Source organism: Nocardia sp. NPDC050717 (genome assembly GCF_040654275.1).
Classification (GTDB): Bacteria; Actinomycetota; Actinomycetes; order Mycobacteriales; family Mycobacteriaceae; genus Nocardia.
Window position 1 is genome coordinate 224,620 of the sequence record NZ_JBFAHR010000010.1, and the last position, 56,714, is coordinate 281,333.

Consider the following 56,714-nt stretch of genomic DNA (forward strand, 5'->3'; position numbering starts at 1 on the left):
CCCGCCGGGATCGACGGGTCGTTCCGGTACCCGATCGCCCGCTTCGACGACGACACCGCGCGCCGCTTCGTCGACCGTTTCACCGCGATCGTGCGGCTCCTGGCCGACGGCTACCGTGGACCGCTCCCGGCGCTGCTCGCCGCGACAGGCGGTCGCGGCGAGCCGGTGACCGCGCGCCGGGCCGCCCGGGTGCTGGTGTGAGTCAGCCGCCGCGCTCGAGCGGACAGCCCGCGTCGCGCCAGGCGACGATGCCGCCGGCGAGGCTGTACGCGTCGTAGCCCGCGCGGTGGGCCAGCGCGGCGAACCGGAGCGAGGCCTCGCCGACCGGGCACACGAACACCACGGGGCGCGACCGCGGGAACGGCATGCCCTGGGTGAGCATCTCGTCGAGGTGGTCGTCGCGGATGTTGAGGGCGCCGGGCACGTGTCCGACGCGATAGGCCATCGCGCCGCGGGTGTCGACGACGGTCGGCCTGCCGGTCCGGTCGAGCTCGGTCAGCTGGGCGGGGGTGAGGGTCGGCGCGGTCGACACGTCGGGCGCCTCGGGCGCCGCGGCATGGCCGAACAGATCGGGCCTGCGCTTGGCGAGATAGGACAGGTACGGCTCCAGCCGGTCGCAGACGATGAGCACCGCGACCAGCGGCCGGTCCGCCGGGCGGGGCGCCGCGGCCAGTGTGCGCAACAGGGCGGCGTACCCGGCGCCGCTGGTCGGCCCGGCCAGCACGCCGTAGCCGCGGATGAGCGCGAGGGTGCCCTCGATGGCGCTGGCGGAATCGACGGTGACGATCTCGTCGTAGAAGTCCGGTTCGAACAGGCCGACGTCCCACATCTCGCGCTCGGAGCGGATGCCGGGGATGAAGTCGGCACGGTCGGAGACCACCCCGATCGTCCGCAGGCCCGGATGGTGGCGCAGCAGCGTGGCCGCGGTGCCGCGGGTGGAGCCGGTGGTGCCGAGGCCGCCGACGAGATAGTCCAGGTGCGTGATGCCGGCCGCGGCGAGGTCGGCGGCGATCTCGGCGCCGGTGCCGTCGCGGTGGGCGTCGATATTGCGCTCGTTGGTGTACTGCGAGGGGTGGAACCAGCGGCCCGGCGCCTGCCCGGTGGTCTGCGCGATCACCGCCGAGACATCGTCGGCGGCATGGGGATCGGGACATTCCGAGAGCCCGGGCAGCTCCACGATCTCGGTGTCGAGCAGCTGCAGCAGCTGCCTGACCTCGGCCACTCTGATCCGGTTGGTGACCGCCCGCAGCGGGATGCCGTGCAACGCGCCGAGCACGCGCAGCGCCTTGGCCGTGTTGCCGCTGGAGGCCTCGATGAACGACTGCCCGTCCGCGGCGACCCGCTCGACGTCGTCACGGATCATCGCCCACGCGACGCGGTCCTTGACCGACCCGAACGGATTGTGCGACTCCAGCTTCGCGTACAGCTCGACCCCGGCCAGCCCGTGCGCGGCGGGATCGAGGCGCAACAGCGGCGTGTCGCCGATGAGTTCGGTGATGTGGCTGTAGATCATCGCGGCACCACCGGCTCGTGCCGGTATTCCGCGTCGGGACACAGCACGAAACCGCGCTCGCGCCGCACCACGGCGACTTTGGCGGGTTCGGGGTGCATGCTCGCGCGGGCCGCGGACAGATCCGTGTGGTAGGCGGCGGTATTGGCGAACACCACCGTGTCTCCCGGCCCGGGCAGCGCCTCGAGACGAACCTGGCGCTGCGTGATCAGATCCCGCTCCAGGCACAGATGCCCGGCGAAGTACACGCCGACGGGCTCGCCGGGTGGGGCGTCGGTGAGCACGATCGGATCGATGAGCACCTCCTGGTCGGCGGCGGTGACGGTGTCGCGGCTCAGATCCAGGTGGACGAGCGTGGCGCCGTTGCCCGCGCGTTTGACGAATTCGACCGTGGCCAGCGTGATCCCGGCCCGATCGACCAGCGCCTTGCCGGGTTCCAGCCACAGGTCGAGCAGATTGTCGGCGAGCACCCGGCCCAAGGCGCGTTCGCTGTGCCCCGGCAGCGGCGCGGCGAGCAACTCGGCGAGGATGGCCGGCGCGGACTCGGTGTTGGCGTACTTGTGGAACACCGGCGTGCCCTGCACCGCGCCGTCGGCCACGTGGTAGCCGAAAGTGTTGCCGCCCCAGTGCAATCGGTCGCCCGTGCCGAGCAGACCGGCCCGCAGCGCGGCATCGTAGCGGTCATAGGCGGCCGCGTCGGTGGCGAAGAGCTGGCGCAGGCCACCGCCGATGTCGAGCACGCTGGGCGTCAGCCCGTGCTCGTAGGCGCGCTCGACCAGTCGCAGACACTCCGCGACCGCGCGCACCCGCTCGCCGGTGGCCGCGGTGTCGAGGTGGAAGGCGAAACCCAACAGCCGCAGGCGGTCCCGATGCCGGGTCAGGATCTCCCACGCCGCGCCCGTGTCGGCGAGATCGATGCCGAACCTGCTCACGGCGCTGCCAGGGAACCCGGAGATCCGCAGCAGCACCGGTACCGGGGTCGCGGCCTCGGCGAGGGCCTGGAGTTCCCACAGGTTGTCGACATTGACCGTGATACCGGCGTCGAGCGCCGCCCGCAGCATCGTCGCGCCCTTGGGTCCGGTCGCCTCGATGCGATCGGCGGGGAAACCCGCCGCCAGCGCGGCCCGCAGTTCGGGCACCGAGGCGACGTCGGCGGCGATCCCCGCCGCGGCGGCGGTGGTCGCGAAGGCGGCAGACCGATTCACCTTGTGCGCGTAGCAGATCCGCGCGGTCGGGGCCGCCGCGTCGAGTACGGCACGCAGCGCGGCCAGGTTGTCGCCGAACACCTCCGGGAACACCAGGTGCACCGGCGAGCCGAATCGGCGCAGCGCGTCGCGCACGGCGCCGCGATCGGCAAGGAACGCCGCGACCAGGGGGTGCACCGCGGCGGGCACAGCGGGCGGGGTCATCCCACCGCCGCGCCGGGCGTCTGCGCGGCGGCCTCGTCGACCGGGTTGTACCCGCCGTCGCGCAGGGCCTCGAAGACCCGGAAGCGGTGGCGGGGGCTGCGGATCCGGGCCACCACCCGCTTGGACTCCAGATCGATGGCGACCACGGGGATCTCCATCGAGGTCAGCAGCGCGGTGATCGTGCGCACGCAGTGCTGGCAGCTCATGTCGGGCACGTAGAACACGCCGTCGTCGCCGTGCGCGTCGCTGAGCGCGGGCGCGCCGTGCTCCAGGACCACGGTGACGGTCGGAGCCAGTGTCGCGAAGGTCGCGACGAACCGATCGACCACCGTCGCCAGCACGTGCACCGAGCGCCCGTCGATCGCGTGCGGTGCGGCCGCCAGGCAGGCGGGCCTGGTTCCGGTCGGCAGCAGCGCGTACTGGCGCGAGATCAGGTCCAGTTCGTCGTGGTACTTCGCCACGGCGGACTCGGTGTCGAGGCCCTCCTCGGTGGTGGCCCTGCGCATCACCGCCCTGGCGTCGGCGAGGGTGGCGTCCTTCATCGCCCGCAGCACGGTGATCGACTCGGGGGTGTAGCGCACACTGCCGTCGGGCTGGGTGACCAGCCGCACCGGGATCATCCCACGCCGGAACGTCGAGGCCTGCAACTCCCAGAACCAGCGCGCGGCCACGGCGGCGAAGATGCCGGAATCGCGCAGGCCCTCGGCGAATTCGACGATCCCACGGTAGGGCGTGTCGGCGGCGATGAGCCCGTGCTGCGCCAGCGCCCGTCCCGTGGCCTCCACGCCGACCCGGAAGATCTCGTGCGGCTCGTGATCGGTGGTGGTGGCCGCGAGCACCGCGAGATCGCGCTCGGGCAGGGCCGCCGACCGCGCGGGCAATCCCGAGGCCGCGAGCGCGCGCCACAGCGCCAGCACGGTCTCGCGCGCGACGACCGCCAGCTCCGGACCGGCGCCCGCCGTGTGGAAGTACCCGGTGTTGGGCACTCCCGCGCTGTCGGTCCAGGTGAGCCGGTGGGTCGCGCTGGTGACCTGCTCCGGGCGACACGGCCGCATGAACCGCTCGAGATACATCCGCTGGGACTGGGTGAGCGCACTGCCCGGCTCGGGCCGTAACGGCGTGGCGCGGACCGTGATCCGCACCGGCTCGGCGGGCTCGGCGGCCGCGAAGATCCCCGGTGCGGCCACCCCGGCCAGTATCCGCGACGCGGTGCGACGGTCGTACTGCGGTGTGGGATCGATGCCCATCGTTGCTCCTCGGGTCGGCGGACAGGGGAGTGTTCAGGACCCGGCGACGCGGGCCACGCAGGCGGCGAATCGATCGATCTCGTCGAGAGTGTTGTAGAGGTGGGTGCTCACCCGCACCGAGCCGGCGCCGGGTTCGGCCGAGGGCACGCAGTGCGCGCCGGTGCGCACCAGGAATCCGGCGTCGGCCAGGACGAACCCGAGATCGGCCGCGCCGATGCCGTCGAGGGTGAACGAGACGATCCCGTACCCCACCGCGCAGCCCGCGTGCGCGGGCCCGGGCAGGAACTCGAGTCCGGGCACCGGGCGCAGGCCCTCGACGAGCCGCTGGGTCAGCACCCGATTGTGCGCGGCCACCGCCGTCGGATCCAGCTCGTCGAGCAGATCGAAAGCCGGTGCCAGCGAGAGGATTCCGGGAATGTTGTGGGTGCCGCCCTCGAGCAGGCCCGGCATCCCCGTACCGACCAGTCCGTCGGCGCCGAGACGGACGCCGGAGTGCCCGCCGGGCAGGAACGGCCGCAGCCGGTCGTGGACGCGCCGATGGCAGTACAGCAGCCCGACGCCGGGCGCGGCGAACATCTTGTGCCCGGCGAACACCGCGAAATCGGCGCCGAGGTCGAGCACGTCGACCGGCAGGTGGCCCCCGCTCTGCGCGCAGTCGAAACACAGCAGGATCTCCGGATCGATCCGGCCGCGCAGTTCCTCGAGCGTGCTCAGCCCGCCGTAGACGTGATGCAGATGGCTGGTGGTGATCAGCCGGGTGCGCGGGGTGATCCGGGCGAGGATGTCGTCGATGTCGGCCTCACCCGCCGCCGTGCTGCGGTAGGGCCGCAGCACGATCCGGCGCCCGAACCGGGCCATGGTGTCGCGCAGGTGGTGCCACGGCAGCACATTGGCCGCGTGATCGGCGGGGTTGTAGAGGATCTCGTCGCCGTCGTCGAGGGTGGCCAGGCCCCAGCTGTGCGCGATCGCGCCCAGCGCCGCGGTGGCGCCGCTGGTGAACACGATCTCGTCCGGGTGCCGCGCGCCCACGAAAGCGGCGGCCCTGCCCCTGATCGCCTCGATCCGCGCGGCCAGGGAGGTGGCCCACCCATAGGTGCCGCGACCCGCGTTGGCGGTCTGCCTGGCGTGGTAGGCGGTCACGGCCGCGATCACCGTGTCGGGCTTCTGGGTCGTGGCCGCGCTGTCCAGATACACCACCGCGGGGTCGGCCAGCGCCGGGAAGCGGTCGCGGATCGACCCGGGAACCGGGGTGGGCGCGTGCGAGGTCACCGGGACGGCTTCGAGCGCGGGCCGGACAGGGTGCACCCGATCAACGATACGCGCGGCCAACGGTTTTCGGCTCGCGGTCAGTACCTGCCCTGCAGATAGTCGACGAGATGACCGCGCTCGGTGGCGAGTTCGGTGATCTCGCTCTTCACCACGTCACCGATGCTGACGATGCCCACCAGCCGGTCGCCGTCGACCACCGGCATGTGCCGGATCCGGTGCTCGGTCATCAGCCCGTGCAGCGAGGAGACGTGATCGTCGGGCGCGCAGGTGCGCACCCGTTCGGTCATGATCTCGGTGACCGGCCGGTCGAGCAGCTCGGCGCCGCGCCGGTGCAGATGCCGGACCACGTCGCGTTCGGAGACGATGCCGCTGATGGTCGCGCCGTCGGGCGACACGAGGACGGCGCCGATGTTGCGCTCGGCGAGCACGGCGAGCAGGGCGCGCACGGTGGTGTCCGGTGGCACGGTCGTCACCGTGGTGCCCTTGTTACGCAGGATCTCCGCTATCCGCATGTGCCGCTCACCTGTGTCGCGCCGGTAATCCCTGTCCAGGATGCCCCGACGGCGACACGCTGACCAGCACGGAGACGTCACAACCGGCTATTCGTCGTCCAGCCCCGCCGACAGGTAGGCGGCCGCGGCCAGCCACTGGCGGCACTGCGGACCGTGGACGTCGTGCTGGGCGAGCAGGTCGCGGGCCTGCCGATAGGTGAGCGCGTGCGGCTCCTCGCTACAGGATCCGGACGGGGACGCGGCCGCGCCGAGGTATCGCGGGACCTCGAAGCCGGCGGTACCGGCCTGGACCCGGTGGGGTGTTCGAAACGGCGTGCTCATTCGAGGCCCCTCGCATCCTGCAGGGGAAGGCGGGTGCGGCGGGTGCTCGCCGACGTACCTCCCGTGATCTTGCTGGCCGAGTCTACGGCGCTGTCGTTTGCAGATGCAAGAACATCTGCACGCTCGAAGTCCGCGTGTCGCGCCGTAGAAGGGGTTGTGGCACTGCGGAATTCAGGGGACTGGACGTCACCTACCGGGGGCGCTTCGAGATCGTGGCCTCGGGTAAGTACCGACCGGTGCGCGGCTGTGTGAACCGTGTTAATCTCCCGGGCGAACAGTGCAGATGCAAGAACATCTGTGCGTACATCTGCAAGTTTCGTACCGATGGTCATCATTCGAGATCGAGGAGTGTGGCGTGTCCGGAATGCACCATGATCAGCGCGAACGCCCGGCAGACGGCGCCTGGCGCAAGAGCACGTTCAGCAACCCCAGCGGCAACTGTGTCGAGGTGGCCGAAGCGTCGGACGGATCGGTCGCCGTGCGCAACTCGCGCGACCCCCACGGCTCGGTGATCTTCTACACCCGGCCCGAGATCGACGCCTTCATTCGCGGCGCGAAGGCCGGAGAGTTCGACTACCTGACCCGGTGATCGGTAATATCACGGTCCATGACGGCTGAACCCGACGAGATCGGTCGCGTGCAACCCGTTGTCGATCGTGGCCCCACCGTGCTGCGTATCGCCCTCGGTGGTCAGTTGCGCAAACTGCGCGAGAGCAAGGGGATCACCCGCGAGGCCGCGGGCGACGCGATTCGTGGCTCACATGCCAAGATCAGCCGGCTCGAACTGGGACGCACCGGATTCAAGGAACGCGACATCCGCGATCTGCTCACGCTCTACGGCGTCCACGACACCGTGGAGCGTGAGTCGTTCTTCGAACTCGCCAGGCAGGCGAGCGAACCGGGGTGGTGGCACCGCTACAGCGATCTGCTGCCCTCGTGGTTCAGCACCTACCTGGGGCTCGAGCAGGCGGCGAGCCAGATCCGTACCTACGAGGCGCAGTTGGTGCCCGGTCTGCTGCAGACGCCGGAGTACACCAGGGCGATCGTGACCCTCGGTTTCGACGACGCCGACACCGAACGCCGCGTCCAGGTCCGCCAGCTGCGCCAGGACGTGTTGCGCAGGGTCGATCCGCCGGTCGTGTGGGCCGTCATCGACGAGGCGGTGCTGCACCGCCCGATCGGTGGCCGCGAGGTGCATCGCGCGCAGCTGCGCTACCTCGCCGAGTTGTCGGAGCTGCCGCACGTCACGGTGCAGGTGCTGCCGTACTCGGCGGGTGGGCATGCCGCGGCGGGCAGTTCGTTCAGCATTCTCCGCTTCGCGGAGCCGGAGCTGCCCGACATCGTCTACCTCGAACAGCTGACCAGCGCGCTGTATCTCGAGCGCAGGCAGGACCTGGCGCTGTATCTGTCGGTGATGGATCAGCTCAGCGTGCAGGCCGCGCGCCCGGACCGTTCGCGCGAGATTCTGCTGGAATACGCCGATCGCGCCTGATCCGGCGCGGAAAAGCCCGAAAAGGATGGCGGACGCTCGGTCCGCCATCCTTTTCTTTTTGGTCAGTAGCGGATACAGCCTGCGGCGATACGCCAGAAGGTATCGGGAGTCAGTGTCTGCAGATCCCAATCGTCGGCCAATTCGTGCGCGGTGGTCACGATCCGGTCGATATCGAAATCATTACGGGTCGCCGCGCCGGTGGACTCCACGGCATCGATGACATACGCGACCGCGGTTTCTCTGGAGCACCGCCCGGTGACGGGGTGGACGGTGGTCGCTGCGCGATCAGCGAGGCCGGAACGGCCGTTGGTGTTGTTCATGTGAACGCCCCTGTGTGTAGACAGTGGCAAACCAGAGGCAAACATAGCCCCGGGTGTGCCGCTCGCGGCCTCCCCTGACTTTCCCCTCAATTGTGTTGCGGCCCTGAGTTTAGGACTAGGACACTTTCACTTGCAAGCACATCTGCAAGATCGATTCCGTCTCGATGCGGGGCGTTTCCCGGCTTCTGAGCGGCGAATCCACGCCTGTGCCACCGGGTTCGCCCGCCGTGCCGCGCGGAAACGGCCGTGACCGGCGGATCGCCGCGAACTCGGTGGTCGCGGGGGGTGGGGGCGGTGGGGCGCCCCGCGACCTACCGGCCGAATTCCGTTGTGATAGTTAATTTTAAGCTATCGAATTGCCGACACGGCGGCGGAAATCGGATCGGAACCGGAGACCAGTTCCAGGGTGTGCCGAAAAGTGTTGTCCGCGACCAAGATCGACGCGATCGTCGCGGCGACGTCGGCGCGCGGGATCGGGCCGCGCGGAATCGGCGGCGAGCCGAGCGTGACCAGACCGTTGCCTTCCTCGTCGGTGAGCATGCCGGGGCGGAGAATCGTCCACGCCAGCGCGCGTGACCGCAGATCGTCCTCGGCGCGGGTCTTGGCGTCGAGGTAGGCCGCCCAGACCTCGTCGGTCCCCGCGGCGGGTGGGCTACCCGCGCCCATGGTGGAGATCTGCACGAACCGGTGCACGCCTGTCTGTTCGGCGGCATCGGCCAGCTGGACCGAGCCGTTGAGGTCGACGGTGTACTTGCGCGCGGCGCCGCTGCCGGGTCCCGCGCCCGCGGCGAACACCACGGCATCGGCGCCGGCCACCTCGGCGGCGAGATCGGCGGTCGTGTCGCGCTCCATGTCGTAGATGACCGGAACACCGCCGGTCGCGGTGATGTCGGCGGCCTGGCCCGGATCCCGGATCAGGGCGTGCACCTGGTCGCCCCGCCGGGTCAGCAAGCGGGCCAGCGCGAGAGCGATCTTGCCGTGTCCACCGGCGACGACGACGCGCATACGGGAGCTCCTTTCGGGATCGGTGGCCTCAGCGTTCCGGGCCACCGGGATTGCAGTTGGCCGACACCGTCGCCGAATAGCCGACCGCGGGTCGCCACGGCTCCAGATTCCAGCTCGGTTTGTCGGGTGCCACCATCCTCGCCCACACCCAGTGGCAGATGAACTGGTCCTGCATGCCCGGCGCGTCGGCGGCGGGGTCGAGGGCGAGCACCTCCTGCCACGCGAGTTCGTCCGCGCCGGGGGCGGCGGTGCGCCTGCCCGCGATGGTCGGGACGACGAGCAGCCGCGCGCCGTCGACGTTCTCGGTCCAGCGCACATGATCGATGAGGGGCAGGCCGGCGTAGGGATCGACCGTCGTGGTCGGTGGCGGGATCGTGACGGGCGGCTTGCTCGTCGGCCGGACGCTGGTCGTGGCCGTGGGGGCGGTGGGCGGGTCGTCGGTGGGCGATCCACAGCCGGCGAGCGCGGTCAGCGCGACGGCCAGGATCGCCGGGTGGGTCCACCGTGGCACCGAAGCTCCTCCCGTCGTCGCGCGTACGGCCGGGACGCGACCGCCCGACCAGCCTAGTGCGGCGGGCCGGGCGGAGCCGGTGCGGTCAGTGCCAGAGCGAGCGGCAGGGGAGCCTGCGCATCCCGGGGCCCACCCGGCCGTCGACGGTCACCATCAACCCGGCGTGTACGGCCGCGGAGGTGAATTCCCACGCCTCCGCCGGGGTCGCGGCGTATTCCAGCGTCAGGGCGTCCTGGGGGGTCGGGCCGTCGAAATAGACGGTGATCCGGCGGGTCGGTATCTCGGTCCGGTCGATGCGGTGGGGGGTGGCGGCGATGTTCTCGTCGATGGGAATCATGGCGTGCTCCTTTCGCCCCGGCGCTGAGAGCGCCTTGTTACCAGACGGTAGGGCCCGCGACATCGAGAAGAACATGTTCCTGGCGCAGCTTGCTTCCGGTCACAAGGCCGCCGGTCAGACGTTGTGAGCTCCGCCGATGTCTTTCGGTTGCGGTTCCGGCGGGCCACGCTACCGGCCAGTATCGGAGGGCGACGGCAGCGACACGGGAGGACGAGCCGGATGATCTCGGTTACGGCAGCACGACACGCGCGGTCGCGCCGGACACTGCTGGCCGTCGCGGCCGCCCTGGTGCTGGCGGGCGTCCCCGGGGGCGCCCACGGCGCGCCGCTCTACCCGCGCGCCGATCCCGACCCCTTCTACGCCCAGCCCGCCGACCTGTCCGCGAGCGCGCCGGGTGACGTACTGGACGTGCGGACGATGCCGCCGCTGGCGATGTTCCCCGACACCACCGTCACCCTGGTGAAGTTCCGGTCGACGGACTCGACCGGCGACCCCATCGCCGCGACCACCACGGTCCTGCAACCGGTGCACCATCAGCCGGACGCCCCGGTGCTGTCGTATCAGCACATCATCAACGGACTCGGCGTCCAGTGCTCGGTGTCGAAGGTGCTCTACACCCAGGACCCGAATCTCATGGTGCGCGAGGCGGTCGCGTGGAACTTCGCGCTGCGCCGCGGCTGGACCATGGCCTTGCCCGATCACCTCGGACCGACGTTCGCCTACGGTGCGGCCAAACTGGGTGGTCAGGTGACCCTGGACGGCATCAAGGCCGTGCGCAAGGTCGAGCAGCTACGGGTCTCGGGGAGCCGGGTGGCGATGGCGGGCTACTCCGGCGGCGGCATGGCGACGGCCTGGGCGGCGGCGTTGCAACCCACCTACGCGCCCGACGTGGAGATCGCCGGCGCCGCCATGGGCGGGGTTCCGATGAACCTGGTGTCGATGCTCGAGGGCCTCGGGTTCGGCAGGCACCCGGTCTTCGGGCTCGCGCTGGCCGCCGGGATCGGGCTGGAACGCGAGTACCCGCAACGCTTTCCGATCAGCGAGCAGATGAACGCCAGCGGTCTGGCCGCCCGTGCCGCGATCGCCGACGCCTGCACCAACGACATCCTCGGCGCGGGCGCTGGCCGAGGCATCCTCGACTTCGCCGCGACGACCTCGCTGGTCGAGGACCCGCAGGCCCGCGCGGTGGTCGAAGAGAACAGTCTCGAGCTCTATCCCGGCGCGCCGACGATGCCGGTGTTCGAATGGCATTCACCGATCGACGCCCTCATTCCCGTCGACGCGATCACCACGACGACACGGCGCTGGTGCGCGGCAGGCACCCCCGTGGTCACCGAATCGACGCCGACACCCGACCACCTGACCGCGGCCGTGCTCGGGCTGCCTTCCGCGCTGCGGTGGCTCGACGCGCGGCTGCAGGGGGAACCGGCGCCCAGTACCTGCTGAGCCCGGGGGTGATCGATCCGGATCCGCCTGCCCCGACGCGGATCCGGGTCGATCGCCGAGAGTTGTTGCGATCCAGGCGCGCTGCGTCACGAGTCGGGCACGACGGCGGGTCGGCGCGGGGTGCGCGGCGTACCGTCATGTTCTGACGGCAGGCGCTCTGGGGGAGGTTCGGCGGGATTCGAAGCACCGCATCGCCGCACGTCACGACGAATCCGACGTTGCCACCCGAAGGCGTGTGTGCCATGCGATCTGTGCGTGTGTTGGTCTGCTCGATAATGCTGCTCTGTTCCCTCGCCGCGGGGACCGCCGCGGCCGATCCGCCTCCGGCGCCGGGCATTCCGGTGCCGCACCCGGGATTCCTGCCCGATCTGCAGCAGTGGATCGACCAGGTGCTGCCCTCGCCCGTCCAGCCCTCCGGCGGCACCGCCGATCCCGACGCCGAACTCGCCGCCCTGCGCGCCGCCGTGCTGCCCGCCGACGTCGGGGACCCGATGTTCGACCAGTGGCCGAAGAATCTGGCCGAGTTCGCGCCGGGCGAGATCATCGAACACCGCGACATCGCGGCCACCGCCGCGCCGCTCACCCTGGTGCCGCTGCGGTCGGCCACGCTGCTCAAGTTCCGCACCGACGACTCCCAGGGCAGGCCGTCGTTCGCGACGGCGACCCTGCTCGTGCCCGCCGCCGACTGGACCGGCCCCGGCGATCGGCCGGTACTGGTCAACAACCTGCCCATCGACGCGCTCGGCCGCGACTGCACGCCGGGATACACCCTGGCACACGGGCTCACGCTGCATTCGAGCATGACCGAGTTCATCCCGCCGACCACCCAGCTGGCGGCGCTGCGCGGCTACGCGGTGCTGGTGCCCGACCACGAGGGCCCGCTCATGGCCTACGCCGAGCCCTATGTCGCCGGGCACGCGGTGCTCGACGCGATCCGCGCCACCCGGGGCTTCGATCCGGCGACCTTCGGTGCCAGCAGATTCGCGATGACCGGCTATTCCGGCGGCGCCATCGCCACCCACGGCGCCGCGAAGCTGATCGACAGCTACGCACCCGAGCTGGCCGACGCGATCGTCGGCGCGGCGCTGGGCGGTGTGCCCGCCGATTTCGAGATCCTCTCGCGCAGCATGAACGCCAATCTCGCCTCCGGGATCTTCATGGCGGCGACCTTCGCGATCGGGCGCGAGCGTCCCGAAATCCTGGCCGCGATGAACAATCTCGCGCGGTGGGTCGCCACCTCGGTGATGAAAGACCAGTGCGTGAGTGTGTTCGCTATTCCGGGCATCCTGCATCTGCCGATCGATGTGGCCGCGAACATTCCCGATCCGTTGCGTTCGGAACTGGCCACGAAAATCTATGAGATCACCCGGATGTCGGGTCTGCGTTCCAGTACTCCGCTCTACATCTACAACGGTGAACAGGAGTTCTGGATCCCGGCCGAGGGGGCCAGGAATCTGTACGACGAGCAGTGCTCGCTCGGTGCGAACGCGGTGTACCGCAGCGTTTTCGGCGAACACGTCATCGGCGCGGTGACCGGGTATCCGGAGGCGATGCTGTGGCTCGACGAACGGTTGCAAGGGGTTCCGGCGCGCAGCGAATGCTGACCGGAGAAAAATTCCTGTGCCGCGTCATGGCGGTTTTCCACGGCCGGTGGTGAACTGCCCAGAACACCGCTGAGAGCGGAAATAGCGAGATTTCCCGGCCTTATGTTCGGTGCGGTTTCGACAAAGCCATTCGCATTTCTCGAATCGCACAGGAAGATACGCCAACGATGAAATCTCCCAGTCGCAGACGGACGTTGCACACGGCGGTGTTCACCGGCGTCGGCGCGCTCGCTGTCGCGCTCACCGGACCGGGGGCCGCCGCGTCCCCAGCGCCCACCGAGCAGGCACTCGCCGACATCATCTCCGAGGGCCGCCAGGTCGCGGGCCCGAGCGGGTCCGCCTGCACCTCCGGCAGCGGCGCCGGCTCGGGCAACGGATCGGGGGACTGCTACGGCGGTTCCGGGTCCAGCTCGGGTTCCTCGGGTGGAAAGTCCACCGACACCGTGGGACACGGACCGGCGCAGACCTCGTTCCTCGGCGCCTTCGCCTACGGCCTGGCCAACGGCGACGCGGCCCCGCCCGGAGCCAACGACTGGAACTGCAAGCCGACGGCCGAGAAGCCGCGCCCGGTGGTGCTGCTGCACGGCACCTGGATGAACGCCTACAACGGCTACGCGTTCATGGGGCAGCCGATCAAGGACGCGGGCCTGTGCACGTTCACTTTCAACTACGGGCGCTCGGGCCTGGTCGAGGGTGGCGGGCTCGGATCGGTGCTGCCCGGCGTCATGGGGACCGGCTACATCCAGGACTCCGCCGACCAGCTGGCCGTCTTCGTCGACCGCGTGCTCGCGGCCACCGGGGCCGAGGAGGTCGACCTGATCGCCCACTCCCAGGGCGGCTCGATGGCCAACTGGTACACCAAGTTCGACGGCGGCGCGGCCAAGGTGAAGAACCTGGTCACCTACGGCGCCACCCATCACGGCACCAGCCTCGACGGCATCGGCGCGCTCGGCCGCGCGATCAACAACCTGGGCATCGACATCCTGGGTCTGATCGAGATCTTCGTCGGGCACGCGGGCATCCAGCAGACCATCGGTTCGGATTTCGTCAACCAGCTCAACGCGAACGGTGACACCGTCGCCGGCGTCGACTACACCGTGGTCGGCACCCGCTACGACGAGGTCACCAACCCCTACGACCTGACCTTCCTGAAGCCGGGTCCCGGGGCCACCGTCGACAACATCACCCTGCAGAACGGCTGCGAACAAGACGTCTCGGACCACCTGACGATGATGTACTCGCCGCGGGCGCTCTCGATCGCGCTGCGGGCCATCGACCCGGCGGGCAATCACGAGCTCGCCTGCACGTTCAACCCGTGGCTGATCGGAGGTGGTGGCTCGCTCTGACCCGGACACAGACGAAGGCGCTGTCCGCGTTCCGCGGGCAGCGCCTTCGTCGTGGGGTGGGTCAGGCGGCGGCGCGATAGGTACGCGCGACGAGCGCCGAGCGCAGGTACCACAGGCCCGACGGCTGGGTCGGATCGAAACCGGTGAGCTGACCGATCCGCTTGAGCCGGTAATCGACGGTGTTGGTGTGCACGTGCAGCACCCGGGCGGTGCGCTGCCGGTTGAGATTGTTGGCGATGTGGCGTTGCAGCGTCTCGAGCAGTTCGGGGTACTGGTCCAGCGGATCGAGGAGCGAACCGAGGAATTCGCGGCCGGGGCCGGGTCGGGTGAGCTGGTATTCCAGCGCGAGCTCGTCGAAGCGGTACAGGCCCGAGGTCACCTCGAGGCGCTGCACCATGTCCAGCAGCTCGTGCGCCTGGTCGGCGGCGTCGGGGACACCGGTGGTCGAGGTCTCGACCAGGGCCGCGGTGATGCCGACCTGGGCGGCCTGCGACAGCTGGGCCACGAGCGCGGCCAGCCCTTCGCGATCGAAGGTGTCGGCGGGGATGAGGACGGTGCCGCCGTCGACGCTGAGCAGCGACAACGCCGTGTCGCCACAGCGCTTGGCCAGCTCGGCCTGCACGCGGCGCAGCTTGCGGCGGGCCACGACCTTGGTGTCGAGGGCGGGATTGGCCTCCTCGCGGTGCGGGGGGATCGCCAGCGCCAGCACGGCGTAGGACTCGGCGATCGCGATGCCGCATTCGCGGGCCATGGTGGAGGTGCTGTGCCCGCCGAGCAACGCGGAGGTGAGCGTGTGGACGGCGGTGTGGTGCTCGCTCACGACCCCGCGCAGTTCGCGGACATAGGCCAGCGAGACCTGCGCGGTGATGGTGTCGAGCATCTCCATCACCATCTTCACGCCGTCGACCAGGTTGTCGTAGTCCTTCACCGAGGCGTTGGCCACCACCAGGTCGAGGCCCATCTTGAAGCCCTCGGCGATGGAGTGGTGGATGGTGTCGATCGGCACGCCCTCACGGGCCCAGCCGCTGGCCGCGTCCTGCAGGCGCTGCAGCTTGTTCGGGATGTCGCGGCCGTCGAGCATGCTCACGGCGAACTCGAGACAGATGCGGGTGATGGTGGTGACGTCGCCGGAGATCGCGTCGCCCGGCAGCGTGCCGCAGGGCACGACATTGGCGACGAAGTGGCCGACCATCTGCCGCGAGAGCGTCCGGACATCTTTCAACGGCGACGACATCGGCTGACCGGAAATGGTCAGCGATTGCCGAGGTCGATTGTCGACCGACATCTGAATTCCCTTCGCCCGAGTACTGCTCACCCCCCGCTGTCCAGCGACTTCACCCTAGCCAACCGGGGGCGATGCCGGAATGGAACGTCAGGTTCTGGGGTGCCGACGCGCGCGCTGTGGGCCCACGTGGTGACCGGTCACAAGTCTGGTCCCCGGCTATGAGTGGTTGTAGAGTTCTCCGCGCCGGAACGAACCGATAGGGGCACCACCATGCGACCTGCCGTCCGTTGTCTGGTCTGGGAACTGGACGAAACCCTGTGGGACGGTGTGGTCCACGACTCGACCAGCACCGCGCTGCGCCCCGAGGCGCTGCGGACGCTGACGAAGTTGAGCGAGCGCGGTGTGCTGCACGCGGTCGCCGCGCGGGGCGACCGTGCGCGGACACTGCGGACGCTGTACCGGCACGGCCTGTACGAGATGTTCTCGGCGGTCGAGGTGGGGTGGGGCCGCAAGTCGGCCTCGATCGTGCGGATCGCCGACACCCTCGGGCTCGGGCTGGAGGCGATGGCCTTCCTCGACGTCGAGCCGGTGGAACGCGCCGAGGTGTCGCGCGCGCTGCCGATGGTGCGCTGCTATGCCGCGCGCAACGTCGACATGTTGCCGCTGCTGCCCGATTTCCGGCACGACCTGCGGTCGGACCGGTTGCCCACGCCGCCACTGGGATTCGCGCGCGTCCCCGCGCTCTGACCGTGCGGGCGATGCGAACCGGCACCGGCTGCCGTGTCGCATTCGCCGCAATTGTGCATCGAGTGCCGAAACGAGGTCGGTTCAGGGCTGCTCCGGCAGTAGTGCCAGGGTGAGGGCCGCCAGCCGACCGGGGGCGGCGACGACGTCGTAGGCGCTGATCAACCCCGCGCGCACGGTGAACGTCACCGCGAACAGCGGCCTGCCCTCGACCGCCACCACCAGGCCGGGCAGCCCGTCGACGAGCAGTTCCACCGCGTCGCGCGAGCGCTGCCGCAACGCGAGCGCGCCCTCGGCGACCTCGGCGGCGCCGCGCACGAGCGCCGCCATTCCGGGTGCCAGGGCCGCCGGATCGGCGGTGCGCACCACGTCCGGGGCGAGGACCGCCAGCAGCCCGGCCAGATCCCCCTCGCGGGCAGCCCGCAGGAACGCCGCCACCGCGCGGCGGTGCGCCGCCAGTTCGACCGCGCCCGACCGCGCCGGGGCGTGCACGCGCGCCCGCGCCCGGCTGGCCAGTTTCTTGGCCGTGGCGGGCGTACGCCCCAGCATCGGAGCGAGATCGGCGAACGGCACCGCGAACAGATCGTGCAGCACGAACGCGACGCGCTCCTCGGGACCCAGCGCGTCCAGGACCACCACCATGGCCCGCCCGACCGCGTCGGCGAGCAGGGCCTCGTCCTCGGGATCGATCCCGCTGCCGGTGGCGACGGTGCCGGCCGCCGCGGCGTCGGTGGTCTCCGCCCGGCGCGCGCGGGTGCGCAGCGCGTCCAGGCAGATCCTGGTCAGGACCGTGGTCAACCAGCCGTCGAGATCGCCGATCTCGGCGCCGGCCGCGCGGTCGAGCCGCAGCCAGGCCTCCTGGACCGCGTCGTCGGCCTCCGCGACGGACCCGAGCAGCCGGAAGGCCAGCGCGCGCAGCCGGACGCGCCGCCGCTCGAACGCCGTGGCCAGCGAATCCGCGCGCATCGGTCACCTTTCGGTCGGCCCGTTCGTCAGGAAGACAACGGCACTTGCCGTCGCTCACCGTAGACCGGAGGAACTGTCCGATGTATACCGTCTTCGTCGTCGTCACCGTGCTCGCGGCCGTGGCCGCGCTGGCCGCCGCCGCGGTCGATGTCGTCCGTGCCGAGTGGGTCCGCGAGAACATGCGCCACTACGGCGTCGCGCCGTGGACCCTCACGCCGCTGGCGGTGATCAAGGCCGTGGGCGGCCTCGGCCTGCTCGCCGGGCTCTTCTACCGTCCGCTGGCGATCGCCGCCGCGGCCGGGCTTGTCGTGTACTTCCTCTGCGCGGAACTGACCGTGCTGCGGGCACGCTGGTACAGCCACCTCGGTTATCCGCTGCCGTACCTGCTGCTCGCGGCGGGTTCGCTGGCTGCCGCCGCGCTGGTGTGACGCCGGTGGTGGCGCGCCGGGCGCGCCACCACCGCGGGGTCAGGAACCGGCCAGGATGAAGTCCGCGGCCTGCTCGCCGATGAGGATCGCCGGCGCGTTGGTGTGGCCGCGGATGATCAACGGCATCACCGAGGCGTCCGCGACGCGCAGTCCCTCGACCCCGCGCACCTTCAGCTCCGGGGTGACCACGCTGGCGGCGTCGGTCCCCATCCGGCAGGTGCCGACCGGGTGGTAGAGCGTGTGCGAGAACTGCTCGAGGCTCAACGCCATGGTCTCCTCGAGATCGTCGGGAGCCTGCGGTGGGTAGATCAGCGGCCCGAGCGCGCTCTTGAGCGCGGGCTGTTCGGCCAGGCGGGCGCACACCCGCAACCCGGCCAGCAGCGCGGCGCGGTCGGCGCCCTCGGCGTCGGACAGGTACCGCGGATCGATCACCGGCTTGGCCGCCGGATCGGCCGAGGCCAGCCCGATCCGGCCGCGGCTGCGCGGACGCAACAGGATGGCGCCGAGCACCACACCGTGCTCGGTCGCCTCGACCAGGCCCTCGTGGTAGAAGGGCGCGGGCGCGTAGATGAGCTCGAGATCGGGATGCTCGAGCTCGGGTTCGCTGCGCACGAACCCGTATGCCTCACCGACATTGGAGGTGAGCATGCCGCGGTGCCGGACCAGGTAGTTGATCAGTTCGAGCGGCTTCTCCGCCGCGAACAGCGAATCCCCGTCGACGCTGTAGCCGAGGGCGGTGATCAGGTGATCCTGCAGGTTGGCGCCGACCTCGGGGGAGTGGGCGACGACCTCGATGCCGTGTTCCTTCAGGTCCTCCCGGTCGCCGATGCCCGAGAGCTGCAGCAGCTGCGGGCTGTTCACCGCGCCACCGCACAGGATGACCTCCTTGGCGGCGGTGACGGTGTGGGTCCGGCCCGCGTGCAGGTACTCGACGCCGACGGCCCTGGTCCCCTCGAACAGCACGCGGGTGGCGAGCGACTCCGCGCGCACGGTCAGGTTGGCGCGCTTCATCGCCGGGCGCAGGTAGGCGTCGGCGGTGCTCCAGCGCCTGCCGTCACGCTGGGTCACCATCGTCTGCGAGAAGCCTTCGGGCGCGGGGCGGTTCGGCGACTCGAGATCGTGCCCGGCCTGACGCGCGGCTTCCAGGAAGGCGTGCGTCGACGCGCGCGGGCTGCGCTGGCGCTGCACGTGCAGTGGCCCGTGCGTGCCCTCGTCGGGGAACTGCGCGTCCTGCACCTTCTCGATCTTGCGGAACTGCTCCACCGCGGCCGCGAAGTTCCACTTCTCGCCGGCGAGGAGCCCCCACTCCTCGTAGTCGGCGCGGAATCCGCGCACCCACATCATGGCGTTCATCGACGAGGAGCCGCCGAAGGTCTTGCCGCGCGGCCAGTAGATCCGGCGATCCCCGAGACCCGGCTGCGGCTCGGTCAGATAGTCCCAGTCGCGCTCGGTGCGGAACAGTTTCGAGAACGCCGCCGGAATGTGGGCGAACTTGTCGTCATCGGCCGGGCCCGCCTCCACCAGCACGACCGTGGTCCCCGGGTCGGCGCTGAGCCGATTCGCGAGCACCGCCCCCGCTGACCCGGAGCCGACGATCACGTAATCCGCGGACGTCCCACCTGCTTGCACTGTCCAACTCCGATCCTGTACTGCTGCTGTCGTGGCCAACTGAACGCACTGTGCGCACGGGCTGAAATACCCGTGCGCACAGCCGGACTCGTCGTCCGGCCCCGGCGTTGCCTGCAGCGTACTGACAGTGGCGGCCCGGTGGGCGGGGTGCGGTTCAGTCGGTGCCCGCCGCCGCGGCGGCCTTCCCCGCGCGCCGGCCGTAGAAACTGCCGTCACCCAGCGACGCACCGCTGACGTAGCCGTACGCGCACAGCCCGGAGGTGCACCGGCCTGCCGCGAACAACCCGGCGATCGGCTCCCCGCTCACGTGCAGCACCCGGGAGTCGAGATCGGTGCGCAGGCCGCCGAGGGTGAATCCGGCCGTGAATCCGCGCAGATCGAACCCGGCCAGCGGCGGGGTCAGCGGGCGGACCCACTGGGCCTTCTTGCCGAGCAGCGGGTCGCTGCCGTTCTCGGCGTGCCGGTTGTAGGTCTCGACGGTGCTCTGCAGCGTCTGCTCGGGCAGCCCCATCTCGGCCTCGAGCTCCGCGACGGTCTCGGCCACCCACTTGGGCGGGAACCGGAAGAACGGGGTCGCGCTCTCGGTGGCGAGCGCTTCCTCGAGCGCGGCCTCGTCGATGACCAGGAAGGCCTGGTTGTCGTTCTGCAGCAGGGTCGCCTGGCCGATCCGGCCGGGGTAGGTGTCCTCGGTGACGTAGCGCTGGCCGCGCCCGTTGACGAGGATGCCGCGCGCCATCATCTGCGGGTCGCCGAAGATGGCAACCTCGCTGGCGTCCATGTGGGCCAGCTCGGCGCCCAGCGCCTGCGCCAATCGGATGCCGATGCCGTCGTGTTCCTCGATGGCGGCGCCGGGACGCCCGCTCAGGCGCGGGGTGTAGCGATCGATCATCTCGGTGTCGTAGGCGAAGCTGCCGGTGGCCAGGACCACGCCGCGCGCGGCACGCACCGCGACGGTCTTGCCGTACTTGGTCGCCAGCAGGCCGACCACGCGGTCCTCGTCGTCGACGACGAGCCTGCGGATGCGGGTGTCGTACTCGACGTCGACGCCGAGTGCGGCGACGGTGTCGGCCAGCGGCTTCATCAGCATGTAGCCGCCGCTGCGCTCACCGGTCTTCTTGTTCGCCATCTGTGGAACGTGACCACGCGGAGCCGGCTCGGCGATGTCGAGGAACGGCGCGGCGTTCTCCCCGCCGGAGTACATCAGGCCCTCGTCGTGCGGTGGTTCCCAGCCGGGCTCGCCCCAGAACGACTCCTTGAACGGCACACCGCAGTCGACCAGCCAATTGTAGTGCTCGACGCTGCCCGCGCAGTAGTCCTCGATCTTGGCGGTGTCGACGCCGGGGCCGAGGGCCGCGGTGAGGAACGCGGCCATGTTCTCGGAGGTGTCGTCGAACCCGAGCGCCTTCTGCAGCGGGGTGCCGCCGCCCAGGTAGACGAAGCCGCCCGCGAGCGCCGCGGCGCCGCCCCAGCCGCCGGTGCGCTCCAGCACGAGGACCCGCGCACCCGCCCTGGCGGCTTCGATCGCGGCGCACACGCCCGCGATGCCGTACCCGGCGACCACCACGTCGGCCTCGAAGTCCCAGGTCGTCACCTCGTGCGCGCGCAGCGGGCGGACGGTGTCGATCCGGTGGGGTTGCTCGGTCACGGTGCCTCCGGTGCTCGGGTGTGTGTACCGAAATGGTGCCGCCTCCCCGGCGACAAAACAAGAACGTGTTACAGATTTCCCGGACAGCGGGACGCTCGCGCGCCGTCCCGCTCCGGTACGGTGACGATCGAACCGAGACAGGACGAGGACTGGTGGTGTTGTGGTGAGCACGAACGTGAAAGACATTGCGGTACGGACCCTGAGCGGAGACGACACCACGCTCGGCGCGCTGGCGGGCGACCGCGCCGTTCTGCTGGTCAACGTGGCCTCGAAGTGCGGCCTGACCCCGCAGTACACCGGGCTGGTCGAGCTGCAGAAGACCTACGGCGAGCGCGGTTTCACCGTCGTCGGCTTCCCGTGCAACCAGTTCATGGGCCAGGAGCCGGGCACCGCCGAGGAGATCCAGGAATTCTGCGCGGTCACCTACGGCGTCGACTTCCCGCTGCTGGCCAAGGCCGACGTCAACGGCGACGACCGGCACCCGCTCTACACCGCGCTGGTCGAGATTCCGGCCGCCGACGGCAGCGCGGGCGATGTCCAGTGGAACTTCGAGAAGTTCCTCATCGGCCGCGATGGCACGGTCGCTGGCCGCTTCCGGCCGACGGTCACCCCGGAGGCGACCGAACTCGTCGCCGCGATCGAAGCCCAGCTCTGAGCTACTGCGCGTTCGCCAGCAACGCGTACTGCGCGGCCGCCTGCTGACGCACCCCGGTCGCCTCCGACCCGCTGACGAATGCGCCGTAGCGCCGGTAGCTCACGTAGCAGCGCACCACCGCCGGTTCGTCGCCCGCGCGCCGCTCGGCACAGCGGGCGCCGGGCACCCGGTCGGGCCCGGCGACGGGATGCGCCGCCGCGCTGAGCGTCTCGTGCCAGGTGGCGCCGAAGTCCCGCGCCGCGTCCGCGTCCCGGAACCGGAACAGGTCGGTGGTGTAGGAATTCGCGACGCTGTCCACGCCGCCGCGATCCCACGCGGCGGCGAGTTCGGCGGGCGCGCTCGGGCGGAAGTGCAGTCCCGCCCGGCCCGGCCACGCCGCGTACTCGCGCGAGGAGATGGCGATCCGCTGGTTGGCGGGCCCGGGGATCAGGGTGCGGCGCAACAGATCGTCGGGATCGCGGGGAAGCTCGGCGATGCGGTCGGGCGCTGTCGGCGTGAACCGGTCGAGCAGCGGCTGCTGCGCGTCCAGGATGGTGGCCACCCGGCGGGCGAGCGCGTCGATGTCGGGCGTCGGGTGCTGCAGGAACACACTCACCACGATCTCGCCCGTGGCGTAGGTCGCCCCGATGGTCTTCACGCCGGGCCGCCAGTGCGCGTGGGCCGTCGGATGGCCGGGGATCGGCACCGGCTGATTGTCCGGGCTCACCCCGAAATCGGTGGCCTCGAGTTCCCTGGCCGCGGTGTCGGCCGCGGCGGCGCCGGGGAAACGGAACAGCACGATCCGGGTGACGCGCGCGTCGGTGTCGATCGCGCGGACCTTGCTGTCGAAGGCCCGGTCGCCCGCGGCGACATCGAAGGCCACGATCATCCGATGCCGTTCCAGCGTCGGCAGATTCACGTTCGAGATGGCCGAGACGTCGGCGGCCTTGCGCGGGCTGTCGACGACATCGGTACCCCAGTCGTGTGTCAGCGCCGTGTCGACCTCGCGGGGCAGCACCACCGCGCCCGCCATCCGCAGGCCTTCCAGGACCGGCCCGTCGGTGGGTGCGCGGGCCGCCTCGACATCGGCGGGCGCGGTCGTGTACTTGCCGACCGCGAGCGTGCGGACATCGATCTCCCCGGCCGTGGCGGCGCCGTCGACGGTGCCGCAGCCGGCGAGCACGACGGCCAGCGCGCCGAGGGCCAGGCGCGAGATCACAGGGGCGCGGTGGTGAGCCATTCGTCGATCATCTCCTGATGGGTGTGACCCTTCCAATACACCTGCAGCAGAACCCGGGAACGCGGCGCCGCGTCGAACCGCACCAGCAGCCACGGTCCGTCCGAGCCGTTGAACCGGCGCACGGTGAGTGCCTCCCCGTAGCGGGTGCGCAGCTGTTCGGGGGTGCCCGGCGCGAGCGTGCTCACGTAGTCGTCGACGGTCTGGGCGTCGCGATGGTCGAGGACCTGCAGGTTCACCTTCTCGCGGTCGGTGCAGTTGAAGCCGTTGTCCCACACCGCGCCCGGGTTCCTGGTGGCGAAGCTGCACCGCAGCGCCCGGTAGCCCTCGGCGTCGGGGCCCGTCGGGAGCAGATCGGGGAACAGGGCGATCGTCGGCCTGCCCGCCGCCCAGGCGTCGACCGCGGTGGTCGGCGTCGGCGGCGGCGCCGTGGTGCTGGTCGGGTCGCCACCGGGGGTGCCCGACCGGTCGGCCGACAGCACGACCGCCCCGACCGTGAGCGCCACGGCCAGTGCCGCGGCGCCGAGTGACCACGCGATCCGGCGTCGGGGCGCGCGCCGCGCGTCCGTGGCCGGGCCGTGCGGCGGGGGAGCGACGGGCGGGGGAGCGACGGGCGGGGGAGCGATGCCGGTGGTCAGCGCCGTGGTCGCCGCGGCGACCATCTCTCCGCAGCTGGCGAACCGATGCGCGGGATCCTTCGCCATCGCCCGCGCGAACACCGCGTCCAGCGCGACGGGCAGATTGGTGCGCGCGCTGATCGGCGGCACCGGTTGCATCAGGTGGGCGCCGATCAACGCGCCCGCGTTCGTCGCGGTGTACGGCGGATGACCGGTGAGCAGATGGAACAGCGTGCACGCCAGCGAATACTGGTCCGAGCGCGGGCCGAGAGGGCGTCCGTCGAGCTGTTCGGGCGCGGCGTAGCGCAGAGTGGCCACGAGCGAACCGGTCTGGGTGAGCGCGGTGCCCTCGTCGATCGCCTTCGCGATGCCGAAATCGGTGAGCAGCACCTGCTGCGCGCTCACCCCGGCCGCGCTCTCGCGCAGCAGGATGTTGGCCGGCTTCACGTCACGGTGCAGTAGCCCGGCCGCGTGCGCGTGATCGAGCGCGTCGGCGGTGGACCTGGCGATGTGCAGGGCCCATTCCGGGGCCAGCGGCCCGGACCGCAGCACCGTCTCGACGTCGCTGCCCGGCACGTACTGCATCGCGATCCACAGCCGCCCGGCCTCGGACCCGCGATCGTGGATGGCGACGATATTGGGGTGGTCGAGCCGTCCCGCGAGCTCGGCCTCGCGCTCGAACCGGCCGCGGAACAGCGGATCGGCGGCGACGGAGGAGTGCAGCAGTTTCAGGGCGACCACGCGCGGCAGCCGCGGATGCCGCGCCGCGTACACACTGCCCATCCCACCCGACCCGAGCACCCGCTCGACGCGATAACCGGCGAACACGACACCGGCCTGGAGCTCGTGCATGACGATCACGCTAACGCACGACCGCCGACCCCGCGGCCGGTGCGCGGGGTCTGCCGGGTCGGCGATCAGCGGCGAGTGCGCCGTACCGCGAGCGCGGCGAACACCGCCGCCACCGCCGAGGTCCCCGCCGCCAGCAGCTGGACCGCTTGCACGGCCCCCACCGCCGCCGTCGGGACGAGGGCGAAGAACACCGAACCGAAGGCCGCGATCCCCACGACCACGCCCAGCTGCACGCTCGTCACGAGAATGCCGCTGGCATCGGCCGCCAGCGCCATCGGCACGCTCGCCAGCGCCCGGGTCATCAACGGGCTGAACGCGAGTCCGGTACCGAGCCCGAGCAGCCCCAGCGCGACCGCCGCCGCCGGCCCGGGTGCGGCGCCGTCGCGCAGCAGCACCGCCAGCCAGGCCGGTGCCGCCGCGCTGAGCAGCAGACCCCCCGGAATCATGGCGGCGTGCCAGCGCGCGGGGAGCCGCTCCCAGTACAGGCCCGCCAGGGCGAAGGTGACGCCCATCGGCAGGAACTGCACACCGGCACGCAGTGCCGTGTAGCCGAGTTCGCCCTGCAGGTGGATCGCCGTCGCGAACAGCCAGCCGCCGAAGCTCGTCATGATCAGCAGCAGCGTCACCGCGGTGAGCAACAGGCCGGGCGCGGCGAGCACCCGGGGCGAGAACAGCGGCTCACCGCCGCGCGCGGCCACCCGGCGTTCGATGCCGGCGAACACGGCCACACCGAGCACGCCCGCGCCCACGCACAGCCACGACCACGCCGGATAGCCGAGCTCCCGGCCGAGGACGAGCGGCACGACCAGCAGCAGCACGGTGGCGGTCAGGGTCAGCAAGCCGGGCAGATCCAGCCTGCGTTCGGTGCGCGGCGCGGTCACCGGCAGCACGCGGGGCGCCACGATCAGCAGCGCCGCTCCGATCGGCACGTTCACCAAAAACACCCCGCGCCACCCGCTGCCCGCCACATCGGCGTCCACGATCAGCCCGCCGAGGATCTGCCCGGCCACCATGCCGCCGGAGATGATCGCCGCGTACAGACTGAGCGCCCTGGCCCTGGCCGTCCCGGTGAAGGTGCGCTGGATCAGGGTCATCACCTGCGGCACCATCGCCGCCGCGCCCGCGCCCTGCGCGAAGCGGAACACGATGAGCGAGACCGCGTCCCAGGCCAGACCACACGCGAGTGAGGCGACGGTGAACACCGCGAGCCCGGCGAGGAACGCCCGGCGCTGGGTGACCCGGTCGCCGAGCCGCGCGCCGCTGATCAGCAGCACCGCGTACGCGATGACGTAACCGGCCACGATGAGCTGCAGCGCCGCACCGCCCGTGGCCAGGTCGGCGCGGATCGACGGGATGGCGACATTGACGATGGCGGCGTCGAGCACCGCCATGAACTGGCCGGTGAGAATGACGACGAGCACGGCCACGGCCCGCCTGCCCGCCGGGGGTTCGAGCGCCGCTGGAGGCGCGATGGTCTGGGTCATGCCCCGATCGTGACCGCGTCCGCGGGGACCGACCAGGAGTCCGTCGACACGGGTACCGCCACCACCCGGCTGCGGGCGGCGAGCGGGATAGCTTCTGTACCAACGGAACCGATGCACTACGCTGATTTCGTACAGTCGGTCCGAGTCCGGAGGCGCCCCGATGTCGCAACCCTCTGCCGCCTACCCCAGCTCAGTGCCGGTGGGGGTGGACACCACACGCGCGAGTATCGCGCGTGTCTACGATGCCGCGCTCAACGGCAAAGACAACTACGAGGTCGATCGCGAGGTGCTGGCCCAGGTCCGCACGGTCGCGCCGCAGGTCAACGACCTGGCGTGGGCGAACCGCGACTTCCTCATCCGCGCGTGCCGGTTCCTGGCCAAGTCGGGCATCGACCAGTTCCTCGATCTCGGGTCCGGTCTGCCGACCGCGGAGAACACCCACCAGGTGGTCCAGCGGGTCAACCCGCAGTCACGGGTGGTCTACGTCGACAACGACCCCTCGGTACTCGTGCACGCGCAGGCCCTGCTGGCCAGCAACAGCCGAACCCGCATCGCCGAGGCCGACATCTTCCGGCCGCTCGATGTGCTCGGCGACAAGACCGTGCGCAACGAGATCGACTTCACCCGCCCGCTGGCGCTGTTCCACATCGGCACCCTGCACCACTACCTCGGTGACGACGGACCGGCGCTGATGCAGACCTACATCGACGCGCTGCCGTCGGGTTCGTTCGTGGCCATCGCCCACTTCTACGACCCGCAGACACCCGAGTACACCGAGCTGGCCCGCAAGATGGAGGAGAAGTTCATCCACAGCCCGATGGGCAGCGGCCGCTTCCGCACCAGGGACGAGATCCAGGCGATGTTCGGTGATCTCGAGATGATCGAGCCGGGCCTGGTCCGCTGTGACGACTGGTGGCCCGACGGCCCGCACCTCACCCCGCTCAACGCCGTCCGCAACTGCATCGTCGGCGGTGTCGGCCGCAAGCGCTGATCGAGCACCGGAGCCTCCGCCTCCGGCGCGGCAACCGGATCGTCATGTCGGTCACGCCCGGGAGTGGGTACCCGGGCACCAGCGACCGACGGTCCGGCCACACGCGTGGTCGGCGAGCCGGCCCGGCCTCGGTCGCGTGCGACCGGAACAGCCGGTGGCACAGCTCATTCCGGGCGGCGACGAGAGGAGTTCGATCTCGTGGAGGACATTCTTCGGCCGCTGATCGTCGTGGTCGCGACCGTGGCGGTCACGGTGCTGGTGCGGCTGGCGATCGATCGGCTGCTGCGCGTCAGCGCACGCCGCGGGTCCGGCGGACAGCTTCCGTTGTCACTGCGGCGCGCGCAACTGCCGCTGCAGGTCCTGCTCGGCGTGGTGGTCCTGCACGCCGCCGCGCCCCTGGCGGAACTGGGCCCCCGCCACGACACGGTCGTCCGGAACGTCCTCGGCGCCGCGGTGGTGCTGGCCGCGGCGTGGCTGGTGGTCCGGGTGGCCGATCTGGTCGCCGAGCATCTGCTGCGCCGCTACGCCGAACGCACCAGGGAGATCTCGCGGGTGCGGCAGCTGCGCACGCAGTTCGGCCTGGTCCGCCGCGTGGTGACCTCACTGCTGGTCGTGACCACCGCGGCGGTGGCGATCCTGTTGCTGTTCCCCGGTCTGCGCACGCTGGGCACCTCGTTGCTGGCCTCGGCGGGCGTGATCGGCATCGTCGCCGGCATCGCCGCGCAGTCGACCCTGAGCAACCTCATCGCGGGCCTGCAGATCGCCTTCGGCGATTCGGTGAAGATCGGCGACACCGTGGTCGTGGAAGGCGAATGGGGCACCGTCGAGGAGATCAGCCTCGCCTTCCTCACGATCCGGATCTGGGACGACCGCAGGCTCACCATGCCGGTGTCCTACTTCAACAGCAAGCCGTACGAGAACTGGTCGCGCGGCGGCCCGGAAGTCACCGGCACGGTCCTGCTGCACCTCGACCACAGCACCCCGATCCCGCTGCTGCGCGAGCACCTCCACACCTATCTGCGCACCCGCCCCGAATGGGACGGCCGCAGCGCCAACCTCCTGGTCACCGACAGCACCCCCACCAACATCGTCGTCCGTGCCGCCATGTCCACCCCCAACGCCGACGACGCCTGGACCCTGCGCTGCGCCGTCCGCGAAGAACTCCTCGACTGGCTCGGCACCCACCACCCCCACGCCCTCCCCAAGATCCCCACCTCGATCACCACGTCCGGCGCGAACGGTGAGCTGGTGGCAACAGGCTCAGCCACGGAGCGATGAGGGGGTGGTCGATCGGCCCGATCCGGGCGGGCGGCTGGGCTACCGTGGAAACGACGAGAGGATGTTGCCATGTATCCGCCCGGCCCCCGCGCTCCCCGGATTCTGCAGACGATCCGGTATGTGCTTGCGCGAGAACGGTTCTTGACCGCCGCGACCCGCCGCTACGGCGACACCTTCACCCTGCGGATGGTGGCGCCCTACGCCCGTCACCTCGTCGTGTTCACCCGGCCCGAGCACATCCGGGAGATCTTCGCGGCCTCCCCGGCCGACCTGCACGCGGGGGAGAGCAACGGGATCCTGCGCCCGCTGCTGGGTGACCATTCCGTCCTGATCACCGACGAAGCCGACCACGCTCGCGCCCGCAGGCTGCTCATGCCCGCGTTCACCGGTTCCGCGCTGGCCGACTACCGCGCCATGATCGAGCGGATCGCCGCAGCCCGGGTCGACACCTGGACGGTGGGCGCACCGGTGCACAGCCTGGACGCGATGACCGGGATCACCCTCGACGTCATCGGCGAGGTGGTCCTCGGCGTGACCGATCCGCGCAGGCGTGCCCTGCTGGGCGCGCCGATCCGGAGGATCACCGACATCGCACCGCTCACCCTGCTCGGCTCCCGGTATCCAGGCCTGCAGAAGCGCGGGCCGTGGCAGCGCTTCGCCCAGGACAAGGCCCGCCTGGACGAGTTCCTCTACACCGAGATCGACGAACGCCGCGCCGGCGGTACGGAATCGGGGACCGATGTGCTCTCGCGACTGCTGGCCGCGGGCACGGACACCGATTCCCCGCTCAGCCCGGCGGAACTGCGCGATCAGCTGGTCACCCTGCTCGTCGCCGGCCACGAGACGACCTCCTCTGCCCTGGCCTGGGCGCTGCACGAACTGGCGTCCGACCCCGAGCAGCAGGAGCTCGCCCGCCGGGCCGCGCTCGACGGCGACACCGCCTACCTCGAAGCCGTGATGAAGGAAGCGCTGCGCTACCACTGGGTCATCGGCGGCGTCGTCCGGAAGCTGACCCGCGACATGACGATCGGCGGCCACGAGCTCCCCGCCGAGACCGTCGTCGCGGCCTCGATCCTGCTCGCGCACCAGCGCCGGGAAGCCTATCCGGACGCGGTGTTCCGGCCCCAGCGCTTCCTCGACGGCAGCGTCGCGCCCAACACGTGGCTCCCGTTCGGAGGTGGTGTGCGGCGCTGTATCGGTGCGGGTTTCGCCCTGATGGAGGGCGCGGCGGTCCTGCAGGAGATCCTGCGCAGACACACCCTGTCGCTGCCGGCGGGCGCCAGCGCGGCGGGCCGGGTTCGCAACATCACCCATGTGCCGGTGCACGGTGCGCCGATCCTGGTGAGCTGAGCCCTGAAACGGGTACCAGCACCACCTGGATACCTGGATCAGGTTCGGCGACGATGGGTCGATGAGTGAAGTGGTCGACATGCGCGCGGTGCGCACCGAGCGAAGGGCCCAACTGGGTGCGTTCCTGAAGTCCCGGCGTGCCAGGATCGCGCCGGGCGACGTCGGGTTGCCGCCGGGGCCGCGCAGGCGCACGCCGGGATTGCGCCGCGAAGAGGTCGCGCAGCTGTCGGGGATCGGGGTCACCTGGTACGCCTGGCTCGAGCAGGGCAGACCGATCAACGCCAGCGTGCAGGTGCTCGACGCGGTCGCGCGAACACTGTGCCTCGACCCGGTGGAGAAGGCGCATCTGTATCGGCTGGCCGATGTACCGACGGTGCCGAGCGCCGCGGCGCAGACGGTGATGCCGCCCGGGCTGCCGATGATCCTCGATCAGCTCGGCCCGCTGCCCGCGGCCCTGCTCAGCGCGAAATACGATGTCCTCGCCCACAACGACGCCTACCGGGCGCTGTGCCCCGGATTCACCGACGGGGAGCGCAACGTGCTGCGCCGGGCGTTCCTGACGCCGGAGTGCTGCAACCCCTACGAGCACAACGAAGCCGACCTGCGCCGGATGGTCGCCTACCTGCGTGGCGCCTACGTGCGCCACCTCGACGATCCCACCTGGCAGCACCTGGTCGAGGAACTGTGCGGCGCGAGCCCGATGTTCGCGGCGCTGTGGGCCAGCAACGACGTGGCCGTCCCGGCCAACATCGTCAAGGTGATCCAGCACCTGGCGATCGGGTCGATCGCGATGCACATGACGAGCATGTCGCTGCCGGTGATCGAGGGCGCGTGGATCCAGATCTTCACTCCGGTCGACGACATGGCCGCGGCGAAGCTGGCGAAGCTGCTCGCGATGCCCGACGAGGAGCGTCGCCGCCCCTTCACCGAGCACGTCCTGCAGGCCCACGCGGTCGGCTGACCTGCGGTGATGATCGAATTCGCGGGCCGGACGTGCCCCGAAAACTCTTGTGCTCACTAGCAAGTCGCAATCTTCGATCCTGCGGTACTATCGCCGTCGGGGGAGCGCGAGATGTCCGATCGTCTGCTTAGTATGTCGCAGGCGCCGGCAGCTTCGGCTGCCTCACCAACGCCATACACGACATCTCCAGGGGATGAACTTGATCGAATCGACATCGCACGCCGCCCCCCGGAGCCGCTTCGCGCGTCGCTCCGGCATCACGTCGATCGTGGCGGCCGCCGCGCTCGCCGCGGCCCTCGTCACCGGCTGCTCCTCGTCCGAGGACGCGCCCGCCGCGCCGCCGACCGGCGAGCTGCCCGACGGCGCGCAGATCGTGAAGGAGTCGGCGAAGACCACGCAGACCCTGCGCACCGTGCACCTGAACATCGACGTGGACAACCTGCCGAACCTCCCCGTGGAGACGGTCTCGGCCGACGTCACCAACGAGACCCAGGGCTCCGGCGCCGCGATGGGTGAGGCGAAGGTCAAGCTCACCCCGGAGTCGGAGTTCACCGAGGCGAAGTTCCTCGTGGTGGACAAGGTCCTCTACACCCAGACCGCGGGCCGCTACGTGCCGGCGGGCCCGGCCGAGAAGGTCTACGATCCGGGCGTCATCCTGGACAAGGACAAGGGCATCGCGAACGTGATCGCCAACGTCCAGAACGCCAAGACCGAGGGTCGCGAGGTCATCGACGGCATCAACACCGTCAAGGTCACGGGCACCATCGACGCGGCCGTCATCGATCCCATCGTGCCGCGCGTCGGGGAGAACGCGGGGACCATGCCGATCACCCTGTGGATCCAGGACACCGCGCCGCCCGCCTCCGATTCCACCAAGCCCTCGGACGCGCCGTCCACCGGCGACGGCCCGAATCTCGTTCGCGCCGTGGTCAAGAAGGACCAGGGCGAGGTCACCGTCGGCCTGTCCAACTGGGCCAAGCCGGTCAACATCGTCAAGCCGGCCGGCTGATCCGAGCCGTTTTCCGGACCCACCACCACCGGTCCGGGGTCTGCGAAGCCTGGCACGCAGTGTCGGCCGCGGCCCCGGACCGGTGTGTCGTGTGGGTGTCGCCCGTGGGGACCGAAACTTCGTAGCGGCGTCCGCCCGGCAATAAGAGAATGTTCAGCGAGATGCAAGGCGCCACAAGGACTATACGTGTCGGGACGCAGGTCGGCAGGCAGCACGCATCGAACGCCGATCGACACGAAGGAAGAACGCATGACGATCGATGATCGACCTGATGAACAGGAGCGCGAGCTCCCGCCACCGCCCGGTCCGGGGGGTCGGCCTCCCGTCAACAACGTATGGGTCTACAACGGCAGAGCCTACGACCTGAGTGAGTGGATCTCCAAGCATCCAGGCGGTGAATTCTTCATCGGCCGAACGAAAAACCGCGATATCACCTCGATCATCGGTTCCTACCACCGTGATCCGGAAAAGATCGCCCGCATGATCGAGCGTTACAGTCTCGATCGCGCTGCCACGCCCGAGGACATCCACCCCAAGAACAACGCACCGGACTTCCTGTTCAAGGACGGCTTCAACAGCTGGGACGACACCCCGAAGTACGCCTTCGACGACAAGAACGACCTGCTGCACAAGATCAAGGCCAGGATCAAGGAGCCCGAACTCGCCGCGCGGCTGAAGCGGATGGACCGCGCGTTCGACATCGTCGTCGCCTTCCTGATCTTCGCCTACTTCGCGGTGCAGGGCCTGCGGCTGTGGGACACCAGCTGGATGCCGTTGCCGGTCTTCGTGATCGCGATGGTGCTGCTGCGCAGTTCGCTGGCGGGTTTCGGCCACTACGCGATCCACCGGGCGCAGAAGGGGCTCAACAAGTACGCGGTGAACGCGTTCGACATGAACTACGTCGCACTGTCTTTCGTCACCGCCGACGGGCACGCCCTGCTGCATCACCCGCACACGCAGAGCGAAGTCGACATCAAGAAGAACGTCTTCACGATGATGATGCAGGTGCCGCGCCTGTACCGGGTGCCGGTGCACACCGTGCACAAGTTCGGGCATCTGCTGACCGGCATGATCATCCGGCTGCTCGACGTGTGCCGGCTGACCCGCAAGGTCGGCATCAAGGACATGTACGGCACCTGGCGTGGCGCGCTGCCGCACTTCATCGGGTCCTTCGGGGTCCGGTTCCTGTTGGTCGCGGAGTTCGTCGCCTTCACGGTGGCGGGTGACTTCCTGGCCTGGGCACTGCAATTCGTGATCACGCTGTGGATCAGCACCTTCATGGTGGTTGCCAGCCACGACTTCGAGGTGCCGACCGAGGAACTCCACACCGAGACCGAGGACTGGGCGGTCAATCAGCTCGAGCAGGCCTACGACCTGACGGTGGTCGGCAACAAATACGTCGACTGCTTCCTGTCCGCGGGCCTGAGCTCGCACCGGGTCCATCACGTTCTGCCCTTCCAGCGCAGCGGTTTCGCCAACATCGCCACCGAGGACGTGGTGCGCGAGGAGTCGGCGAAGTTCGGCGTGGAATGGCTGCCCGCGAAGAGCTTCTTCGGTGATCGTTTCCCCAAGCTGTGCCGGACCTACCTGCTCGCGCCGTCGCGCGAGGCGGAGGAGAACCGGTGGGGACTCGTGCGCGAACACTGCGCACCCACAGCGCTGAAGACCTGTGTGACCTACACGGTGCAGGGCTTCACCGGCATCGGAACCGTCTGACCGCGATTCCGTGGCCGTCTCCATCTGTTTCGAAAGGACTTGTGCCCGTGTCTGTTTCCATTGACCTGCGCTCAACGGCCGACGTCGAGCGCGGGCACGATCGGCTCCCGCCGTCGCCGCCGACCACCGTCGCGGTCATCGAGTCGGTCGCCACCGGATCGCCCGAGCGGGTGGTCGACCAGGCGGTGAACGCCGGCCGGGTGGCCGAGCTGTTCTCCGATCCCGCTCAGCGGCAGCGGATTCCGCGGATCTACCAGAAGACCCGGATCGACACCAGGCACCTGGCCGTCGACCCGCTGGAGCCGGAATTCCTCGCCTTCAGCCGCAGGCCCGGCACCATCAGGGAGCGGATGAACCTGTTCTTCGCTCACGCGGTGCCGCTGGCCGTCGACGTGGCCCGGCGCGCGGTCGCCGGCCTGGTCGACCCGGCCGCGGAGATCGGCCAGCTGATCTTCGTCACCAGCACCGGCTTCATCGCGCCCGGCGTCGATGTCGCGGTGGTCAAGCAGCTCGGCCTGTCGCCGACGGTCGGCCGCATGGTCATCAACTTCATGGGCTGCGCCGCGGCGATGAACGGGGTCCGCGCCGCCGCCGACTACGTGCGGGCCAACCCGGACAAGAAGGCGATGGTGCTGTGCATCGAGGTGAGCTCGGTGAACGCGGTGTTCGACGACGACGTCAACGACGTGATCACGCACAGCCTCTTCGGTGACGGCTGCGGCGCGGTGGTGATCGGCGCCAACCAGGTGCACCAGCCGCTCGCGGCGGGCAGCGTGGTGATCCGCGACAGCTTCAGCCACCTGTTCGACGACGCGGAGGACGGCATCGTGCTCGGCGTGCGGGACACCGGCATCACCTGCGAGCTGGCGACCACCCTGCCCGACTACATCTACCGCGGTGTCGACCCGGTGGTCTCGGGGGTGCTTGCCCGCAACGGGCTGACCAAGAGCGATATCGAGTTGTGGGCGATCCACCCCGGTGGTCCCCGCATCATCGAGGAGTCGGCGCGCTCGCTCGGCATCGCGGCCGAGCTGGCGGCGCCGAGTTGGGACGTGCTCGCCGAGCACGGCAACATGCTGAGTGTGTCGCTGATCTTCGTGCTGGAGCGGATGATCCGCGACGCGCGCACGGCGGCGCCGATCTCCACCGGCGTGGCGTTCTCGTTCGCGCCCGGAGTCACCCTCGAGGGCATCGTGTTCGATGTCATCCGCGGCTGAGAGCCACCGTCATGCATCTTCTCCGATTTCTCGCCGCGCTCTCGCCGGGCCGCATCGCCGCCGTGGTGGTGGCGGGCCTGATCTGCGGTGTGGCCAACACCTACCTGGTGACCCTGATCAACGCGGTGGTCTCGCCGAAACCGCAGCCCGATCAGCTGTTGCTGCGCTTCGGACTCACCGGTCTGGTGATCCTGGTCAGCGGCGTGGCCTCGCAGGTGCTGCTGATCAGGCTGTCGCAGGACGCGATCTACCGGCTGCGCAGTGACCTGTCCTCCGGCATCGTCTCGGCGCCGCTGGAACACCTGGAACGGCTCGGTATGCATCGCCTGATGGCGACGCTCACCGAGGACGTGCGCTCGCTGTCGCAGGCGGTGACCGCGATTCCGTCGATCTGTGTCGACGTGGCGACCATCGTCGGCTGCTTCGTCTTCCTGTTCCTGGTCTCGGGTCCGATCTTCGCGGTGACGGTGGCGGGCACGCTCATCGGGATCGCCTGTGTGGAAATGGTGCTCAAGCGGGTGCGCGGGATCTACCGCGAGGCTCGCGAGAACGAGGACGCGCTGCTGCGTTCGTTCCAGGCCGTCACCCTCGGCATCAAGGAGCTGAAGCTGCACCGCGGCCGTCGCCGGGACTTCATGGATCGGCACCTGCTCGGCTCCGCGGGCACGCTGCGCGACCAGAACACCGACGCCGGCTCGAAGTTCTCCTACGCCCAGGGTTTCGGTCAGGCACTGCAGCTGGCGACCATGGCGCTGATCCTGTTCGTGGTGGCGGCGGCGCTGGACGTCCCGCGCGACACCATGGTCGGCTACGTGCTGGTCACCACCTTCCTGGCGATGCCGATGCAGAACTTCATGCATCGCATCCCGGATCTGCTGCGCGGTGATGTGGCGCTGGCCAAGATCCGCGCGATGAACCTGTCGATGGAGACCCTGCACAACGAGGAGCAGCTGCCGTATGCCGAGCGTCCAGCGGTTGGGGAGGCCAAGCTGGAACTGAGCAACGTCAGCTACGTGTACCGCTCGGAGGCGCCGTCACCGGTCCCGCCGCCGCCCGGTGCGCCCCCGGTGGGTCCGCCGGCGCGAGGTGGGCACCCGCCGCGTCCCGGTCGCCCGCCACACGAGGGCAACGGCGCGCATCCGCACCCCGCGCATCCCGGTGCGCATCCGGGTGGAGCGCAGCCCGGCGGCCCGCAGCCGGATGTCAACGGCAAGAACTGGATCGACCACGGCGGCACCGATGTGCGTCCGCTGGCGCCACCGCCGGGACCCAGCGACGCCGAGGACTCGGGTTTCCGGCTCGGTCCGATCGACCTGGTCTTCGAACCGGGCCAGATCACGTTCATCGTCGGTGGCAACGGCAGCGGCAAGTCGACGCTGGCCAAGCTCATCACGGGTCTGTACGTGCCCCGCTCGGGGTCGTTGTCGCTCAACGGGGAGAGGATCGACCACGACAACATCGAGTGGTACCGGCAGAATTCGTCGGCGGTGTTCACCGATTTCCATCTGTTCGAGGACTACCTGGGCTTCGACCGCCACGGAATCGATGCCGATGTGCAGCGATACCTCGAGGAGCTGCAGATCGCGCACAAGGTGACCGTGCGCGACGGCCGCCTGTCGACCGTGGATCTGTCCCAGGGCCAGCGCAAACGGCTGGCCCTGCTGACCGCCCTGCTCGAAGACCGGCAGATCTACGTCTTCGACGAATGGGCCGCCGATCAGGAGCCGCGCTTCCGCGAGGTCTTCTATCGCGAGATCCTCACCGACCTGAAGCGGCGCGGCAAGACGGTCATCGTGATCACCCACGACGACCGCTACTTCGACTGCGCCGATCAGTTGGTGAAGCTCGACTTCGGTCTCGTCGCGGTCTGATCCGCGTCGGCGAACGCCGGTCCGGTCCTCGTGGCCGGGCCGGCGTTCGCCCGTCTCAGGCGCTCTCGCGCTGCGCCTCGACCACCCGGGTCATCGGCGGCCGGTCGGTCAGGCTCACCTCGGAAGGTGTTCGCCGCCAGCCTGTCTCGCCCGGCTGATACTGCACCAGGCCCATGCCGGAATCGCGGATCCCGAGCCGGTCGAGCAGGGTCGCCACGACCTGCCTGCTCATCACCGCCAGCTCGTGGGTCGTCCGGTGGCGATGCACCCTGGTGCCCAGGTCGACCTGCGCGATCGCCGACAGGCCGTGTCGCTGCCAGCAGTCGATGAGAATGCCGATCTCCGCGCCGTAACCGCTGGCGAAGGAGATGTCGGCGAGAAGTGTTCGGGTGGCGGCGTATTCGCCGCCCAGCGGCTGCACGATCTCGGCCAGCGCGGGCGCGAGCGCGGTGAGCAGGGGGCGCGCCACCAGCTGGGACACCCGCCCGCCGCCGTCGGCGTCGATCCCGGCGCCGTTCGTGATCGGCCGCCGATAGTAGCCCTTCACCAGTGCCAGCGCCGGGTCGTCGAGCAGGGGTGTGAGCAGCATCGGGACGAACCGGGGGTCGGGGGAGACGAGGTCGGCGTCGAGGAACACGATCAGGTCGCCCGTGCACACCGCCAGTGATCGCCACAGCGCCTCGCCCTTGCCGGGACGCGGCGGGACACCGGGCAGCGCTTCCTCCCTGGTGTAGACCGCGGCGCCGGCAGCCCGTGCCCGCGCGATGGTGCGGTCGGTCGAGCCCGCGTCGAGGACCACCAGTTCGTCGACCAGCCCGCCCAGCCACGGGCGCCCGGCGGCGACCACCCCGGCGACAGTGTCCTCGTCGTCGAGCGCGGGCACCACCACCGAGACCCGGCGACCCAGCTTGCGGTCGATCAGCTCACGGACGTCCATGCCGACCAGTGAACGACACGGGGAGCCACGCCGCCACCCGGTCCGCCGATTCCTGTGATGAGAGCCAACGGCGTCTCCATCCACGCTATCGGGTCGGACAGCCGAGCCGGCCGGCATCAGGGGGTCGGCTGTCCGCCGGGCACGGCGAACCGCGCACTCTTCGTCGGCACGGGGCGCGATGCTCGTGCACGGGGCCGACAGATGACGCACGATGGGTGTGCGGTCGTTCTGATGGCGGCCGGTGGGGACCCGGCGATCGGTGGAGGTAGCGGCATGACGAGCGGCGCGACGGCGATCGAGGTCGCCAAGGGATCAAAGACCGATCTGGTCGACGGCCGCTACACGGTGCGCCTCGATCTGGAGGGCCCGGCGGGAGCGGTGGATGTCTCCGCCGTGCTGGTGACCGCCGACGGAACGGTGCGCTCGGACGCCGACTTCGTCTTCTTCAACAATCCGTCCGCGCCGGGTGTCCGGCTGGAATCGGACGCGGTCGTCTCGGTCGATCTCGCGGCCGTGCCCGCCGACATCCACCGGGTCGTGATCGCCGGCAGCACCGAGGCGCAGGGGCTGCGATTCGGCGAGGTCACCGGCTTGCGGGTCGCGGTCGCCGGGGGCGGGCAGACGCTGAGTTTCGTTCCGCCCGGGCTGGATTCGGAGACCGTCCTGCAGGCGGTCGCTCTGTACCGGCGGGGCGCGGGCTGGCGGCTCGACGCGATCGGCCAGGGCTACAGCGCCGGGCTGGCGGCCTTCGCCACCGAGCACGGGATCGAGGTGGACAGCGACCCGGCCGAGGAGGAATCGCCGGAACCGGCCCCGGCCACCTCCGCTGCCCCGATTCCCGCCGCACCGCCCGCCCCGGCGGCGCCCACGATCGAGCTGCGCAAGGTCGACGTCGTCCTCACGAAGGACTCACCGAACCAGCGCGCCAGCATCGACCTGCGCAAAGGCGATCCGGGCTACGTCCTCACCGTCGGTCTCGAATGGGACGGTCGCGGCGCGAAATACGACAGCGCCGGGCGCGTCACCCAGTTCGGAAAGGGCGATCTGGACGTGTACTTCTTCTGCCGCAACGAGATCACCGGCGACTACGTGGTGATCAGCGGCGAGAAGGGCCACCAGGGCGACCTCGCGGTCTGGCCGTTCATCCACCACCAGGGCGACAGCCGCGGTCCCGGCGCGAACAACCGGCCCGCCACCGAACAGGTGATCGTGCGCCCGGTGGAGAACGGCGATCTGCTGCTCAATGTCTACCAGTCGGTCGACAACGGCGCGGGCGCGATCGACACCTTCGGCAGGCCCCGCGTCCTGGTCCGCTACGGCAGGCCCGGCCCCGACGGCCTGCCCGGTGCCGACGCCGACCAGATCACCGTCGTCATCGGCAACGGCAAGAATTCGTTCTGGGCCACCGTCGCCCACATCGACGTCAGGGACGGCATCCTCACCGTCGACGGCACCACCCGCTACAGCCGGGCCTTCAGCGAACGCATGCCCGTCCTCGACACCGCGGGCACCTGGGTGCGCTCGGCGAAGAAGGGCCCGGTCGGCCGGAGCAAGAGCAGCCACGGCCTCGGGCTGAGCCACTACGCAGGCCGCTGCCCCGATCCGCGCTGAGCGCCGAGGAGTTCGGTGCGCCGCTCGGCGACCGTGGCGCGCAGGGCTTCGACCACGGCGGCCACCTCGGGGCGGCGCAGGGTCTCCGCGCGGGTGACGAGCCAGTAGGTGAGCTGGACGCGGACCCGGTCACCGAGCACACGCACGAGGTCGTCGTGCCGGTCGGCCATGAAGCACGGCAGCAGACCGATGCCCGCGGCCGCGCGGGTGGCCTCGACGTGCACGAAAACATTGGTGGACGAGACGGATTGGCGCATGGCGGGGGCGAAGCTGGTGGCCAGATCCAGATCGTCGACCTGCAGGATCGACTCGATGAAGTAGACGAGCGGATAGTGGCGTAGGTCGTCGATGCCCGCCGGGGTGCCGTGCTCGGCGAGGTAGCCGCGGGCGGCGTAGAGACCGAGGCTGTAGTCGCCGAGGCGGATCGCCTCGGCGCGATGGACCTGCGGCTTGCCGACGACCACCTCGAGGTCGAGCCCGCTGCGCTGGGTCGAGGCCCGCCGGGTGGTCGCGATGATCTCCACCTGCACGCGGGGATGTCGTCGCTGCACACGCGCGGCGGCGGGCGCGGCGAGATAGGCGCTGAACCCGTCGGTGGCCGAAAGGCGCACCACGCCTTCGAGTTCCCGCTCGCCGCCGGGGGCGCCCAGCGAGCGCACGGCGGCCTCGATGGTCTCGGCGGCCGCCAGCGCCGAGCGCCCCAGGTCGGTGAGTTCCCAGCCGCCGGTGACGCGCGTGAGCACCCGCCCGCCGACGGCGCGCTCGAGCGCCGCGATTCGCCGCGAGATCGTGGTGTGGTTGATCCCCAGCTCCTCCGCCGCGGTGACATAGCGGCCCGATCGGCCCACGGCGAGCAGAACCAGCAGGTCATCGGCGCTGGGCCGGCGTCCGGCGTCCGGCGAGGTAGCGCTCATTTCTGCATCTTCGCAGATACGCGGTGCGAACTTGGCCATTGCGACCGAATTCGATCTGCACGAATACTCTTCCCATTGCTAGTGGGCCACATCACATTCTCCGCGTGTAGTGGCCTCGATCACCAAGGAGCAGTGATGAGCGTCCGCAATGCGACCGAGCGGCCCGGCGACGATCCCGGCGGGGCACCGAGTGGCCTGCGCCGGGTGGTGGCCGCCTCGATGGCAGGCACCGTCGTCGAATGGTACGAATTCTTCCTCTACGGCACCGCGGCGACGCTGGTGTTCAGCAAGGTGTTCTTCGCCAAGGGCACCAGCGATCTCGACGCCATCCTGGCGGCTTTCGTCACCTACGCGGTCGGCTTCGCGGCCCGCCCGCTCGGCGGCATCGTCTTCGGCTACTTCGGCGACCGGTACGGCCGCAAGAAGCTGCTCCAGCTGAGTCTGGTGCTGGTGGGCGGCGCGACCTTCCTGATGGGCTGTCTGCCCACCTTCGCCCAGATCGGCTACTGGGCGCCCGCCATGCTCGTGACCCTGCGCTTCATCCAGGGCTTCGCGATCGGCGGTGAATGGGGCGGCGCCGTCCTGCTGGTCGCCGAGCACAGCCCGAGCCGCAGCCGCGCGTTCTGGGCGAGCTGGCCGCAGGCGGGAGTGCCCGCGGGCAACCTGCTCGCCACGGTCGTGCTGCTGGTGCTCACCTCCACGCTGTCCGACGCGGCGTTCCTGAGCTGGGGCTGGCGCGTGGCGTTCTGGCTGTCGGCGGTGGTGGTGCTGGTCGGGTACTACGTGCGCACCAAGGTGACCGACGCGCCGATCTTCGTCGAGGCCCAGAAGCACATGGAACAGGCCAAGGCGAGCTCGTTCAGCGTCTTCGAGGTGCTGCGTCGCTACCCGCGCGGCGTGTTCACCGCGATGGGGCTGCGCTTCGGCGAGAACATCATGTACTACCTGGTGGTCACCTTCTCCATCACCTATCTGAAGGTGCACGTGGAGGCGAACACCACCACGATCCTGTGGTGGCTGCTGGCCGCGCACGCCGTGCACATGGGGGTGATCCCGCTGGCCGGGCGCCTCGGTGACCGGTTCGGCAGGCGCCCGGTGTACCTGGCGGGTGCCTTGGCGGCCGCCACCTGGGGCTTCTTCGCGTTCCCGATGATGGACACCGCCAACAGCGCGCTGATCCTGGCGGCGATCATCGTCGGCCTGGTCTTCCACGGCCTGATGTACGCCGGTCAGCCCGCGATCATGGCGGAGATGTTCCCGACCCGCATGCGGTATTCCGGTGTGTCCCTGGGCTATCAGGTCACCTCGATCGTGGCGGGCTCGCTCGCGCCGATCATCGCGGTCAAGCTGCTCGACTCCTACGGTTCCTCGGTCCCGATCGCGGTGTACCTGGCGGTCGCGGCGGCCGTCACCGCGGTCGCGGTGCTCTGCGCCAAGGAGACCAAGGGCATCGACCTCGAGTCCCTCGACGCCGCCGACGCCGCGGAGTCGGCGACCGCGGACGCACCCGCGACGGCCAAGGTCGTGACCGCATGACCGACCTGATCGGACGCACGGCGCTGGTCACCGGCGCGGCCGGCGGGATCGGCGCCGCGTGCGCCCGCGAGCTGGCCGCGCGCGGCGCGGAGGTGACCGTCGCCGACATCGACGAGATCGGCGCGAAATCCGTCGCCGCCGAGATCGGCGGCCACGCGTGGGCGGTCGATCTGCTCGACGTCGACGCGCTCGCCGAACGCACACTGGCGGTGGACATTCTGGTGAACAACGCCGGTGTGCAGTCGGTGAGCCCGATCGAGCAGTTCTCCCCGGAACAGTTCCGGCGCATGCAGACCCTGATGGTGGAGGCGCCGTTCCTGCTGATCCGCGCCGCCCTTCCGCACATGTACGCCCGCGGATTCGGCCGGATCGTGAACGTCTCGTCGGTCCACGGCCTGCGCGCGTCGGCCTACAAGGTGGCCTATGTGACGGCCAAGCACGCGCTGGAAGGGCTGTCGAAGGTGACGGCGCTCGAGGGCGGCCTGCACGGGGTCACCAGCAACTGCGTGAACCCCGGCTACGTGCGAACACCGCTGGTGGACAAGCAGATCGCCGACCAGGCGGCGGCCCACGGCATCCCCGAACGGGACGTGGTCGAGAAGGTGCTGCTCACCGAGAGCGCGATCAAACGGCTGATCGAGCCCGCGGAGGTCGCCGCGCTGGTCGGCTGGCTGGCGGGCGACCAGGCGGGCATGGTCACCGGAACCTCGTACGTCATGGACGGGGGGTGGAGCGCCCGATGACCGGCGAGACCGCGACGCCGCAGTGGGTGCCGGCCACCGAGGACATCGCGCGGGCGCGCATCACCGACTTCGCGCGGTTCGTCGCCGAGCGGCACGCGGTCACGCTGCCGGACTACCGCGCCCTGTGGCAATGGTCCGTCGACGACGTGGCCGGGTTCTGGGGCGCGGTCTGGGACTGGTTCGGGCTGGGGGAGCGGCCACCGGTGGTCCTCGCCCGCCGCGAGATGCCGGGGGCGTCCTGGTTTCCCGGCGCACGGCTCAATTACGTTGAGCGCGTGCTCGCGCAGGCCCGCACCGACCGGCCCGCGATCGTGTCGGTCGAGGAGGACGGCGCGGTCACCGAGCTGTCCTGGGCCGAGATGCTCGGCCGGGCAGCCGGATTCGCGCGGACCCTGCGCGCGGCGGGGGTCGGGCCGGGCGATCGGGTCGTCGGCTACCTGCCGAACATCGCCGAGGCCGTGATCGCCTTCCTGGCGACCGCGAGCCTGGGCGCGATCTGGAGCGCCTGCGGCCAGGACTACACGGCCGCGGCCGCGCTGGACCGGCTGGGCCAGCTCGACCCGGTGGTCCTGGTGACCGCCGACGGCTATCGGTTCGGCGGCAAACGGCACTCCCGTCGCGCCGAGATCGAGGCGCTGCGGGCCGCGCTGCCGGGCTTGCGCGCCACCGTGGTGGTCTCCCGGCTCGGCGAAGTGGTGGCGGACGCGCTCGACTGGGCGCAGGCGAGCGAGCCGGCATCGGAGCCGCTCGTGCCGGAGCGGGTCGACTTCGATCACCCGCTGTGGGTGCTGTACTCGTCGGGGACCACCGGGCTGCCGAAGGGCATCGTGCACGGGCACGGCGGCGTCCTGCTGGAACACCTCAAAGCGCTCGCGCTGCAGACCGACCTCGGCCGGGACGACACCTTCTTCTGGTACACCAGCCCGAGCTGGATGATGTGGAACTTCCAGGTCGCCGGGCTGCTGGTGGGCGCGACCATCGTCTGCTATCCGGGCAGCCCGGCGGCGCCGGCCCCGGATGCGCTGTGGGACATCGCCGCCCGCGTGCGGGTGACGGTTCTCGGCACCAGCCCTGGCTATGTCCAGGCCTGCATGAAGGCCGGCGCGGTGCCGGGCCGCGACCACGACCTGTCGGCGCTGCGCCTGATCGGGGTCACCGGCTCGGCGTTCCCCGCGGCGTCCTCGCTGTGGTTGCGCGACAGCGTCGGCGCGCACATCCCGGTGGCCTCGATCAGTGGCGGCACCGATGTGGTGTCGGCCTTCGCGGGCGGCGCGCCGACGGTGCCCGTCTGGCCAGGGGAGCTGTCCGCGCCGTACCTCGGTGTCGCGCTCGCGGCCTGGGACGACGCGGGCGCACCGGTCCGGAACGCGGTCGGGGAACTCGTCGTCACCGCGCCGATGCCGTCCATGCCGGTCGGCTTCTGGCGCGATCACGACGGATCCCGGTATCGCGCGGCCTATTTCGCGGACCACCCGGGCGTGTGGCGCCACGGTGACTGGATCACCGTCACCGAACGCGGCAGCGTCGTCGTGCACGGCCGCTCGGACTCCACCCTCAACCGGCACGGCATCCGGATGGGCAGCGCCGACATCTATCAGGCCGTCGACCCGCTGCCGGAGATCACCGACTCCCTCGTGGTCGGCGCCGAACAGCCCGACGGCGGCTACTGGATGCCGTTGTTCGTCGTCCTGGCGCCCGGCGTCGCACTGACCGACGCGTTGCGCGCACGCCTGTGCGACACGATCCGGACCCGCACCTCGCCGCGCCACGTGCCCGACGAGATCATCGCGGCGCCGGGAATTCCCCGCACCCGTACCGGGAAGAAACTCGAGGTCCCGATCAAGAAGCTGCTCCAGGGCGCCGATCCCGGCAGCGTCGTCGACCCGAGCGCCGTCGACGACCCGGACCTGCTGTCCTGGTACGCCGGCTTCGCGCGGCGGTGAGCCGGATCGGGGCGGGCGCGCACCGCCGCCGCCGATCTTGGTACAGTCCGGCCAGCCGTGGTGTTCGGGAAATCGGTGCGAAACCGGTGCGGCCCTCGCCACTGTGATCGGGAGCGACGGATCGTTCCGGACGACAGACCGTCGTCCGGAGCCACTGGGGCACATGTGCCCTGGGAAGGTGGATCCGCCGCGTCAATCCCGTCAGCCAGGAGACCGGCCACGGCCACGTAGTACCCATTCCACGAGGACCTGGAAGGCCGGCACCTTGACTCCGTCTGTTTTCGCGCGCCTACGCGGCGTCGCGCTGATCGCCTGCGCGATCGTCATCACCGGGTGCGCGGCGCCACCCGTTCCGGAAGCGAACGGCGCCGACGCCGTCACCCGCGCCAACTGCGGGCTGGAGGTGAGCGTCCCGGAACCACCCCGGCGGATCTACGCCGCCTATCAGCCCGCCATCGAGATCGCGCACGCGCTCGGCGTCACCGACCGGCTCGTCGGCACGGCGTTCCTCGACGCCGCGGTGCTGCCGGAATACCGGGAGGCGCAGGCGAAGTCGGCCTATGCCGAGAAGCTGCCGAGCCGCGACGAACTGCTCGCGGAGAACCCGGACTTCGTGCTGTCCGGGTTCAACGGGGTGTTCGCGAAGTCGGCCCAGCAGAGCGTCGGCACCCGAGCGGGCTTGGGGGAGCTTGGCATTCGGACGTGGGTGCTGAGCCCGCTGTGCCCGAGCGCCGACGGCCTGGCCGACGAGGCGATCGACCCGAAGACCGTGCGCTTCGAGAACGTCTACGCCGACCTGCGCGACCTCGGCGCCCTCTGGGGCGTGGCCGACCGCGCCGACGCCGTGGTCGCCCAGCTCGGTGCGCGGATCGACACGGTGCGCGCGAAGACCGGCACCGCGCCACGGCCCAGGGTCGCGGTGGTCACACCCAAGGACGACGGGTCCTACCAGGTGGCAGGCGGCCTCGACTTCATCACCCAGATCATCGAGGCGGCAGGCGGGACCAACGCCTTCGCCGACCTGACCGCGCGCCGCAACGTGGCCATCGGCGCCGAGGAACTCATCGCCCGCGATCCCGACATCATCCTGACCAGCCAGTGCTGCAAGGCGACCTACACCCGCGACGACGCGCGACCCCAGGTCGACAAGCTGGTCGGGAACCCGGCCTTCGCGAACCTGACCGCCGTGCGGTCGGGCGCGGTGCACCCGTTCCTGTTCGCCGACCGGGCCGCAGGCGTCCGGATCGCGCACGCGACCGAACTGGTCGCCGCGCTGATCCATCCCGAGCTGTTCGGACGGTGACGCCCGCCGTTCGCGGCACCGGCCTGCTCGTGGCCGGTGCCGCGCTGGCCGTCGCCTGTGCCGCCTCAATCCTGATCGGCGCCCACGCCCTGTCCCCGGACCAGGCGATCGCGGCGTTCACCGATTTCACCGGCTCCGACACCGACCGGATCGTGCGCTACATCCGGCTGCCGCGCACCGTCGCCGGTGTCCTCGCCGGGCTGGCGTTCGCGCTGGCGGGCGCGATCATGCAGGGACTGACCCGCAATCCGCTGGCCGGTCCGGGACTGCTCGGCATCAACGCGGGCGCCGCGCTGGCGATCGTGCTGGCCATGGGTGGGCTCGGGGTGGCCTCGGCGTCGGGCTATGTCTGGTTCGCCTTCCTCGGCGCCGCGGTCGCCGCGTTGTTCGTGTACACGCTGGGCTCCCTGGGTTTCGGCGGTGCGACACCGGTGAAGCTGGCATTGGCCGGCGCGGCGTTCGCCGCGCTGTGCGGCGCGATCACCACCGCCGTCACGCTGCTGGACCGCACGACCTTCGAGAACTTCCGCTTCTGGGTGGTCGGCTCGCTGGCACGTGCCGACGCCGAATCCGTCTGGGGCGTAGCCCCGTTCATCGTGCTCGGCGCGGTGCTGGCCGGTTCGGTGGCGCGGTCGCTGAACGCGATCGCCATGGGCGACGACATGGCGCGCACGCTCGGAACGCGGCTGGTCGCGGTGCGCGCCGTCGGCGCGCTGAGCGTCGTCCTGCTCGCGGGCGGCGCGGTGGCGATCGCAGGCCCCCTCGCGTTCCTCGGCCTGGTCGTTCCGCATCTCGCGCGCTTCTGTGCGGGCCAGGACTACCGGTGGTTGGTGGTGTGGTCGGCGGTGCTCGGGCCGACCCTGCTGCTGCTGGCCGACATCCTGGGCCGCGTGGTCGCCCGGCCGATGGAGATCCAGGTCGGCATCGTCACCGCGTTCGCGGGTGCGCCGTTCTTCCTCTACCTGGTGCGCACCAGGCGGGTGGCGACGCTGTGACCGGTACCGAACCTCGGGTGCTGCCCGACGGCACCCTCCTGATCCGCTCGCCGGGTCGCCGTGTCGTGCTCCGGGTGCAGCGGCGATCACTGCTGCTGACGGTGCTGCTCGCCGCGACCGCGGTGGCCGTGGCGGGCTACTCGCTCACCGTCGGCCACTATCCGGTCTCCACCGGTGACGTGCTGCGCGTGCTCGGCGGCGGTGGCACCCGCATCGAGTACGACGTGATCGTCGCCGACCGGCTGCCCCGGGCTCTCACCGGGTTGGGCGTGGGCGCCGCGTTCGCGCTCGCCGGCGCGATCCTGCAGCGGATCGCGACCAATCCGCTGGTGAGCCCGGAGATCATCGGCATCAATGCCGGCGCCTCCCTCGGCGCGCTGGTGGTGAGTGTGCTGCTGGGCGGCGCGGGCCTGGCGCTCGTCGGCGGCGCGATGGCCGGAGCCGCCGTGGCCATGGCCCTGATCGTCGTGGTGGCGAGCAAGGACGGTCTCGACGGGTACCGCCTCGTTCTCGTCGGCATCGGGGTCACGGCGATGCTCACCGCGGCCACCTCCTACGTGCTGACCACGGCGAATGTCTACCAGGCGCACGCGGCCGCGCTGTGGCTCACCGGCAGCCTCGCCAACCGGGACTGGACGCATGTGGGGTTCGCCGTCGCCGCGCTGGTCGTCGTCGTGCCCGCGCTGCTGGTCCTCGCTCGCTCCCTGCCGCTGCTCGAGCTGGGCGACGAACTTGCCAATTCCCTGGCGGGACGCCGCGGTCCGCACCGCACCACCCTGGTCGCCCTCGCCGCGGTGGCCGCCGCCCTGGCCACGGCGGCGGCCGGACCCATCGCGTTCATCGCGCTGGTCGCCCCGCAGATCGTGCGTCGGCTGCTCGCCGAACGCGGCGCGGGACTGGTCCCCGCCGCCACCACGGGCGCTCTGCTGGTGGTCACCGCCGACCTGGCCGCGCGGCGCCTGTTCCCCGCCGAGCTGCCCGTCGGCGTGGTCACCGCCCTGCTGGGCGCCCCCGTTCTGCTGTATCTCCTCGCCCGCGCAACCCGGATCGGACACGCTGGATGACCGCCCATCTCACCACCGCGAACCTCGCCCTCGCCTACGGCGACACCACGATCGTCACCGACGCCACCGTCGACTTCCCCGCCGGCGCGCTCACCGTCATCGTCGGCCGCAACGGCTGCGGCAAGTCGACACTGCTGCGCGGGCTGGCCCGGTTGATCCCGCCGAGCGCCGGGACGATCCTGCTCGACGGCGCCGACCTCACGACCAGCCCCGCGCGGACGGTGGCGCGGCGCCTCGGGATGCTGCCGCAGCAGCCCGTGGCGCCCGACGGCATCACCGTCGGCGAACTCGTCGGTCGCGGCCGTCACCCGCATCAACGCTGGTTCCGGCAGTGGTCGGCCGCCGACGAGACCGCGGTCCGTACCGCCCTGACGCTGACCGACACGCTCGACCTCGTCGACCGCACCGTCGACCAGCTCTCCGGCGGGCAGAAGCAGCGGGTCTGGCTCGCCCTGGCGATCGCGCAGGAACCGGAGGTGATGCTGCTGGACGAACCGACCACCTTCCTCGACCTGGCGCATCAGCTCGACATCCTCGATGTACTGCGGAACCTGTTGCCGCGCACCATCATCGCCGTGCTGCACGACCTGAATCTGGCGGCGCGCTACGCCGACCACCTGGTCGCGGTGAAGGACGGCCGGGTCGTCGCCCAGGGCCCGCCCGCCGAGATAGTGCGCCCCGACCTGGTCGCCGACGTCTTCGGCGTCACCTGCGCCGTGATCGAGGACCCGATGACCGGCACACCCCTGGTCGTCCCGGCCGCCCGCTCGGTGCGTGCCGCATGACCCGCCGCCACGTCCTCGTCGCCCGTCCCACGCCTTCGGGCGTCGACGTAGCCGCCGTCGCGGCGCTCGCCGAGGCCTGCGGCATCGGCTATGCCCTGCTCGACCAGGGCGAGCCGACGATCCACGACGCCCTCGACGGCGCCGCGGCGGACGACCTCCCGGTCACCCTGATCCCTCTCGCCGTTCCCCGCGACCGCTACCTGGAGACCTGGATCGCCCGCGCCGTCGCCAACTGGCGCGAAACCCGCACCACCGCCCTCGACATCCGCGTCACCGAAAGCCTGGACACCACCGCGGATTTCGCGGACCTGATCCGCGCCCGTCTGGACGAGATCGGCACGCCGGTCACCGCGAGCCCCCGCGCCTTCCGCAGCCCGGCCTGGTCCCACATCCCCGACCACACCCAACACATCCTGGTCTGCCGCGGCCCCCGCTGCACCGTCTACGGCGCCGCCGCCCTCCACCGCACCCTGCGCCGCGACCACCCCGATGCACTCATCACCGCCACCGGCTGCCTGAACCCCTGCAACCTGGGCCCCCTCTACATCACCTATCCCGACGGACGATGGCACACCACCACAACACCTCTCGCCCTCGAGCCCGCCACCACCCCGGAGTGAACACGGTCAGCGGCTCCGCGGATCTCCCGCCGACCACGGGTGCCGAGCTGACACCGGAAGTCCCGAGCGAACAGTTCGCTCGGAACTGCCCCGTCGGGAATCACCGGCGCGGGCGAATCCCAGCATTCTGTCGGCCGGCTACTGACAGGAGCCTGCGGCGGCCGGTCGGCTCGCGGACTACGCTGGGCCGGTACGGGATTCGAGGCAGGGGAAGGCATGCGATGGGCGGCACGGTGGTCGCGGTCAGCAGTAGCGGTGCGCACACGTTCACCAAGGAACGGCGGGACGGGATCCGGTTGCTGGCGGGGCTGGGCGTCGAGGGCGACGCCCACGCGGGCGTGACGGTGAAACACCGGTCCCGGGTCGCGCAGGATCCCACGCAGCCGAACCTGCGCCAGGTGCACCTGATGCAGCGCGAACTGTTCGACGAGCTCGCCGGACACGGCTTCGACGTGGCGCCGGGACAACTCGGCGAGAACATCACGACCGCCGGACTCGACCTGCTGGGGCTCTCGGTCGGGACACTCCTGCGGATCGGCCCGGAGGCCGTGGTCGAGGTGACCGGGCTGCGCAATCCGTGCCTGCAGATCGACATGTTCCGGGCGGGCCTGCTGAGCCGGGTGGCCTACCGCGACGACGAAGGCCAGGTGATCCGCAAGGCCGGGATCATGGGTGTCGTCGTGGCGGGTGGCCCGGTGCGGCCGGACGACGCCATCACCGTCGAGCGGCCCGAGGGTCCGCACCGCCCGCTCGAACGGGTCTAGTCGAGGCACGATCGGCCCGGCCCGGGGCCGGACCGATCGACCACACTCAGGCGAATCGTTCGGCGACCATCTCCTCGGTCAACCCATAGTCCGCCAGCGAATACCGGTGCGTCGGTTTGCGATCGCCCGTCCGGCTCTCGGCGTCGAGGGCAGCGATGGCGGCGCGCGCCCCCTCGCTGAACTCGGCCCCGATGCGGTCGTAGATCCCGGCGACCACGGCGAACGGATCGGCGCGCAGGTCGTCGAACTCGATGTCGAGGAACGTCGCCTCGGGGTGCCGCGCCCGCGCCGCGGTGAACTCCGCGAGACCGCGCGCCCACAGGTCGAGCTGGGTGCGGCCGATGGTCTCGCCGGTGAACACGGTCGACCAGCCGCGGGTCGCGTGCTCGTTGAGGCTGCACACCGACGGGATGATCGTGGCGGGATCGCGGTGGGTCTGGATCACCACCGCGTCCGGGTAGACCGCGAGCAGAGCGTCCAGATTGAACAGATGACTGGGGTTCTTCAGAACCCACCGGCGATCGTCGTTCATCCCGATCAGCTGCAGATTGCGGCGGTGCCGAGCGTAGGCGGGCGTCCAGTCCTGCTGGGCCAGCCACTGCGAATACCCCGGCACGTAGGCCAGGCATTCATACGAGTGCGACGTTCCCGACTGGCGCAGCAGCTGCCAGCACTCCTCCACATCGGCCGCGCTCATGTAGTGCAGCCCCATGAATTCCGGATTCTGCACGTGGTGCTGCCGCAACCCCGCGTCGATCTGCTGATACGCCGGGTTCGCGGCCCAGGATTCCCGCGGCGGACGCGGCTGCGGGAATTCGGTCAACCACATCTCCAGGCCCTGATGACCCGGATCGGCGGCCAGCAGGCGATGCAACGCCGTGGTGCCGGTCCTCGGCAACCCGGTGACGAAAATCGGCCGGGTGACCGGGGTGTCGACATAGCCGGGGTTGGCCGCCCACGCGGCCTCGCTCAGCGCGCGGGCCACGAGGGTGCCGCGCAGGAAGAAGCGCGACATCTTCGAACCGAGCTCGGTGAGCCCGGCCTCCTCGCGATACGAGTCGAGCAGGATCTGCAGCGCCTCGGTGTAGTCGTCGGCCCCGAAATCGGTGAGCCCGGTGAGTTTGGTGGCTGAGGCGTGCAGGTCGGCCACGGTGCCGACATCGGTACGCACGGTCATCGCGAAAGCTCCTAGTTGTGGTATTCGCCGCAGTTGACGTCGAGGGTCTGGCCGGTGATCGCCGAGGACCATGCCGAGGCGAGAAACACCACGGCGCGGGCGATCTCGTCGGGTTCGGGCAACCGCTTCAGGTCCGATTTCGACGCCGTCTGCTCATAGACCTGTTCGACGGTGATGCCGTACTTCTTGGCGACCTCGCCGAAATACCACTTCAACTGATCGGTCCAGATGTAGCCGGGCAGCACGCTGTTGACCCGCACACCCTTGGCGCCGAGTTCGGTGGCCAGGGTCTGCGACATGGCCAGCAGCGCCGCCTTGGTGAGCTTGTAGCTGCCGTAGCGCGGTTCGGAATGGCGCACCACCATCGAATTGATCATCACCACAGCGCCTTTGGCCTCGGCCAGGGCCGGTGTGAACGCCTGCGTCATCCGCAGTCCGCCCAGCACCGTCATGTCCAGACTCGACCGGATGTGGTCGAAATCGGTGCGGTCCAGCGGCTTCATCGACGGCATCGAGAAGGCGTTGTTCACCAGCGCGTCGACCCGGCCGAACGTCTCCAGGGTCTGCGCCACCAGGTTCTCCACGGCCGCCGAGTCGGTGATGTCGGTGGGCACGCACAGTGTCGCGCCCCCGGCGCCCTCGATCTCCGCGGCGACCTCGAGCAGCCGCGATTCGGTGCGTGCCGCGAGCACGACGGTCGCCCCGGCGGCCGCGGCCTCGAGACAGATGGACCGGCCGAGGCCGGGACCGACACCCGACACCACCACGACCTTGCCGTCCAGCAATGCGCCGCTCATCCGAGCATCCTCTCCGCGAAGGCCCGCTGCCGGGCCGCGATCCGTTCGCGCCAGGCGGCGGCGTCGATCCGGTTGTCCTCGATATGGGGAAGGTGTCGCGCGACCTCGCCGATCGGCACCACGGCCACGGTCGGCCCTTCGGCCTCGGTCATCGGCCGGTCGGTGCGCTGCCACCGGAACTGCAGGATTCCGCGGGTGCGGCCGGTGGTCTCGATCCAGTTCGTGATGCCGGGGTCGGCCTTGCTCACCACCATGCGGATCATCCCGTCCGGATCCACCTGGGCCTGCGCGTGATTGAGGCTGGTCTGATGGTTGACGTAGTCGAGCGAGATGTACCAGAGACTGCCCAGCTGGAAACCCTGGTACGGGGCGTCCGATTTCGGCACCGTGATCACCAGTGCCTGGTCGTCGGCCAGGTCGAAATGCCCGACCGAGGAGTACTGGGTGCTGAGCCCGCCCGGGGTCAGCCGCGGCGCGGTGAGCGTGTTCACCGGCAGGTCCAGGTAGAACCACTTCGGGAAGTTGAACCAGGTGTGCACCCGGGTGAGCAGCATCTTCGCCGCGGCGCCGTAGCGTTTGCGCATCCGCGCCAGATCCGGTGCGACCGGCGCCGTGCCGACGGTGTCGACCCGTTCGATCCGGATCGAGCCCTTGCGTTCGGTCCAGTCGCTGTAGACCTCGCGGACCGCGAGCATCGACGCGCCCTCGCCGAGGGCGAAGTAGCCGGGCTCGGGGTCGGGCTTCGGCGGCCCGAACCGGAGCGCGAAGCTGCCGTCCTCGGCGATCGTGATCCGCCGGTCGTCGAAGGCGTCCTCCCCGCCAGGGACGTCGGTCGCGGTGTAATCGCCCTTGAGTACCTGAAAACTGAGGTCGACAGTGCTGCCGCGTACTCCGGTCACGAGATACTCGGCGCCGGGCTCGATGTTCGCGTGGTAGTAGAGGGTGTCCGGATTGTCCAGGCCCATCTTGGCGTAGGGCCCGGTGGAGGAGACGAAGTACGGGTGACTGGTGCCGTGCGCGCCCGAGAGCCGCAGGCAGGCGGCGACACTGGCCGCGAGGTAGTCGTAGCCCTCGGCGAGGTCGGCCTCGTCACGCACGAATTCCGCGCCGGCGATGAGCCTTTCGGCCTGGGCGACCGCGGCGGTGAACGGCGCGGTGAGCGAATCCGGCGGCGCGGTGCTGCCGGCCTCGGTGGCGGTACTGGAGTGGGTCAACGGTCTGCGATTCCTAGCTCTCGGAGGATGTGGGCGGCGATCTCGGCGGGGGAGCCGAGGTCGGGGGTGATGACGAGATCGGGCCGCTCCGGCCGCTCGTACGGCGAGCCGATGCCGGTGAAGCCGGGCAGCTCGCCGGCGCGCGCCTTGGCGTAGAGGCCCTTGGGGTCGCGGCGTTCGCATTCGGTCAGCGGGGTGTCGACGAACACCTCGTGAAACGGCAGCGCGCGCTCGGTGTGCGTGGTGCGGGCGCGATCCCGCTGCGCGGCGAAGGGACTGATCACCGACACGATGGCGATGGCGCCCGAGTCGGCGAACAGCGCGGCCACCTCGGCGACCCGGCGCACGTTCTCGTCCCGGTCGGCGGGGGAGAAGCCGAGTCCCGCGTTGAGGCCGTGGCGCAGATTGTCGCCGTCGAGCAGATACGCGGCGCGTCCCGCCGCGACCAGCTGACGCTCCACCTCCACCGCCACGGTCGACTTCCCCGACCCCGACAGTCCCGTCAGCCAGATCGTGGCGCCGGCATGCGCGCGGTCCTCGCGGGTCACCGCCGAGCGGTGCCACACCACCGACACCTGCTCGCGGTGCGCGCCCGTGTCGCGGCCGGTGATCATGCCCGCGGCGACCGTCTGGTCGGTGACCGGGTCGATGAGGATGAAGCTGCCCGTGCGCCGGTTCTCCCGGTACGGGTCGAACAGCAGCGGCTGCCTGCTGCGCAGCCGCACCCGGGCGATGTCGTTGAGCGACAACGACTCCGCGTCCTCGATGCGGTGCAGCGTGTTGACATCGAGCTGGTAGTCGATGCCGATCACCTCGGCGCCCGAGATCTGCGCCGCGGTCCGGACGAGATACCGTGCCCCGGCCCGCAGGTGCGTGGTCTCGGAGAACCAGCACACCATCGCGTCCAGTTCGGCCCCGATCTGCGGGCGGTTGCCGGGCCGCGCCAGCAGATCGCCACGGCCCACGTCGATCTCGTCGTCGAGGGTGAGCGACACAGCCATCCCGGTGAACGCCTCGTCGACCTTGGTGCCGCCGGGGCCCCAGATCTCGCGGACCCGCGAGGCGTGGCCGGCGGGCAGGACCACCACCTCGTCACCCGGTTTGAAGATGCCGCCCGCGACGGTGCCCGCGTAGCTGCGGTGATCGAGACCCTGCTGGGCCCGGATGACGTACTGGATCGGCAGTCGCGCGTCGATGAGGTTGCGGTCCGAGGCGATGTGCACGTCCTCGAGGTGGCGCAGCAGCGGCGGCCCGGGATACCAGGGCATGTGCGCCGACGGCTCGACCACATTGTCGCCGAGCAGCGCCGAGACCGGCACGAAACTCAGATCGCCGACGGTCAATTTCGCGGCGAAGGCGGCGAATTCGGCGCGGATCTCCTCGAACCGCTCCTGCGACCAGTCGACCAGGTCCATCTTGTTCACGCACACCACCAGGTGCGGCACCCCGAGCAGGGTGGCCAGGAAGGCGTGCCTGCGGGTCTGCTCGCACACTCCGGTGCGCGCGTCGACCAGGATCAGCGCCAGGTCGGCCGTCGAGGCGCCGGTGACCATGTTGCGGGTGTACTGCACGTGGCCGGGGGTGTCGGCGATGACGAACTTGCGCCGCGGCGTCGTCACGTAGCGGTAGGCGACATCGATGGTGATGCCCTGCTCCCGTTCGGCGCGCAGCCCGTCGGTCACCAGGGCGAGATCGGCCGCGGCGCCCCCGCGTTCGGTGCTCACCCGCTCGATGGCGGCGAGCTGGTCGTCGAACAGCGACTTGGAGTCGTAGAGCAGCCTGCCGATGAGCGTCGACTTGCCGTCGTCCACGCTGCCGGCGGTCGCCAGGCGCAACAGATTGCGGCTCATCAGAAGTAGCCCTCTCGCTTGCGGTCTTCCATGCCGGTCTCGGAGATCCGGTCGTCGGCCCTGGTGGCGCCACGTTCGGTGAGCCGGGTGGCCGCGGTCTCGGCGATCACCTTCGCCGCCGTGTCGGCCCCGCTCTCGACGCAACCGGTGCAGGTCGCGTCGCCGACCGTGCGGAAGCGCACGGTGGCCTCGACGGTGGTCTCGCCGGGTTCGGGAGTCAGGAACGGGCCCACCGACAACAACATGCCGTCGCGCTCGACGACGCAGCGCCGGTGCGCGTAGTACAGGGTGGGCAGCTCGACGGCCTCGCGGTCGATGTACTCCCAGATGTCGAGCTCGGTCCAGTTCGACAGCGGGAACACGCGGATGTGCTCGCCCTTCTGGTGCCGTCCGTTGTAGAGGTTCCAGACCTCGGGGCGCTGCGCCCGCGGATCCCATTCGCCGAAGGCGTTGCGGAAACTGAACACCCGCTCCTTGGCCCTGGCCTTCTCCTCGTCGCGGCGGGCGCCGCCGAACACCGCGTCGAACCGGTGCTCGCCGATGGCGCGCAGCAGAGTGGTCGTCTGCAGTGGATTCCGGGTGCCGCCCGGGCGCTCCACCGAGCGGCCCGCGTCGATGTCGTCCTGGACCCGCGCGACCAGCAGCCGGGCGCCGGTGCGGTCGGCGGTCCGGTCACGGAAGTCGATGACCTCCTCGAAATTGTGGCCGGTGTCCACATGGAGCAGGGGAAACGGCAGCGGCGCCGGCCAGAAGGCCCGCCGCGCCAGGTGCAGCAGCACCGCCGAGTCCTTGCCGCCGGAGAACAGCAGCACCGGTCGCTCGAACGTGGCCGCCACCTCCCGGAAGATGTGCACCGATTCGGCCTCCAAGGCCGCCAGGTGCGACAGCTCGTACCCCGTCTGCACTGTTCACCCACTTCGTTGTGTCGCGGCGCCGGGCCGATGATCGACCCGGGCTTGCGTTGTCGAATATTCGACGCTATCGTTCGATATTGTGACGCCGACGATAAGCCCGGCCGCCGACGCCGGTCAAGAGGTGAGCGCAGATTCCGTCGTCGGCGTGGCCTCCCCGCCGACGCAGCGGGTCGTGAAAGTGCTGGAACTTCTCGCGCGGCACGCCACCGACCGGCTGTCGCTGGCACGCATCGTGCGCGAGGCGGGACTGTCGAGGGCCACCGCGCACGCGGTGCTCACCCAGCTCACCGCCGACGGCTGGACCGTCCGCGACGACGACGGCTGCTACGGCATCGGCCTGCGGCTGCTGGCCGTGGCCCGCCGCGCCGAAGCCGCGTTCCCGCTGCGCCGCACCGCCGCGCCCCACCTGCGCGCGCTCGCCGACCGCACCGGCCACCCCGTGTTCCTGGCCGAACGCGACGGCGACAGCATCGTCGTCACCGAGGTGGTGGGGGAGCCCTCGGCCGGCTGGATCCGCGCGGGCCGGCGGCTGCCGCTCGCGCCGCCGGTCTGCCGTGAGTTCATCGCCTGGGAGCCGGAGGTGGCACAGCGCGCCTGGCTCGCCACCGCCGACCCGGCGCACCGGGACCGGCTCGCGCGCGTCCTCGCCGAGATCCGTACGCGCGGCTACTCGGTCGAGCGCCTCGTCGACGACTCGACGCCGATGCTGGAAGTCCTCGCGGGCCTGCGCAATTCGCCGATCACCGAGGCGCTGCGGGCCCAGCTCGGGTCGGTGATCACCGAGCTCATCACCATCGACTATCTGCCCGAGGAGCTAGGGCCGGAGAACGCCGTGGTCACCGTGGCGGCACCGATCCGCGACGAGCGCGGTGCGGTCATCGCCTCCGTGGTCTCCTGTCCGGATTCGCGGCTGTCGAGTGCGGCGCTCGCCGACCTCGGCGCCGCCACCATCGCCGCGGCGGAACGCGTCCGAAGCGGCGCCTCCGCCACCGCCTCGACGGACTGACGCCGCAGTGGCCTCCCGCCACGAGCGGCCGGGGCGCCCGGCGGTGGCTTGCGGGACAGTGTGCCGGCCGAGCTCTGCGACGATCGCCTCGACGCCAGGGCTCTCCGCACGCTGCCCGCGCTGTCGTCGCCGAGGTGTGCGGCAAGCGATCTCGCCGGCGCGCGGTCAGCCGGCGGTCTGTCCCGGCAGCTCGCCGTAGAACTCGCGCAACGCGGAGGTGATCCCGACGAAGACGCGATGGGCCGCGGCCAGGTCGCTGTCGGGCAGCTCCGCGAGCGCGGCCCTGGTGCGCGCGCTGAGCGGACCGAAGAAGCCGGCCGCCACGGACATCCCGTGGTCGGTGTAGCCGAGATGGACG

The 56,714-nt window shown here is 70.4% G+C and carries 53 protein-coding genes and 1 riboswitch (2 of these 54 only partly in view); of the genes, 28 read left to right on the top strand and 25 right to left on the bottom strand.

Going from position 1 to position 56,714, the window contains the following annotated elements:
- Positions 1–201: the final stretch of a condensation domain-containing protein gene (locus tag AB0H56_RS21235; RefSeq protein WP_357165830.1), read on the top strand. It extends 1,338 nt beyond the left edge of the window; the window shows 201 of its 1,539 coding nt (coding positions 1,339–1,539); its start codon lies off the left edge, out of view; the stop codon is at positions 199–201.
- Position 202: 1 nt separating this feature from the next.
- Here AB0H56_RS21235 and AB0H56_RS21240 read toward each other — a convergent pair whose 3' ends face one another.
- The 6 genes from AB0H56_RS21240 to AB0H56_RS21265 all read right to left on the bottom strand — a co-directional run bounded on the left by AB0H56_RS21240 (position 203) and on the right by AB0H56_RS21265 (position 6,268).
- Positions 203–1,513 (bottom strand): pyridoxal-phosphate dependent enzyme, encoded by a 1,311-nt coding sequence (locus AB0H56_RS21240; protein ID WP_357165833.1) that lies wholly within the window; start codon positions 1,511–1,513, stop codon positions 203–205.
- Positions 1,510–2,919, bottom strand: coding sequence for an alanine racemase (locus AB0H56_RS21245; protein ID WP_357165836.1), 1,410 nt, complete (start codon positions 2,917–2,919; stop codon positions 1,510–1,512). The genes AB0H56_RS21240 and AB0H56_RS21245 overlap by 4 nt, the downstream gene beginning before the upstream one ends.
- Complete coding sequence (locus AB0H56_RS21250; protein ID WP_357165839.1) at positions 2,916–4,166, bottom strand: heavy-metal-associated domain-containing protein; 1,251 nt, start codon at positions 4,164–4,166, stop codon at positions 2,916–2,918. The genes AB0H56_RS21245 and AB0H56_RS21250 overlap by 4 nt, the downstream gene beginning before the upstream one ends.
- A gap of 33 nt (positions 4,167–4,199) precedes the next feature.
- Positions 4,200–5,471 (bottom strand): aminotransferase class V-fold PLP-dependent enzyme, encoded by a 1,272-nt coding sequence (locus AB0H56_RS21255; RefSeq protein WP_357165842.1) that lies wholly within the window; start codon positions 5,469–5,471, stop codon positions 4,200–4,202.
- 41 nt (positions 5,472–5,512) lie between these two features.
- Entirely contained in the window at positions 5,513–5,947 is a 435-nt protein-coding gene (locus AB0H56_RS21260; protein ID WP_357165845.1) for a CBS domain-containing protein, read from the bottom strand.
- Between the two features lie 87 nt (positions 5,948–6,034).
- Positions 6,035–6,268 carry a hypothetical protein gene (locus AB0H56_RS21265; RefSeq protein ID WP_357165848.1) on the bottom strand — a complete coding sequence of 78 codons (234 nt, stop codon included), beginning with the start codon at positions 6,266–6,268 and terminating at the stop codon, positions 6,035–6,037.
- Between the two features lie 364 nt (positions 6,269–6,632).
- Here AB0H56_RS21265 and AB0H56_RS21270 point away from each other — a divergent pair, with 364 nt between their 5' ends.
- Together AB0H56_RS21270 and AB0H56_RS21275 are read left to right on the top strand one after the other, a co-directional pair.
- Positions 6,633–6,857: a DUF397 domain-containing protein gene (locus tag AB0H56_RS21270; RefSeq protein ID WP_357166023.1), complete on the top strand. Its 225-nt coding sequence runs from the start codon at positions 6,633–6,635 to the stop codon at positions 6,855–6,857.
- 18 nt (positions 6,858–6,875) lie between these two features.
- Entirely contained in the window at positions 6,876–7,760 is an 885-nt protein-coding gene (locus AB0H56_RS21275) for a helix-turn-helix transcriptional regulator (protein WP_357165851.1), read from the top strand.
- A gap of 62 nt (positions 7,761–7,822) precedes the next feature.
- Here AB0H56_RS21275 and AB0H56_RS21280 read toward each other — a convergent pair whose 3' ends face one another.
- The 4 genes from AB0H56_RS21280 to AB0H56_RS21295 form a co-directional block, all read right to left on the bottom strand.
- Complete coding sequence (locus AB0H56_RS21280; protein ID WP_110038717.1) at positions 7,823–8,080, bottom strand: hypothetical protein; 258 nt, start codon at positions 8,078–8,080, stop codon at positions 7,823–7,825.
- 348 nt (positions 8,081–8,428) lie between these two features.
- A complete protein-coding gene (locus tag AB0H56_RS21285; protein ID WP_357165854.1) occupies positions 8,429–9,085 on the bottom strand; it encodes an NAD(P)H-binding protein in 657 nt (218 codons plus the stop codon).
- 28 nt (positions 9,086–9,113) lie between these two features.
- Complete coding sequence (locus tag AB0H56_RS21290) at positions 9,114–9,596, bottom strand: DUF2599 domain-containing protein (protein ID WP_357165857.1); 483 nt, start codon at positions 9,594–9,596, stop codon at positions 9,114–9,116.
- Between the two features lie 85 nt (positions 9,597–9,681).
- On the bottom strand, positions 9,682–9,933 hold the full coding sequence (locus AB0H56_RS21295; protein ID WP_110038714.1) for a hypothetical protein: 252 nt from the start codon (positions 9,931–9,933) through the stop codon (positions 9,682–9,684).
- A 219-nt stretch (positions 9,934–10,152) separates the two neighbouring features.
- On the opposite strand from AB0H56_RS21295, the gene AB0H56_RS21300 reads away from it, so the two are divergent.
- The 3 genes from AB0H56_RS21300 to AB0H56_RS21310 all read left to right on the top strand — a co-directional run bounded on the left by AB0H56_RS21300 (position 10,153) and on the right by AB0H56_RS21310 (position 14,329).
- Positions 10,153–11,379, top strand: a complete 1,227-nt coding sequence (locus AB0H56_RS21300) for a lipase family protein (protein ID WP_357165861.1) — start codon at positions 10,153–10,155, stop codon at positions 11,377–11,379.
- Positions 11,380–11,621: 242 nt separating this feature from the next.
- Positions 11,622–12,983 (top strand): lipase family protein, encoded by a 1,362-nt coding sequence (locus AB0H56_RS21305; protein ID WP_357165864.1) that lies wholly within the window; start codon positions 11,622–11,624, stop codon positions 12,981–12,983.
- A gap of 167 nt (positions 12,984–13,150) precedes the next feature.
- Positions 13,151–14,329 (top strand): alpha/beta fold hydrolase, encoded by a 1,179-nt coding sequence (locus tag AB0H56_RS21310; protein ID WP_357165867.1) that lies wholly within the window; start codon positions 13,151–13,153, stop codon positions 14,327–14,329.
- A gap of 61 nt (positions 14,330–14,390) precedes the next feature.
- Here AB0H56_RS21310 and AB0H56_RS21315 read toward each other — a convergent pair whose 3' ends face one another.
- The gene (locus AB0H56_RS21315; protein ID WP_280339998.1) at positions 14,391–15,614 is read right to left on the bottom strand and encodes a helix-turn-helix domain-containing protein; all 1,224 of its coding nucleotides are present in this window, start codon (positions 15,612–15,614) and stop codon (positions 14,391–14,393) included.
- Positions 15,615–15,824: 210 nt separating this feature from the next.
- Here AB0H56_RS21315 and AB0H56_RS21320 point away from each other — a divergent pair, with 210 nt between their 5' ends.
- The gene (locus tag AB0H56_RS21320; protein WP_110038709.1) at positions 15,825–16,301 is read left to right on the top strand and encodes an HAD-IIIC family phosphatase; all 477 of its coding nucleotides are present in this window, start codon (positions 15,825–15,827) and stop codon (positions 16,299–16,301) included.
- Positions 16,302–16,382: 81 nt separating this feature from the next.
- Here AB0H56_RS21320 and AB0H56_RS21325 read toward each other — a convergent pair whose 3' ends face one another.
- Positions 16,383–17,264 carry a sigma-70 family RNA polymerase sigma factor gene (locus AB0H56_RS21325; RefSeq protein WP_357165872.1) on the bottom strand — a complete coding sequence of 294 codons (882 nt, stop codon included), beginning with the start codon at positions 17,262–17,264 and terminating at the stop codon, positions 16,383–16,385.
- 80 nt (positions 17,265–17,344) lie between these two features.
- Here AB0H56_RS21325 and AB0H56_RS21330 point away from each other — a divergent pair, with 80 nt between their 5' ends.
- Positions 17,345–17,692, top strand: coding sequence for a DoxX family protein (locus AB0H56_RS21330; protein ID WP_357165875.1), 348 nt, complete (start codon positions 17,345–17,347; stop codon positions 17,690–17,692).
- A gap of 39 nt (positions 17,693–17,731) precedes the next feature.
- Here AB0H56_RS21330 and AB0H56_RS21335 read toward each other — a convergent pair whose 3' ends face one another.
- Entirely contained in the window at positions 17,732–19,321 is a 1,590-nt protein-coding gene (locus tag AB0H56_RS21335) for a GMC family oxidoreductase N-terminal domain-containing protein (RefSeq protein ID WP_357165878.1), read from the bottom strand.
- Positions 19,322–19,475: 154 nt separating this feature from the next.
- Positions 19,476–20,966 (bottom strand): FAD-dependent oxidoreductase, encoded by a 1,491-nt coding sequence (locus AB0H56_RS21340; protein WP_357165881.1) that lies wholly within the window; start codon positions 20,964–20,966, stop codon positions 19,476–19,478.
- A 160-nt stretch (positions 20,967–21,126) separates the two neighbouring features.
- Here AB0H56_RS21340 and AB0H56_RS21345 point away from each other — a divergent pair, with 160 nt between their 5' ends.
- Entirely contained in the window at positions 21,127–21,621 is a 495-nt protein-coding gene (locus AB0H56_RS21345; protein ID WP_357165884.1) for a glutathione peroxidase, read from the top strand.
- Position 21,622: 1 nt separating this feature from the next.
- On the opposite strand, the gene AB0H56_RS21350 is transcribed toward AB0H56_RS21345, so the two are convergent.
- The 3 genes from AB0H56_RS21350 to AB0H56_RS21360 form a co-directional block, all read right to left on the bottom strand.
- The gene (locus AB0H56_RS21350) at positions 21,623–22,840 is read right to left on the bottom strand and encodes a hypothetical protein (protein ID WP_357165887.1); all 1,218 of its coding nucleotides are present in this window, start codon (positions 22,838–22,840) and stop codon (positions 21,623–21,625) included.
- Positions 22,816–24,306 carry a serine/threonine-protein kinase gene (locus AB0H56_RS21355; RefSeq protein ID WP_357165890.1) on the bottom strand — a complete coding sequence of 497 codons (1,491 nt, stop codon included), beginning with the start codon at positions 24,304–24,306 and terminating at the stop codon, positions 22,816–22,818. The genes AB0H56_RS21350 and AB0H56_RS21355 overlap by 25 nt, the downstream gene beginning before the upstream one ends.
- A 65-nt stretch (positions 24,307–24,371) precedes the next feature.
- Positions 24,372–25,790 (bottom strand): MFS transporter, encoded by a 1,419-nt coding sequence (locus AB0H56_RS21360; RefSeq protein ID WP_357165893.1) that lies wholly within the window; start codon positions 25,788–25,790, stop codon positions 24,372–24,374.
- Between the two features lie 160 nt (positions 25,791–25,950).
- On the opposite strand from AB0H56_RS21360, the gene AB0H56_RS21365 reads away from it, so the two are divergent.
- The 8 genes from AB0H56_RS21365 to AB0H56_RS21400 all read left to right on the top strand — a co-directional run bounded on the left by AB0H56_RS21365 (position 25,951) and on the right by AB0H56_RS21400 (position 36,183).
- Positions 25,951–26,781 (top strand): SAM-dependent methyltransferase, encoded by an 831-nt coding sequence (locus AB0H56_RS21365; RefSeq protein ID WP_357165896.1) that lies wholly within the window; start codon positions 25,951–25,953, stop codon positions 26,779–26,781.
- A 198-nt stretch (positions 26,782–26,979) separates the two neighbouring features.
- The gene (locus AB0H56_RS21370; protein ID WP_357165899.1) at positions 26,980–28,059 is read left to right on the top strand and encodes a mechanosensitive ion channel domain-containing protein; all 1,080 of its coding nucleotides are present in this window, start codon (positions 26,980–26,982) and stop codon (positions 28,057–28,059) included.
- Positions 28,060–28,128: 69 nt separating this feature from the next.
- On the top strand, positions 28,129–29,409 hold the full coding sequence (locus AB0H56_RS21375) for a cytochrome P450 (protein WP_357165902.1): 1,281 nt from the start codon (positions 28,129–28,131) through the stop codon (positions 29,407–29,409).
- Positions 29,410–29,470: 61 nt separating this feature from the next.
- Positions 29,471–30,370, top strand: a complete 900-nt coding sequence (locus tag AB0H56_RS21380; RefSeq protein WP_357165905.1) for a helix-turn-helix transcriptional regulator — start codon at positions 29,471–29,473, stop codon at positions 30,368–30,370.
- A 199-nt stretch (positions 30,371–30,569) separates the two neighbouring features.
- Positions 30,570–31,379 (top strand): LppX_LprAFG lipoprotein, encoded by an 810-nt coding sequence (locus AB0H56_RS21385; RefSeq protein WP_357165908.1) that lies wholly within the window; start codon positions 30,570–30,572, stop codon positions 31,377–31,379.
- A gap of 249 nt (positions 31,380–31,628) precedes the next feature.
- Positions 31,629–33,095 (top strand): fatty acid desaturase, encoded by a 1,467-nt coding sequence (locus AB0H56_RS21390; protein WP_357165911.1) that lies wholly within the window; start codon positions 31,629–31,631, stop codon positions 33,093–33,095.
- Positions 33,096–33,142: 47 nt separating this feature from the next.
- On the top strand, positions 33,143–34,312 hold the full coding sequence (locus tag AB0H56_RS21395) for a 3-oxoacyl-[acyl-carrier-protein] synthase III C-terminal domain-containing protein (protein WP_357165914.1): 1,170 nt from the start codon (positions 33,143–33,145) through the stop codon (positions 34,310–34,312).
- Between the two features lie 11 nt (positions 34,313–34,323).
- Positions 34,324–36,183: an ATP-binding cassette domain-containing protein gene (locus AB0H56_RS21400; protein ID WP_357165917.1), complete on the top strand. Its 1,860-nt coding sequence runs from the start codon at positions 34,324–34,326 to the stop codon at positions 36,181–36,183.
- Between the two features lie 55 nt (positions 36,184–36,238).
- On the opposite strand, the gene AB0H56_RS21405 is transcribed toward AB0H56_RS21400, so the two are convergent.
- Complete coding sequence (locus AB0H56_RS21405) at positions 36,239–37,120, bottom strand: glucosyl-3-phosphoglycerate synthase (protein WP_357165920.1); 882 nt, start codon at positions 37,118–37,120, stop codon at positions 36,239–36,241.
- Positions 37,121–37,393: 273 nt separating this feature from the next.
- Here AB0H56_RS21405 and AB0H56_RS21410 point away from each other — a divergent pair, with 273 nt between their 5' ends.
- Positions 37,394–38,731, top strand: a complete 1,338-nt coding sequence (locus tag AB0H56_RS21410) for a TerD family protein (RefSeq protein WP_357165923.1) — start codon at positions 37,394–37,396, stop codon at positions 38,729–38,731.
- Here AB0H56_RS21410 and AB0H56_RS21415 read toward each other — a convergent pair.
- Complete coding sequence (locus AB0H56_RS21415) at positions 38,701–39,684, bottom strand: LysR family transcriptional regulator (protein WP_357165926.1); 984 nt, start codon at positions 39,682–39,684, stop codon at positions 38,701–38,703. The two genes, AB0H56_RS21410 and AB0H56_RS21415, sit on opposite strands and share 31 nt — an antisense overlap.
- A 96-nt stretch (positions 39,685–39,780) precedes the next feature.
- Between AB0H56_RS21415 and AB0H56_RS21420 the strand changes: the two genes are divergently transcribed.
- From AB0H56_RS21420 to AB0H56_RS21460, 9 genes are all read left to right on the top strand, one after another.
- Entirely contained in the window at positions 39,781–41,181 is a 1,401-nt protein-coding gene (locus AB0H56_RS21420) for an MFS transporter (protein WP_357165929.1), read from the top strand.
- Positions 41,178–41,924 (top strand): 3-hydroxybutyrate dehydrogenase, encoded by a 747-nt coding sequence (locus AB0H56_RS21425; protein ID WP_357165932.1) that lies wholly within the window; start codon positions 41,178–41,180, stop codon positions 41,922–41,924. The genes AB0H56_RS21420 and AB0H56_RS21425 overlap by 4 nt, the downstream gene beginning before the upstream one ends.
- Positions 41,921–43,867 (top strand): acetoacetate--CoA ligase, encoded by a 1,947-nt coding sequence (locus AB0H56_RS21430; protein WP_357165935.1) that lies wholly within the window; start codon positions 41,921–41,923, stop codon positions 43,865–43,867. Before AB0H56_RS21425 ends, AB0H56_RS21430 begins: the two co-directional genes overlap by 4 nt.
- A 21-nt stretch (positions 43,868–43,888) precedes the next feature.
- Positions 43,889–44,104, top strand: a riboswitch (cobalamin riboswitch).
- 28 nt (positions 44,105–44,132) lie between these two features.
- Positions 44,133–45,170 (top strand): ABC transporter substrate-binding protein, encoded by a 1,038-nt coding sequence (locus tag AB0H56_RS21435; protein ID WP_357165938.1) that lies wholly within the window; start codon positions 44,133–44,135, stop codon positions 45,168–45,170.
- Positions 45,167–46,165 carry an iron chelate uptake ABC transporter family permease subunit gene (locus AB0H56_RS21440; RefSeq protein WP_357165941.1) on the top strand — a complete coding sequence of 333 codons (999 nt, stop codon included), beginning with the start codon at positions 45,167–45,169 and terminating at the stop codon, positions 46,163–46,165. The genes AB0H56_RS21435 and AB0H56_RS21440 overlap by 4 nt, the downstream gene beginning before the upstream one ends.
- Entirely contained in the window at positions 46,162–47,229 is a 1,068-nt protein-coding gene (locus AB0H56_RS21445) for an iron chelate uptake ABC transporter family permease subunit (RefSeq protein ID WP_357165945.1), read from the top strand. Before AB0H56_RS21440 ends, AB0H56_RS21445 begins: the two co-directional genes overlap by 4 nt.
- The gene (locus tag AB0H56_RS21450; protein ID WP_357165948.1) at positions 47,226–48,014 is read left to right on the top strand and encodes an ABC transporter ATP-binding protein; all 789 of its coding nucleotides are present in this window, start codon (positions 47,226–47,228) and stop codon (positions 48,012–48,014) included. The genes AB0H56_RS21445 and AB0H56_RS21450 overlap by 4 nt, the downstream gene beginning before the upstream one ends.
- Positions 48,011–48,634 (top strand): (2Fe-2S) ferredoxin domain-containing protein, encoded by a 624-nt coding sequence (locus tag AB0H56_RS21455; RefSeq protein WP_357165951.1) that lies wholly within the window; start codon positions 48,011–48,013, stop codon positions 48,632–48,634. The genes AB0H56_RS21450 and AB0H56_RS21455 overlap by 4 nt, the downstream gene beginning before the upstream one ends.
- A gap of 221 nt (positions 48,635–48,855) precedes the next feature.
- Positions 48,856–49,398: an MOSC domain-containing protein gene (locus AB0H56_RS21460; protein WP_357165954.1), complete on the top strand. Its 543-nt coding sequence runs from the start codon at positions 48,856–48,858 to the stop codon at positions 49,396–49,398.
- Positions 49,399–49,444: 46 nt separating this feature from the next.
- On the opposite strand, the gene AB0H56_RS21465 is transcribed toward AB0H56_RS21460, so the two are convergent.
- From AB0H56_RS21465 to cysD, 5 genes are read right to left on the bottom strand one after another with little or no spacing between them, the layout of a single operon-like run.
- A complete protein-coding gene (locus AB0H56_RS21465; protein WP_357165957.1) occupies positions 49,445–50,575 on the bottom strand; it encodes a sulfotransferase in 1,131 nt (376 codons plus the stop codon).
- 11 nt (positions 50,576–50,586) lie between these two features.
- On the bottom strand, positions 50,587–51,372 hold the full coding sequence (locus AB0H56_RS21470) for an SDR family oxidoreductase (protein WP_357165960.1): 786 nt from the start codon (positions 51,370–51,372) through the stop codon (positions 50,587–50,589).
- Positions 51,369–52,586, bottom strand: coding sequence for a hypothetical protein (locus tag AB0H56_RS21475; RefSeq protein WP_357165963.1), 1,218 nt, complete (start codon positions 52,584–52,586; stop codon positions 51,369–51,371). Before AB0H56_RS21475 ends, AB0H56_RS21470 begins: the two co-directional genes overlap by 4 nt.
- A complete protein-coding gene (gene cysC / locus AB0H56_RS21480; RefSeq protein WP_357165966.1) occupies positions 52,583–54,436 on the bottom strand; it encodes an adenylyl-sulfate kinase in 1,854 nt (617 codons plus the stop codon). The genes AB0H56_RS21475 and cysC overlap by 4 nt, the downstream gene beginning before the upstream one ends.
- A complete protein-coding gene (cysD, locus tag AB0H56_RS21485; RefSeq protein ID WP_357165969.1) occupies positions 54,436–55,341 on the bottom strand; it encodes a sulfate adenylyltransferase subunit CysD in 906 nt (301 codons plus the stop codon). The genes cysC and cysD overlap by 1 nt, the downstream gene beginning before the upstream one ends.
- A gap of 130 nt (positions 55,342–55,471) precedes the next feature.
- Between cysD and AB0H56_RS21490 the strand changes: the two genes are divergently transcribed.
- Positions 55,472–56,356: a helix-turn-helix domain-containing protein gene (locus tag AB0H56_RS21490; RefSeq protein WP_357165972.1), complete on the top strand. Its 885-nt coding sequence runs from the start codon at positions 55,472–55,474 to the stop codon at positions 56,354–56,356.
- Between the two features lie 165 nt (positions 56,357–56,521).
- Here the strand turns inward: AB0H56_RS21490 and AB0H56_RS21495 are convergent, their stop codons facing one another.
- Positions 56,522–56,714, bottom strand: the 3' portion of a protein-coding gene (locus AB0H56_RS21495; RefSeq protein ID WP_357165975.1) for a MarR family winged helix-turn-helix transcriptional regulator. The gene runs 317 nt beyond the window's last position; 193 of the gene's 510 nt are visible here — the last part of the coding sequence; the start codon falls outside the window, past its right edge; the stop codon is at positions 56,522–56,524.

Coding starts and splice junctions, on each gene's coding strand:
- AB0H56_RS21450 (WP_357165948.1), top strand. CDS start 47,226: ATGACCGCCCATCTCACCACCGCGAACCTCGCCCTCGCCTACGGCGAC.
- AB0H56_RS21245 (WP_357165836.1), bottom strand. CDS start 2,919: ATGACCCCGCCCGCTGTGCCCGCCGCGGTGCACCCCCTGGTCGCGGCG.
- AB0H56_RS21260 (WP_357165845.1), bottom strand. CDS start 5,947: ATGCGGATAGCGGAGATCCTGCGTAACAAGGGCACCACGGTGACGACC.
- AB0H56_RS21390 (WP_357165911.1), top strand. CDS start 31,629: ATGACGATCGATGATCGACCTGATGAACAGGAGCGCGAGCTCCCGCCA.
- AB0H56_RS21310 (WP_357165867.1), top strand. CDS start 13,151: ATGAAATCTCCCAGTCGCAGACGGACGTTGCACACGGCGGTGTTCACC.
- AB0H56_RS21275 (WP_357165851.1), top strand. CDS start 6,876: ATGACGGCTGAACCCGACGAGATCGGTCGCGTGCAACCCGTTGTCGAT.
- AB0H56_RS21270 (WP_357166023.1), top strand. CDS start 6,633: ATGCACCATGATCAGCGCGAACGCCCGGCAGACGGCGCCTGGCGCAAG.
- AB0H56_RS21250 (WP_357165839.1), bottom strand. CDS start 4,166: ATGGGCATCGATCCCACACCGCAGTACGACCGTCGCACCGCGTCGCGG.
- AB0H56_RS21365 (WP_357165896.1), top strand. CDS start 25,951: ATGTCGCAACCCTCTGCCGCCTACCCCAGCTCAGTGCCGGTGGGGGTG.
- AB0H56_RS21285 (WP_357165854.1), bottom strand. CDS start 9,085: ATGCGCGTCGTCGTCGCCGGTGGACACGGCAAGATCGCTCTCGCGCTG.
- AB0H56_RS21360 (WP_357165893.1), bottom strand. CDS start 25,790: ATGACCCAGACCATCGCGCCTCCAGCGGCGCTCGAACCCCCGGCGGGC.
- AB0H56_RS21470 (WP_357165960.1), bottom strand. CDS start 51,372: ATGAGCGGCGCATTGCTGGACGGCAAGGTCGTGGTGGTGTCGGGTGTC.
- AB0H56_RS21280 (WP_110038717.1), bottom strand. CDS start 8,080: ATGAACAACACCAACGGCCGTTCCGGCCTCGCTGATCGCGCAGCGACC.
- AB0H56_RS21405 (WP_357165920.1), bottom strand. CDS start 37,120: ATGGACGTCCGTGAGCTGATCGACCGCAAGCTGGGTCGCCGGGTCTCG.
- AB0H56_RS21455 (WP_357165951.1), top strand. CDS start 48,011: ATGACCCGCCGCCACGTCCTCGTCGCCCGTCCCACGCCTTCGGGCGTC.
- AB0H56_RS21300 (WP_357165861.1), top strand. CDS start 10,153: ATGATCTCGGTTACGGCAGCACGACACGCGCGGTCGCGCCGGACACTG.
- AB0H56_RS21325 (WP_357165872.1), bottom strand. CDS start 17,264: ATGCGCGCGGATTCGCTGGCCACGGCGTTCGAGCGGCGGCGCGTCCGG.
- AB0H56_RS21415 (WP_357165926.1), bottom strand. CDS start 39,684: ATGGCCAAGTTCGCACCGCGTATCTGCGAAGATGCAGAAATGAGCGCT.
- AB0H56_RS21465 (WP_357165957.1), bottom strand. CDS start 50,575: ATGACCGTGCGTACCGATGTCGGCACCGTGGCCGACCTGCACGCCTCA.
- AB0H56_RS21240 (WP_357165833.1), bottom strand. CDS start 1,513: ATGATCTACAGCCACATCACCGAACTCATCGGCGACACGCCGCTGTTG.
- AB0H56_RS21355 (WP_357165890.1), bottom strand. CDS start 24,306: ATGCACGAGCTCCAGGCCGGTGTCGTGTTCGCCGGTTATCGCGTCGAG.
- AB0H56_RS21330 (WP_357165875.1), top strand. CDS start 17,345: ATGTATACCGTCTTCGTCGTCGTCACCGTGCTCGCGGCCGTGGCCGCG.
- AB0H56_RS21420 (WP_357165929.1), top strand. CDS start 39,781: ATGAGCGTCCGCAATGCGACCGAGCGGCCCGGCGACGATCCCGGCGGG.
- AB0H56_RS21460 (WP_357165954.1), top strand. CDS start 48,856: ATGGGCGGCACGGTGGTCGCGGTCAGCAGTAGCGGTGCGCACACGTTC.
- AB0H56_RS21305 (WP_357165864.1), top strand. CDS start 11,622: ATGCGATCTGTGCGTGTGTTGGTCTGCTCGATAATGCTGCTCTGTTCC.
- AB0H56_RS21425 (WP_357165932.1), top strand. CDS start 41,178: ATGACCGACCTGATCGGACGCACGGCGCTGGTCACCGGCGCGGCCGGC.
- AB0H56_RS21430 (WP_357165935.1), top strand. CDS start 41,921: ATGACCGGCGAGACCGCGACGCCGCAGTGGGTGCCGGCCACCGAGGAC.
- AB0H56_RS21315 (WP_280339998.1), bottom strand. CDS start 15,614: ATGTCGGTCGACAATCGACCTCGGCAATCGCTGACCATTTCCGGTCAG.
- AB0H56_RS21320 (WP_110038709.1), top strand. CDS start 15,825: ATGCGACCTGCCGTCCGTTGTCTGGTCTGGGAACTGGACGAAACCCTG.
- AB0H56_RS21380 (WP_357165905.1), top strand. CDS start 29,471: ATGAGTGAAGTGGTCGACATGCGCGCGGTGCGCACCGAGCGAAGGGCC.
- AB0H56_RS21375 (WP_357165902.1), top strand. CDS start 28,129: ATGTATCCGCCCGGCCCCCGCGCTCCCCGGATTCTGCAGACGATCCGG.
- AB0H56_RS21410 (WP_357165923.1), top strand. CDS start 37,394: ATGACGAGCGGCGCGACGGCGATCGAGGTCGCCAAGGGATCAAAGACC.
- cysC (WP_357165966.1), bottom strand. CDS start 54,436: ATGAGCCGCAATCTGTTGCGCCTGGCGACCGCCGGCAGCGTGGACGAC.
- AB0H56_RS21400 (WP_357165917.1), top strand. CDS start 34,324: ATGCATCTTCTCCGATTTCTCGCCGCGCTCTCGCCGGGCCGCATCGCC.
- AB0H56_RS21350 (WP_357165887.1), bottom strand. CDS start 22,840: ATGGCTCACCACCGCGCCCCTGTGATCTCGCGCCTGGCCCTCGGCGCG.
- AB0H56_RS21295 (WP_110038714.1), bottom strand. CDS start 9,933: ATGATTCCCATCGACGAGAACATCGCCGCCACCCCCCACCGCATCGAC.
- AB0H56_RS21265 (WP_357165848.1), bottom strand. CDS start 6,268: ATGAGCACGCCGTTTCGAACACCCCACCGGGTCCAGGCCGGTACCGCC.